Genomic DNA, 57,671 nt, shown 5'->3' on the forward strand with positions numbered 1-57,671 from the left:
CGGAAAAGGGAGGGAAAATAAACACCAGCATAAATGAGCCGATGATCATAAAAGGTAGCGCGGCGGTAAAGCCATCGCGGATAGCGATCACATATTTTTGCTGCCCCAAACGCCCTGCAAGCGGGGTAATCGATTGTTCGATAGCGGCAATCATTGATTGATATAAGGAACTCATGTGAACACCTTTTTAATGTGTCGCCGTGATGACGACAGATCGTCATCACGTGCGTTATCGCCACGTTTTGTACCATAACCTGCTGTATCGACAGGCTTAACGAAAGTTTTAAGTGTGGCAGTCTTTTATAAACGTGCACCTAGACCAGTCTATTTTTTCCGCGGCGGACCGCATTTTCCGCCACGAACAATGTAAAAAGTGATTGCTAATATGATTGGATATCATATGGAAACCGTTTTCCATGCAAAGAAAAGAGAAGTGTGATGACCGTCAATATGTGATGATTTCTGGCGGTATTAATTAGATTTACATCACATCTTATTGGCAAAATACACATTGGATGTTAAACGGATAATCGGTTTCCATGCTGGATAGAAACAGTTATACTGCGAAGCAACGCAATGCGCGGTTGGTGTTTAGGGTTTTGAGTCAGATTTAGCGTTTTTCAGGGGCAAATGATGTCTACAATCAACGATGTATCGCGTTTAGCTGGGGTGTCCAAAGCCACAGTCTCCCGGGTGTTGAGTGGTTCACGCGGCGTAAAGGAAGCTAGCCGTCTTGCAGTGTTAAAAGCGGTTGATGAGCTTAAATATCGGCCGAACGTCATCGCCCAGTCTCTGCTGAGTCAGTCAACCGGATGTATTGGCGTCATTTGCGCTCAGGACAACATCAATCAAACGACCGGCTATCTTTATGCGCTGGAAAAACACTTTAGCCGACATCAAAAGCATCTCTTGTTGCGCTTTGCCAGCAGCAAGGCTGAAGTAATGAACGTGCTTGATGAGCTGACCAGCGGCCTGTGTGATGACATTTTAATCATCGGCGCGCGTTTTCCGCTGAATCTGGCCGATAAGAACATCATTCTGATCGATTGCATGGAAACGGATACCACGAACAGCCTGCAATTTGATCACGCTTTCGCCACAGAAACCGCGTGTAATTACCTGATTCGGCAAGGAAGACGGCAAATTGCGCTGATCAATCCCGCCGCCAGCAGTTCAGCGGAGCAGGTGCTCTTAGGATATAAGCGGGCGCTGGAAAATAACTTCTTACCGTTCAACCGCAACCTGATCTTTATGGATGCATCTTCATCGTCGTCGGTGGCGCTGCAAGTATTGCTCAATAACAGCACGACGCTGAATTTCAATGCGCTTCTGGTGGCGGATGAGCTGGAAGCCAAACGGGTTATTACGCAGCTTCAGGCATTTAACAAATCTGTGCCAAAAGACATCATGGTATTCAGCCTGGCAGGGTCTCTCGATATTCCGGGCATTCCGGCGATACCGGCCATTGAATATTCGATGGATGCGATAGCGGCTAGAATCGTGTCCTGGCTCAATGAGAAAACACAGGATGTGCTGGGATCGTATGTCTTGCGGGGTGATTTAATCATTCCAGATATGGTTAACCAGCAATAAACGTTGTTCGTGCAGTCTTCAAAATATAAAGCCCTTCTGAGATGTACATTCAGAAGGGCTTTTTCCTTTTGATTTTTTACTCGCGGGCTAGGCGGGTTGTCGCTTAATCAGGCTGACAATAAACAGCAGCGATGCGCACAGCACCACCGACGGCCCTGCTGGCGTATTGTAGCCGGCTGAGAAGGCCAAACCGCCTGTCACGGCAATCATTCCTACAATAATCGCGATACTCGCCATTTGTTCCGGCGTCCGGGCGAAGCGTCTGGCGCTGGCGGCGGGAATAATCAGCAGTGACGTAATGATCAGCGCACCAACAAATTTCATGGCGATGCCAATCGTTAATGCGGTGGTCAGCATCAAGAGCAGCTTGGTGCGCTGTAGCTTGACGCCATCGACGTGCGCCAGTTCTGGGCTGATCGTCATAGAAAGTAGTGCGCGCCATTGCCAGCACATAATGGCAACAACAACGATAACACCAGCGGCGATAACCCACAGATCCTCTGTTGTGACAGAGAGCAAATCGCCAAACAGGTAAGCCATCAAATCCACGCGCACGTTATTCATCAGGCTGACGACCACCAATCCAAGTGACAGAGCGCTGTGTGCCATGATGCCGAGTAACGTATCGATAGCCAGATAGGGGCGTCGCTCCAGCCAGACAAGCCCCAACGCCAGAATGAGCGTCACGGCGATGACGGCAGCAAATAGATTGATGTTCAGCAGCAGGCCGAAGGCGACGCCGAGTAAAGACGCGTGCGCCAGCGTGTCACCGAAGTAAGACATCCGTCGCCAGACGACGAACGAACCGAGTGGACCGGCCGCAATCGCCAGCAAAATCCCCGCCAGCCAACCGGGAAAGAGCAGTTCTATCATGCGTCGTTTCCACCTTGTCTCTTCAAAATGATACGTCCTTGTAGATCGTGACGATGATTATGATGGTGGCGGTAAATCGCCAATTGCTCTGCGCCGCGGTGGCCAAACATCGCTAAAAACTCGGGATGAAGCGAAACGACCTCGGGTGTGCCGGAGCAGCAAACATGCTGATTGAGGCAAAGAACTTCATCAGTTTTCGCCATCACCAAATGGAGATCGTGCGACACCATCAGCACGCCGCAGTGAAATTCCTGCCGCAATTGGTTAATGAGATCGTACAGCGCCAGTTGCCCATTGACGTCGACACCCTGTGTCGGTTCATCCAATACCAGCAGTTGGGGCTGGTTGAGCAACGCACGCGCCAACAGCACGCGTTGGGTTTCGCCACCGGAAAGTTTCTGCATCGGCTGTTCCAGCAGATGCGCAGCCTGAACCCGCTTAAGCGCCGGTAAAATATCCTGCTTTTTCACGCCGGGGCGCAGTTGCATAAAACGGCTGACGGTCAAGGGCAGGGTGGTATCCAGATGCAGCTTCTGCGGAACGTAGCCGATACGCAGTGCAGGATCGCGGACTAGCGAACCGGAGGTGGGGGACAGTAGACCCAATACCACGCGCACCAGCGTCGATTTCCCTGCGCCATTCGGCCCGAGCAGCGTCAGAATTCGACCTGCCTGCAAGGTAAGAGAGATATCTGACAGAACCTTTCGGCTGCCAAATGTAACTGAAATATTATTAAGTGATACCAATGTGGACATAGAATTTGGTTTGCATAACCCATGTAACGTTATAATATAACAAGCAACACCATAAAAATCGATGGGATCGACTTTCATGCAGCAATCTATTCAGCAAAAAAAATGGTTAAAAAGTGTGTTTGTTGCCAGCGCGCTACTCGCAAGCGGGATGTCAATCAGCGCGGCATCCGCTGCGGTCATTACGTCAATTCGTCCTTTGGGATTCATTGCGTCGGCTATTGCCGATGGCGTGACGCCCACTGAGGTTTTGTTACCTGATGGCGCGTCGCCCCACGATTATGCCTTGCGCCCGTCTGATGTCCAGCGTTTACAGTCCGCAGAACTGGTGATTTGGGTGGGGCCGGAAATGGAAGCCTTTCTCGGAAAGCCGTTAGCGAAAGTCTCACCTGAAAAGCAGATTGCGCTTTCCGCGCTGCCAGCGATTAAATCTGAGCTGGAAAAAGAGGCCGGACACGATCATGAGGATGGTCATGAACAGGCGCATGATGACCATGAAAAAGGCCACGATCATAGCCATGCCGCCCATGATGACGGCGACGATGGCCACCATCATGGCGAATATAATATGCACATTTGGCTATCGCCGGAGATGACAAAACAGGCGGCAATGGCCATTCATGCAAAATTATTGGAACTTATGCCTCAGAATAAGGACAAACTAGACGCGAATCTGCTTTATTTCACGGATAAAATCGGGCAAGCAGATGAAAAAATTGTTAAGATGCTAGCGCCTGTGCAGGGTAAAGGCTATTTCGTGTTCCATGATGCCTATGGCTATTTTGAGAAACACTATGGGTTAAGCCCCTTGGGTTACTTCACGGTTAACCCCGAAATCCAACCTGGTGCACAGCGTTTACATCAAATACGAACACAGTTGGTTGAGCACAAAGCCGTATGCGTTTTTGCTGAACCACAATTCAGGCCAGCCGTTATTAATGCTGTTGCCAAGGGAACCGACGTGCGCTCGGGTGTGCTCGATCCATTGGGAAGCAATATTGCACTGGGTAGAGATAGCTATGCCGATTTCTTGTTGCAGCTATCGAACCAGTATGTGAGCTGTCTGGAGGAAAAATCATGAGGATACGAATAAGTGCAGCAGATAGTCCGAACTATCGCTCTGGCGTATAACAGCTTACCTCGGCCCCATCGCGTCATGCTGGGGTCGCTTACCGTTGTAACATTGGCCGTTGCTGTTTGGCGGCCTTTTGTTTATCCCCACGTCGATGATGCCCCTGTCATCGTGAAAGATATCGACCTGGAAACCAGCCAACTGCGTACGTTGACGCCTGAAGCCAGTGAACCGATAGACCAACCTTCGCCAGATGACGAGATTCCTCAAGATGAGCTGGATGATAAGGTGGCCGATGAAGGCGGCGTACATGAGTACGTGGTCTCTACGGGCGATACCTTAAGCAGCATTTTGACGCAGTACGGCATTGATATTGCGGATGTCACCCAGCTTGCGGAGCAGAATAAAGATTTGCGGAACCTGAAAATTGGTCAGCAAATCTCATGGGCTCTGGCAGAAAACGGTGATCTGCAAAGTTTGACCTGGCAGATGTCCCGCCGTGAAACACGCATTTATGAGCGTGTTGGTGCCGATTTCAAAGAGCGTATTGAAACGTTGAAAGGCGAGTGGCGCAACAGCGTCCTGAATGGCCGAGTCAGCGGCAGCTTTGTCAGCAGCGCAAAAAACGCCGGTTTGACCAGTACAGAAGTGCGTGAAGTCATTAAAGCGCTGCAATGGCAGTTGGATTTCCGTAAATTACGCAAAGACGATACCTTCTCTGTCCTGATGTCCCGCGAAATGCTCGATGGTAAAAGTGAGCAGAGTGAGCTGGTCGGTGTTCGTCTGAATACGGGTGGCAAAGACTATTACGCTATTCGTGCAGAAGACGGTAAATTCTACGATCGTGAAGGTTCTGGGTTGACGCGCGGCTTTATGCGTTTCCCAACCATGAAACAATTCCGTATTTCCTCCAACTTCAATCCACGCCGTCTGAATCCTGTGACAGGGCGCGTCGCACCACATAAAGGTGTCGATTTTGCCATGCCAGTCGGTTCACCGGTTCTGGCCGTCGGTGATGGCGAAGTGGTGATCGCGAAACGCAGCGGTGCAGCGGGGAACTATGTTGCGATCCGCCATGGTCGCCAGTACACCACGCGCTATATGCATATGCATCGCATCTTGGTTAAACCGGGACAGAAAGTGAAACGTGGCGATCGTATCGGGTTGTCCGGTAACACTGGACGTTCTACTGGTCCGCATCTGCACTACGAATTCTGGATCAACCAGCAGGCGGTAAACCCGTTAACGGCTAAGCTGCCGCGTTCTGAAGGGCTGGCGGGTAAAGAGCGTCGTGATTATCTGGCGCAGGTTAAGGAAGTGGTACCGCAGCTTAAGTTTGATTAATGATATCCGTCATACTTCAAGCTGCTTGTGCGTTGGCCGCCCTTACTCACCCCAGTCACTTACTTGTGTAAGCTCCTGGGGATTCATGCGGTTGCCGCCTTCATGCAACTTGAATTATTTAGGATAGATATTGATTGCATGTTATGCCGGTGGGGCTTGCTGCCGGCATTTTCATTTATAGAACACAGGTTCCTGATTCTTTATTATCGAGCAGGCGTGTTTTTGCGTAACTGTCGTCGGTGTTGCTAAACGCCGAGCGGCAATTATGATTATGTTTACTGATTGATCTGAAGAGTTTAGGCATGGAAAAAGAAAAAAAATCGAACGCTGAATTTGTTCCCCAGTTTCAACGCGCCTTTTTTCATCCGCGCTATTGGGGCGTTTGGTTAGGCGTTGGTGTGATGGCGCTCGCTGCCTATGTTCCAGCGCGATTAAGAAATCCGGTGCTGGGTGGGCTAGGGCGTTTTGTTGGGAGAATATCAAAAGGCGCCCGCCGCCGTGCCCGTATTAATCTGCTGTATTGCATGCCGGAATTAACGGAAGCACAGCGCGAAGCTATCATCGATGACATGTTTGCGACGGCTCCTCAGTCGATGATCATGATGGTGGAAGTGGGAATTCGTAACCCGAAGAAAATCGAAAAATACGTTCGCTGGCATGGCGAAGACATTCTGGATCGTATTAAAGAACAAGAGAAGAACGTGATTTTTCTGGTTCCGCATGGTTGGGGGGTTGATATCCCCGCGATGCTGCTGACCTCGCGTGGCCAGCGTATGGCGGCCATGTTCCACAACCAGAAGAATGCGTTGGTGGACTACTGGTGGAATCGGTTACGCCGTCGTTTTGGTGGCCGCATCCATGCTCGTAACGACGGTATTAAACCGTTTATCAGCTCCGTGCGCTCCGGGTGCTGGGGTTATTACCTGCCCGATCAGGATCACGGCGCTGAGCACAGCGAATTCGTCGACTTCTTTGCGACCTATAAAGCAACGCTGCCTGCCGTCGGACGGCTGATGAAAGTGTGTCGTGCTGATATCGTGCCGCTGTTCCCGGTGTATAACGCCAAAGACGGCTGCTTGGATGTGTTTATCCGTCCGCCGATGGACGATCTAGCGGATGCGGATGACGTATATATTGCGCGGCGTATGAATGAAGAAGTGGAAATTCTGGTCAAACCGAACCCTGAGCAGTACACCTGGATTCTGAAGCTGTTGAAAACCCGCAAACCGGGTGAGATTGAACCGTACTGTCGGGATGATTTATACCGCGACTAACTTATACGGTAGATAACAGCGGGCTGATAGGCTGCATAGATAAAAAAGCCGGACGAGAAATCGTCCGGCTTTTTGCTGGTATGAACCGTCCACCACCTCAGCAGCAGAGCGGTTATGGTACTGATTATTCCACGCGCAGGATACGGATCGTGTTGGTGGTGCCCACAGTACCCATGATGTCACCTTGTGTGACGATGACCAGATCCCCAGACATCAGGAACCCTTTGTCACGCAGCAGGATCACTGCATCATTGGCGGCAGCAACGCCGTCCGTGTAGCTGTCGAAATGCACGGGAGTAACGCCACGATACAGCGCGGTCAGGTTCAGCGTGTGCTCATGACGAGACATCGCGAAAATCGGCAGACCAGAACTGATACGCGACATCATCAGGGCGGTACGACCCGATTCCGTCATGGCGATCAGCGCCGTAACCCCTTTCAGATGGTTGGCGGCGTACATGGAAGACATCGCGATGGATTCTTCGGTGTTATCAAACTGTACGTCAAGACGGTGCTTGGAGACGTTGATGCTTGGGATTTTCTCCGCGCCTAAACACACTTTCGCCATGGCTGCTACGGTTTCAGCCGGATACTGGCCCGCAGCGGTTTCTGCTGACAGCATCACGGCATCGGTGCCATCTAGTACGGCGTTGGCAACATCCATCACCTCGGCGCGCGTTGGCATCGGGTTGGTGATCATCGATTCCATCATCTGCGTAGCGGTGATGACCGCACGGTTCAACTGACGGGCGCGACGAATCAATTTCTTCTGAATACCCACCAGCTCTGGGTCGCCGATTTCAACGCCCAGATCGCCCCTCGCCACCATCACCACGTCGGAAGCCAGAATAATGTCATCCATTGCGGCATCTGAGCAGACAGCTTCAGCACGTTCAACTTTTGATACGATCTTGGCGTGACAGCCCGCATCACGCGCAAGGCGGCGTGCGTAGTTGAGGTCTTCACCGGTACGAGGGAAAGAGACGGCCAGATAGTCGACGCCAATTTTTGCGGCGGTAATAATGTCGGCTTTATCTTTTTCCGTCAGCGCTTCGGCAGACAGACCGCCACCGAGTTTGTTGATGCCTTTGTTGTTAGACAGCGGACCGCCAACGGTGACTTCGGTATACACTTTCAGGCCTTCAACCTGAAGGACTTTCAACTGCACTCGGCCGTCATCCAGTAACAGGATATCGCCAGGTACCACGTCGCTCGGTAAGCCCTTGTAATCGATCCCGACTTTTTCTTTATCGCCTTCGCCTTTCGCTAAGTTGGCATCCAGCAAGAATTTGTCGCCGATATTCAGGAAAATTTTACCCTCTTTGAAGGTAGAAACACGAATTTTTGGACCCTGTAGATCGCCAAGAATGGCAACGTGGCGGCCTAATTTAGCCGCAATTTCACGAACTTTGTTGGCACGTAATAGATGATCTTCTGCTGTGCCGTGAGAGAAATTCATTCGTACTACGTTCGCGCCCGCACTGATAATCTTTTCGAGATTATTATCACGGTCGGTAGCGGGCCCCAGGGTGGTGACAATCTTGGTTCTTCTGAGCCGTCTGGACATGTATAACTCCGTTCACTTGTGAAGCTGTAGTGTTGCGATTAAGCGTCGAATAACGGTGCAAAATGTCACTTTACAACAAAACTATTTCACCTGCGTTATCCGAACATCGTGTTGAGTCTGATTATCATACTGTACAGGTAATCCCCGCCATCTTTCCATGCCTGTAGTCTGTGACCATATCAAGATGAAACAGGTTGATGATACCGCTCATTTTCCATTACCCGTCATACTTCAAGTTTCATGTGCGTTGACTGCGCTTACTCACCCGAATCACTTACTTGAGTAAGCTCATCGGGACTCCCTCGCTTGCCGCCTGCCTGAAACTCGAATTATTTAGGGTACAAAATATAGCTAAAAAACAAAGCATAACGTAAAACTTATCTATCACCTGAAGGGGTTAATCAATCGCTCGTCTTTATCAAAGCGTGACTCACGCAGGGCCTCTTTGACCCGTTTCAGGTTATCACGAAATTTTTCCCCGCGGCGTAGCGTGAAGCCCGTCGCCAGAACGTCGATCAACGTCAACTGAGCGATGCGGGACACCATCGGCATATAAACGTCGGTATCTTCAGGCACATCAAGCCGCAAGGCCAGCGACGCCTCACGCGCCAGCGGCGTGCCGTCCGAGGTAATGGCGATAACGGTCGCGTCGTTCTCGCGTGCCAACTGCGCCATTTCGACCAGACTTTTGGTTCTGCCTGTGTGTGATATCAATACCACGACGTCGCCGTCGCTGGAATTCATACAGCTCATGCGCTGCATAACGATGTCATCGAAATAGACAACGGGGATATTGAAGCGGAAAAATTTGTTCATCGCATCGTGTGCGACCGCAGCGGAAGCGCCCAGACCAAAGAAAGAGATTTTCTTCGCCTGCGTCAGCAAATCCACGGCGCGGTTAACGGCGGTGACATCCAGACTGGATTTCACCTGCTCCAGGCCAGCCATCGCGGATTCAAAAATTTTACTGGTATAGGCGTCAACGCTGTCATCTTCTTCAACGTTACGGTTCACATACGGTGTACCGTTTGCCAGACTTTGCGCCAGATGTAGTTTAAAATCGGGAAAACCTTTAGTTTCAAGGCGGCGACAGAAACGATTAACCGTTGGTTCGCTGACATCGGCCATTTTGGCTAAGGTTGCGATGCTGGAGTGAATGGCCGTCTGCGGAGTGCTCAGGATCACTTCAGCAACTTTTCTTTCTGATTTGCTCAAGAGTTCTAAGTGACTCTGGATTTTTTCCAGCATATTCATACGACAAGGGCCATGTAAGTTTTTTCCAATTTCAACTAAAGGTACAACTGGCATGTATTACGTGAAAAAATGTTACGTGAAAAAATGCACGTCGTGAAAATATACTACGACCCTGTAGTGGTTGGCAGAGGGCAACAGGCCAAGTTAGGTCCTTTTTTTGCCAGAACATGACATGTGTCTAACTTTCAGAAAAGTAATCGACTGTCAGAAACGACGAAAAATTTCGTTTTAGGGCGAATGCATAAGTGACTTCAGCCACTGCACAGACCGATTTATGCATGGTTTTCAGTCAATCCCGACCATTATTTAGCATTTTTATGATGGGTTTACTGGCTGTAGTCAAAAAGAGTACATTATCGCTGTAATAAAATTACAGCATCCTGCAACGAGGAGATGAACATGGCGGTAACTTCAACAGCCCAAGCGTGCGATCTGGTTATTTTCGGTGCTAAGGGCGATCTGGCACGCCGTAAATTGCTGCCTTCCCTTTACCAGTTGGAAAAAGCAGGGCACATCCATGCGGACACCAGAATTATCGGGGTGGGCCGTGCGGATTGGGATAAAGCGGAGTATACCCGCGTCGTGCGCGAAGCGCTTGACACCTTTATGAAAGAAGCCATCGACGATAAGTTGTGGGAAACGCTAAGCAGTCGGCTGGATTTCTGCAATCTTGATGTGGAAGACACCAAAGCCTTCAACAAACTGGGCAAGATGCTTGACCAGAAAAACCGTACCACCATCAACTATTTTGCGATGCCGCCGAGTACATTCGGTGCGATCTGCAAAGGATTGGGAACAGCAGGGCTGAATAAAGAGCCCGCGCGCGTGGTAATGGAAAAACCGCTCGGTACCGATCTGGCGTCTTCTCGCGTCATTAACGATCAGGTCGCGGAATTCTTTAACGAGTGTCAGGTTTACCGCATCGACCACTATCTGGGTAAAGAGACCGTTCTGAACCTGCTGGCGCTGCGTTTTGCCAACTCGTTGTTCTCCTCAAACTGGGACAACCGGACGATCGACCATGTGCAGATCACGGTAGCCGAGGAAGTTGGGATTGAAGGGCGCTGGGGCTATTTCGATAAAGCCGGCCAGATGCGCGACATGATCCAGAACCACCTGTTACAGATTCTGACGATGATTGCGATGTCGCCGCCGTCTGATTTGACGACTGATCGCATCCGTGATGAAAAAGTGAAAGTGCTGCGTTCACTGCGTCGTATCGACCGCTCCAACGTGCATGAAACGACGGTACGCGGCCAATACACGTCTGGCTTTGTTCAGGGACATAAAGTGCCGGGCTATCTGGAAGAAGAGGGCGCGAACAAAAGCAGCAGCACGGAAACCTTCGTCTCGATTCGCGTTGATATCGATGACTGGCGCTGGTCTGGCGTGCCGTTCTACCTGCGTACTGGTAAACGTCTGCCGACCAAATGTTCAGAAGTGGTGGTGTACTTTAAGAATCCTGCGCTGAACCTGTTCCGTGATTCTTACCAGCAACTGCCGCAGAACAAGCTGATTATTCGCTTGCAGCCGGATGAGGGTGTGGAAATCCAGATTCTGAATAAAGTGCCAGGGTTAGAGCACAAACACCGTCTGCAAACGGTGAAGCTGGATCTGAGCTTCTCGGAAACCTTTAATCAGCAGCATTTAGCCGATGCTTATGAGCGTCTGCTGCTGGAAACCATGCGTGGGATTCAGGCGCTGTTTGTCCGTCGTGATGAAGTGGAAGAAGCCTGGAAGTGGGTGGATTCCATCATGGATGCGTGGGCGATGGACAACGATGCACCGAAGCCGTATCAGGCAGGAAGCTGGGGGCCGGTGGCATCTGTGGCGATGATTACCCGCGATGGCCGTTCCTGGAATGAGTTTGAGTAATTTTTTGATAATACGTCAGTAATGGGGGGCTGGCCGAGGACGGTCGGCCTCCCACAGTTTTTAATGTATGGCTCACGGTGCGGTCGGACATCTGTGGCAACGCAGATCCCTGTGGCAGGGGCGCGCTATATAATTAATGATGCCCTCGGGCATGACTGGAGATATTTTTGATGAAAAACTGGAAAACGAGCGCGGAACAGATTTTGACAACGGGTCCCGTTGTTCCTGTGATTGTGGTCAACAAACTGGAACACGCGGTGCCGATGGCAAAAGCGTTAGTCGCGGGCGGCGTTCGCGTTCTGGAACTGACATTGCGTACCGACTGCGCCATCGAAGCGATTCGCGCGATTGCGAAAGAAGTACCGGAGGCCATCGTGGGCGCGGGTACGGTAACAAACCCTGAGCAACTGGCTGCGGTCGTTGAGGCCGGTGCGCAGTTTGCCATCAGCCCTGGTCTGACTGAGCCGCTGCTGAAAGCCGCAACGGAAGGCAACATCCCGTTGATCCCAGGTATCAGCACCGTATCTGAACTGATGCTGGGTATGGATTACGGCCTGCGTGAGTTCAAATTCTTCCCAGCGGAAGCTAACGGCGGTGTGAAAGCGCTCCAGGCGATCGCTGGTCCGTTTGCTCAGATCCGTTTCTGCCCAACCGGTGGCATTACGCCGAATAACTACCGCGACTATCTGGCGCTGAAAAGCGTGCTGTGCGTAGGTGGTTCATGGCTGGTGCCGAACGACGCGCTGGAAAGCGGTGATTACGCGCGTATTACTGAACTGGCGCGTGAAGCGGTTGCAGGCGCGAAAGCGTAAGTTTGTTTGTGATTGAATGACAAAGGCCACTCACTGAGAGTTAATGCTGATCAGTTAAGGATCAGTTGAACGATCCAATAGCTGTGTAAGAATCCGGAAGTGTTCTTCATTTCCGGATTTTTTATGCGTATCTCTCAGGCCATCGACCTCGTTTCACGTTACGATTCGACCCGTAATCCTTTGACTTCTCTTGGCGACTTTCTTGACCCAGAACTTATTGCCCGTTGCCTTGCTGAGTCCGGCGTGGTCACCCTGCGTAAACGCCGTCTTCCTCTCGAAATGATGGTCTGGTGCGTTGTCGGCATGGCGCTTGAACGTAAGGAGCCGCTTCATCAGATTGTCAATCGGCTGGATATTATGCTGCCCGGTAACCGTCCCTTTGTTGCTCCCAGCGCGGTTATCCAGCTCGACAGCGGCTCGGAAGTGACGCCGTTCGACGGGTGTTCACGCACACCGCTCACTTGTGGCACAACGCTGTGGCGCATCCCCACTGGTGTGGATTGACGTTACTGGCGATGGATGGCGTCGTCTGGCGCACACAGGAAACACCTGAAAATGATACCGCCTTCCCGCGCCAGACTTACTGCGGCCAACCTGGCCCCTACCCGCAGGTCAAAATGGTCTGTCAGATGGAGCTGACCAGCCATCTGATAACCGCAGCAGCCTTCGGTACGATGAAAGACAGCGAATATACCCTGGCTGAGCAACTGATAGACCAGACCGCAGATAATACGCTGACGCTGCTCGATAAAGGGTATTACTCATTAGGGTTGCTGAATGCTTATGGAAGCGTGCGGGAGAACACCGACACTGGATGATACCGCTTAAGAAAGGTACCCGTTACGAGGAGGTGGAAACTGGGAAAAGGCGATCATCTGGTACAGTTGAAAACTACGCCACAATCCCGCAAAAAATGGCCGGGACTGAGTACAGAAGTGACAGCCCGATTACTGACCTATAGCCGTAAAGGAAAAATCTATCAGTTACTGACTTCGATGACTGATGGCATGCGTTATCCGGGAGGTGAAATGGTTGAGCTTTACAGTCACCGTTGGGAAATCGAGTTGGGTTACCGTGAAATCAAACAGACAATGCAACTGAGCAGACTGACACTGAGAAGCAAAAAACCGGAACTTGTGGAGCAGGAGTTATGGGGTGTGCTGCTGGCGTATAATCTCGTGAGATATCAGATGATTAAAATGGCCAGTCAACTGAAAGGTTACTGGCCAAATCAGCTGAGCTTCTCAGAATCCTGCGGGCTGGTCATGAGGATGTTGATGACGCTTCAGGGTGCATCGCCGGGTCGTATCCCTGAACTACTGCGAGATCTGGAGAGTATGGGACAGATGGTGAAGCTGCCGATAAGAAGAGAAAGAACCTTCCCGAGAGTGGTGAAAGAAAGGCCTTATAAATATCGAAAAGCGAAGAAAAACAGCCAGTCAGTTGCTTAACTGACTGGCATTACTCACTGAGAGTGGCCTTTTTTGTATCAGCCGCTGACTTTTACACCCGCTGCAACGCGCTTGGCGATTGCTACAGCATCATCCGTGGTTTCCGCACTGGCTAATGCGACACCCATACGGCGCTTGCCGCTGATATCCGGTTTACCAAACAGGCGAATTTGTGTATGAGGGAGCAGTGCGCTTTCCAGTCCCTGATAACGCACGTTGTTGCTGTCCAGTTCCGGTAAAATCACGGCGGAAGCCGATGCGCCATACTGACGAACTGCGCCAATGGGCAGCCCCAGGAAAGCACGAACGTGCAGCGCAAACTCGGACAAGTCCTGAGAAATCATCGTCACCATGCCAGTATCGTGCGGGCGAGGGGAGACTTCACTGAAAATAACCTCATCGCCGCAAACGAACAGCTCAACGCCGAATAGGCCATAGCCGCCGAGCGCTTTCACAACATCGCTGGCCATCTTCTGCGCGCGTTCCTGCGCCAGCGCACTCATCTGCTGTGGCTGCCAGGATTCACGATAGTCGCCGTCTTCCTGTCGATGACCGATTGGCGCACAGAAATGAATGCCGTCAACCGCATGGATGGTCAGTAAGGTGATCTCAAAATCAAAATTAACCAGTCCTTCCACGATGACGCGTCCGCCGCCTGCACGTCCCCCCTGTTGGGCGTAGCTCCACGCCTGATCTAACTGCTCCGCAGAGCGAATCAGGCTTTGCCCTTTGCCAGAAGAACTCATGACAGGTTTAACAATACAAGGATAGCCAATCGCATCTACCGCCTGACGGAAGTTCTCTTCGCTGTCGGCAAAACGGTAGGTGGAAGTGGGAACGCCGAGTGTCTCGGCAGCCAGACGACGGATGCCTTCACGATTCATTGTCAGGCGCGTCGCTTCAGCACAAGGAACAACATGGTGACCCTGCTTTTCCAGCGTCACCAGCATGTCGGTCGCGATGGCTTCAATTTCCGGCACGATGTAATCAGGGCGTTCGGCTTCAACTAACGCTTTTAATGCATCGCCATCCAACATATTGATGACGTGGCTGCGGTGCGCAACCTGCATGGCGGGAGCATCGGCATAGCGATCGACCGCAATCACTTCGATTCCCAGGCGCTGACACTCAATCGCCACTTCTTTGCCTAATTCACCGGAGCCAAGCAGCATCACTCGTGTGGCATCCGCACGCAGGGCGGTTCCAATTGTTAACATAACCTTATACCTGATCGGGTTGTGAAAAATGGCCGCAGTATAAACGAAAACGTTTGCGTGCGCATTAAAGAGGGCGTGCAGTGGAATGCGATGCGCAAAAGCGCACCAAGAGACAAGGACGTGGCTTGGCATTGCTGGGCAATCGTGCCACTCTTCTTACAAAGCGAAAATTTTATGTCAAGACAACGAGATCCGACGCCATGAAGACACCGCAAGCTGAAAAAAGACCCCATGCACTAAGTACACATGGCGATACGCGCATCGACAATTATTACTGGCTGCGTGATGACCAGCGTACCGATCCGCAGGTGTTGGACTATCTGACGCAGGAAAACGCCTACAGCGAAGCCGTCATGGCACCTCATGAAGCACGTAAACGGTCGCTGTATGACGAAATGGTCAAACGCATTCCGTCGACGGATATGTCTGTACCGTATGTCAGAAAAGGCTATCGCTACCAAAGTCGCTATGAGCAGGGTAAAGAGTACGCTATCTATCTGCGTCAACCTGAGCAGGCAACAGACACGTGGGAAACGTTGCTGGATGGGAATCAACGTGCGGAAGGGCATGAGTTTTATAGCCTCGGCACGCTTGAGGTTAGCCCTGACAACACGCTGCTGGCGCTCTCGGAGGACTTTTTATCCCGTCGGCAGTACACGCTTCGTTTTCGCGATCTGAACAGCGGCGAGTGGCTGCCTGATGTGATCGAAAATGTGACTGCAGGGGCGGAATGGGCGGCGGATTCGACGGTTCTGTATTACGTGCGCAAACATGAGCAAACGCTGTTGCCGTATCAGGTCTATCGCCACCGTCTGGGTAGCGATCCGGCGTTGGATGAATTGGTCTATGAAGAGAAAGACGACACCTATTACGTTAGCCTGAGTAAAACGACCTCAGAGCACTACATCACTATTTATCTCAGTAGCACAACGACGAGTGAGGTGCTATTGCTCGACGCTACGCGCCCGGATGCGGTGCCGCAGGTATGCATTCCACGTCGAAAAGATCATGAATATGGCATCGATCACTATCAGGACACGTTTTATCTACGTTCCAATCGGGAAGGGAAAAACTTTGGCCTCTACCGTTCAGATAGGCCCGATGAGCAAGCGTTGGAAACGCTGATTGCGCCACATGAACACCGCGTGTTGGAAGGCTTTGAGCTGTTCCGTGACTGGCTGGTGGTTGAAGAACGGGAACGCGGTTTGACCAGCTTGCGCCAGATTCACTGGCATACGCGGGAAGAGAAAGCGATCACCTTTAATGATGCGAGCTATGTGACGTGGCTGTCGTACAACCCTACGCCAGAAACGACACTAATGCGGTATGGTTATTCATCAATGACGACCCCCAGCACGCAGTATGAATTGAATCTGGATACGGGCGAACAGCAGTTACTTAAGCAAGCCGAAGTGAAAGATTTCTCCCCGGACAATTACCGGAGTGAACGCTTGTGGATCACGGTTCGGGATGGCGTCGACGTTCCGGTTTCCCTTGTTTATCATCGCGATCATTTCAGCCCAGGTAAGAACCCGATACTGGTCTACGGCTATGGCGCGTACAGCCATAGCCTGGATCCCGATTTTAGCGTTAGCCGTCTGAGCCTGCTGGACAGAGGGTTCGTCTTTGCCTTAACGCATATACGCGGTGGCGGTGAACTGGGTCAACAGTGGTACGATGATGGCCGCCTGCTCAATAAAATGCATTCCTTCACCGATTTCATCGATGTGTCTCAGGCATTGATAGAAAAAGGTTATGGCGACAGGGACAATATGTTCGCGATGGGGGGCAGCGCGGGCGGACTATTGATGGGCGCGGTAGTGAACATGGCTCCCGATCTATTTAAGGGCGTCGTTGCTCAGGTTCCATTCGTTGATGTGCTGACGACAATGCTGGATGAGTCTATCCCGTTGACGACCGGAGAGTATGACGAGTGGGGCGATCCGAATGAACAAATCTATTATGACTACATCAAACAATATAGCCCCTATGACGGCATTACCGCGCAACGCTATCCGCATTTGCTGGTGACTACTGGGTTACACGACTCTCAGGTTCAGTATTGGGAACCTGCGAAGTGGGTGGCGAAATTGCGGGAAATCAAAACGGACGATCGTCTGGTGCTGCTATACACCGATATGGATGCTGGGCACGGCGGAAAATCCGGTCGTTTTAAACGCTATGATGATATTGCGTTGGAATATGCTTTTCTGTTGATGGTGCTTGAAATGGTTGAGGATGATCACAAGGGATAAACGGTGACTATGAGAATAAATGATCTATCGAACTTAATAACAAAGCAACTCGAGCCTGTCAGTAATTCTGTGTAACTGCCCAGTCGTTAAAGGTGATCGCTCAGGCGGTCACCGAACTCGATAATAAAACGACTCATCACAAGTAGCTAATTCTGGAGAAACATATATTTTTCCTGTCTCTGTTGTTGGAATGAGAATATCAAAGACAGGCAATTACACAATTTAAACTTCAGTCTCTATATGTGATTAAAATTAGAGGCTATCGCTGTTATTCAATCATCTATTTTTATTATGTTCCTTTAATTACTATCTGGTTGTTAATGTATGATTTTTTTCATTATACTTGAAAGTGTTGTTTTGCCTGTAATTCCTCTTTTCGCATTGTTCTGACAATTTTATAAATCCATTGCAGCGAGACATTATATTTTTTAGCCAGCGCGCTGTGATTGCGTCCGTCAAATTCTTCATAGATTTGAAGATCGCGTTGAGAAGCTCGCCAGGATATTCCCATTGGGAAATAAACATTTTGTCCGCCCCATACGGTCATCATATGTTTGGCAACGGCGTTGCCTACCAGCTCGGCTGTTTGCAGATCCAGCTCTGTGACGTTTTTGACCGTATCGGCCACGTGTTGAGAAAGTTCGACCAGAAGCTCAGGACCTTTACTGCGAAATTGTGGTTCAGTCATAAATCACCTTATTGTTTTATGCATGTGTGTTGTTACTGAAGTGAAAGCTGGGTTGTTATCTTTGCAGAGTGTGTCCTGCTGCCATGTGCCCATTTAAAACTATAGTTGTTTTTGTGTCAACATCTTTAGTTTTAATTTGAGTTGTTTTTGGTTGTAAGAAGAAATGACAACCTATAGGAGGACACGCAAAAGAGGCCAGATGAGAGGCAAAAAAAATCCCGCCACAAGGCGGGAAAGGAACACACTGACAGGATGAATAACACAACATCAACAAGGGTTGATGAAACAATAGCACGGTGATTGTATAAAACTGTTGCGTGAGGGTAAGGTTATCTGGGCGAGGGTAAACGTTTTTTAGCGATGAAATTTTTTTGATAAAACAAAGCCGATGTCCGTATCGATTCGTCGGCTTTGGTGAGAGGAAAAGAGATAACTATGGTGCGTGATACCGCCAATATCAGGCTATAACAGTACCGAATACCAGAATACGCGACCGATGATCTCGACTTCCGATTCATAGGCTTCTTCATCAGACTCTCGATTGAAGCTATGGATGACGAGAAGGCCGCCAGGTTTGCGGTAAAGCTGTTTAATTCGCTTTAGTTTATCGTTGCCGCCGCCTTCCTGAGCGATGGCGTAGAGCTTCCCATCAATAATGCGTTTGTTGTTGGTATCAACCGCGACGGTAGTTCCATCAGGAATGATGGGCTCCATACTGTCACCCGCAGCCGGGAAACAAAGAACGCCTGAACCGTCCGTATTTGCACCAACTTTACGCAGCGTAGCTTTAGAAAAACGGAGCTTAAAGCCGTTGTAATCCTCGCTTTGAACGCGTCCGTCGCCGCAGGCAAACTCAATATCCTTTAAAAAAGGCACTTCCACCTCGTCCTCTGATAGTTCTGTCGTGCTGTCCCAAGCTGATACGGTGCCCCATTCTGATTTTGGCGGAATGCTTGGTTCCTGAAGCGAACGGGTGACTCCGCTGCTACGCATTGTGCCTTCGCCATTTGCCAACCATTCAGGGCGAACATGTAGTGCATTGGAAAGCTCAACAATCTTGGTTGTCTGCGACGCTTTCCCCACCTCGATTTTCTGTATGGCGGCTTGAGATACGCCAATCATGCCGCCAAGTGCTTTTTGGCTAAGCCCTTGTGCAGTTCTGGCGGTCTTTAATCGTTCTGCAAGTGTCGTTTTCATCCGTTCAATGTACAACCTAGGTTGTCATTTATCAAGCGAGTATTAATCTTGTTTAAAAAAACTAAAGTTATGTCGTGTCGATTTGTACAAAAATACCCATGACTACCACTTTAAAAACGATTTAAGTTGTTTTTAAGAGGCCGGCATGGATGCATGAGATAACATCTAAGTAAGCGCCATTGCCGACTATCAAAAATCCTAATAAGTATCAGGCAGTCATAGTATCGTCTTATTCCACCCCTGATTTGTTTTAAACGTGTGTGTCACTTGATCTAAATCACAATCTGACCGTATGCATTTTGCTTTTATGGAAATCCCGTTGTGGGAAATATAACCAATAAATTCGTTTCATTAAGCATGCGCATGACTGCGTGTCGCGGAGGGTGTATGTCTGTAATTCGCACGTGTTTAAGTCTGTTTGGTGGTGATACGGTAATTGTTCGGTGTACAAATACATTTGAAGTGCAAATGATCAGTAGTGAACAGGAAACTATGGCCGAAGAGAATAGTGCTGCACAGGATTCTATTTGCCGTCATGCGGAAGGTGAGGTGTATTTAACGGTGCCTTATACAGGGGTTTGGGATGTCGTGATACGAGCAAAAAATGATACACCTGAGCATTCAATAACCTATTTCCCCGCCTGATGACGCTCTGGTTGGTTATATTCTGTTGATAACTTGATAATACATTGTCGTTATCCGGTTATGAGCACTTGAATATACCAACCTTCTCCTTTCTTTTCTTCACTCATTGCTCAACGTTGTGAGTGCGTCGGTATCTTTCTATTTCGCTTTTCATCTATTATCTTAATTGTTGCTTTCACTTGTTATTATTCATGATTCGCAGAGGTGATAGAGTCTGGATCTTTTGCCATACTCATACTTAGCCACCACGCATCTGACTCTTGGCAGGATAGGGGCTTTGGTTTGCTAATGTTGGCTTGCTGTTCTTATCGTGCTCATTGCTGCAACATTTTGGATTTATAGCTAAAATTTTGTCTAATCTGAACATTATACGATGGGAGGGGGGAACCCATGAGTCGTGCCCCAATAAGCAAAGATGAAGACAAACGTCTTGCTGCTCTTCGTGAGTATGGCATTAAGAACGTATTATTTGACCCAGGTCTAAGTAACCTGATTAGTCTGGCCGCTAACATCTTCAGCGTGCCTATCGTTTTGGTGTCGTTGGTAGAGGCTGAACGCCAACTGTTTGCCGCCAACGTGGGCGTTCCTTTTTGCGAAACGCCTCGCGATATCTCTTTTTGCGCCCATACGATCCTAAAGAAAAAGATCATGGTTGTGCCTGATGCCCTTAAGGATGCGCGTTTTAAAAATAACCCGCTGGTTGTGGGCGTTCCCTACATTCGTTTTTATGCTGGAATTCCATTAATTACACCGTCCGGGCATGCCATCGGCACCTTGTGCATTATCGATTTGAAACCCAGAACGACATTCACCAAACGTGATGAGCATAATTTGCAGGATCTGGCTTCATTAGTTATGGATAAGCTGGAAATGCGACGTCTGGAACTGGCGCGGAAAGCCAGTCAGGTGCGTTTTGAGAATATTGCCAATACCTCGCCCGATACCATTTTGTGCGTTAATGAGAAGGGGATGATCACCTTCTGGAATATCGCTGCTGAACACATGCTGGAATATACTGACGAGGAGATTATTGGCCGCAGTATTAATACCATCGTGCCCGATGCCTTTGTCGTGCAGCTCAATCACCTAGTCACCGATCGGGATTCGCTGATGAAAGGTGTAACGCTGGAGCTGAACGTACAAGCCAAAGGCGGGGGCTTGGTTCCAGTCGAATTGTCGGTTTCTATGTGGGAAGACAACGACAATATTAGCTATGGCGCGATATTGCGTGACATTACAGAGCGACGGCGCAATGAAGAACGGCTGTTTTTGCTGGCGCATCTGGATCCGTTAACCGGTTTGGCAAACCGGACGTTGCTGACATCCAATCTGGAAACCGCGCTAAAGAATGAACCTGCGGTTTGTATCATGATGGTCGATTTGGACGGGTTTAAAGATGTGAATGACAGTCTGGGGCATTCCAGCGGCGATAATATTTTGGTGCATGTCGCCAAAAAAATAAAAGCTGCGGTTCGTTCCGGTGATGTTGTGGCGCGAATGGGCGGTGATGAATTTGCGCTGTTGTTTCCCGGCCTGAGCGACAAAAAGGTCGCGGGAAAAATTGCCGAACAAATTATCCATGAAATTTCTCAGGCGATGATGATTGACGATCATCAAATCAATATTAGTGCCAGCATTGGTGCGGTGCTGTACCCAGAATATGGGTTGACCGTGCAGGATCTGTTGACCAGCGCGGATCTCGCGCTGTATCAGGCGAAATCTGAAGGTCGAAACTGCTACCGTTTTTTTACGCGCGAACTGCTTGAGGTCTTTCAGGCTAAGCATGCTTTCCAGTTAGAATTTGTGCGCGCTTACGAGCTGCATGAGTTTGAGATGTTCTATCAGCCACAGGTCAAACTGGCGACGAATGAGATTGTTGGTGCGGAGGCGCTGCTGCGCTGGCGTCACCCGGAAAGAGGGCTGCTTAGCCCTGCTGCATTTCTTACCGCACTGGAAAACGGCCCGTGGGCAGAACGAATCGGGGATTGGATCGTCGAAACGGCATGCAGGCAGGCGGCTGAATGGAGCCAGGCGAGCGACAGCTATTTTCGTATCAGCATTAATCTTTTCAGCGCACAGTTTCGTACCGGTATGCTGGCGCAAAAGATTATGGATATTCTTGCGCGTACCGGATTACAACCCAGTTCTCTGGAGCTGGAAATCACGGAAAATATCATCCTGCGTTACGATGAAAGCATGCTGCAGCCGTTAAATACGCTGCGGGAAGCGGGAATCGGTATTGCCTTTGATGATTATGGAACGGGCTATGCGTCGCTCAGTATGCTTAAAAACTACCCGGTGACTCGGCTGAAAATCGATCAAACTTTTGTTCGAACCATGTGCGAATCCCCGCCGGATGCGGCGATTGTTCGAGCGATCCTGTATCTCGGGAAAAGTTTCGGTCTGGGTGTGATTGCCGAGGGGGTGGAAACATTAGAGCAGAGCGAGCGTCTGCGGGGTAAAGGGTGTGAGGAAGCGCAGGGATATCTGTTTGGGCATCCAATGTCTGCCGAGGAATTTACCCAGTTACTGAAACTGAATAAGCCAATAGACGTTTAAGCAAGATAGACGAACAGCAGCTTTACCATCCTGCCTTCTCAGAAAGCCAGCGTCCGCTGGCTTTCATATTTTGCACTCCCTGCGCGGTTCACAGACTAAAAAGTGGAATCCGGATCACATTTTTTCTATAGTGCTGGCCCGTAACCCTGTACCGGATGTCCCGTGCACGAAATATTTGAAATGCTCCTTGCGGTCTTCGACCGCGCCGCGCTGATGCTGATTTGTCTGTTTTTCCTGACAAGAACCCGTCAATTCCGGCAATTACTGCAAAAAGAGCAACATTCGCCAGGAGAGCGGGTGACGGTGACGGCCATCTTTTCACTGTTTGCGCTGTTCGGTACGTATTCCGGCATTAATGTTGAAGGGTCGCTCGTCAACGTGCGCGTGATTGCCGTGATGTCCGGCGGTATTCTCTTTGGCCCTTGGGTAGGGATTGCAACTGGCATCATTGCGGGTGCGCACCGTTATCTCATTGATATCGATGGCATCACCTCCGTACCTTGCCTGATTACCAGCATCATCGCGGGTATCATTTCCGGTTACATCAATAAGAAAGTCAAAAAAGAGCAGCAGTGGAGCATTGGGATTCTGGGCGGCATGCTGTGTGAGTCGTTAACTATGCTGCTGGTTGTGGCATGGGCGACGCCGATCGAATTAGGGTTGGATATTGTTTCAAAGATTGCGGTGCCGATGATTCTTGGCTCCGTTTGTATTGGCCTGATCGTCCTGCTGGTACAAAGTGTGGCGAATGAAAAAGAGGTCATTGCCGCCAGACAGGCTAAACTCGCGCTGGATATCGCACACAAAACGCTGCCGTATTTCCGCAATATCAACAGTGATTCACTGACGGCCATCTGTAGGATCATTCGGACTGAAATTAATGCAGATGCGGTGGCGATAACGAACACGCAGCACATTCAGGCGTATGTGGGGATTGGGGAAGAAAAGTATAATATCGGCCACGATATAATTAGCCCAATGACACAGCAGGCGATCCATGACGGGAAAATCATCATTAAAAATAATGATGAACAGCACCTGACGCCGGAAATCCATTCGATGATTGTCATCCCGCTGTGGGAACACGGGCAGGTGACTGGCACGTTGAAAATATATTATCGCCATGCGCATAAAATTACCTATTCATTACGCGTGATGGCGGTCGGTTTATCGCAAATCATGTCAACGCAAATTGAAGTGTCTCGCACAGAACAACTGCGTGATATGGCAAATAAAGCAGAATTGAGAGCGCTGCAAAGTAAGATCAATCCGCACTTTCTTTTTAATGCGCTGAATGCGATTTCCTCATCTATTCGTATTAATCCCGATACCGCGCGCCAACTGGTGATCAATCTGTCTCGCTATTTGCGCTATAACCTCGAACTCAACGACGATGCGCTGATCGATATAAAGAAAGAGCTGTACCAGATTCAGGATTATATCGCGATTGAGCAGGCACGGTTCGGTGCCAAGCTAACGGTGATCTACGATATCGACGACGATTTAGCGTACAAAATCCCCAGTTTGTTAATTCAGCCGCTGGTGGAAAACGCGATTGTGCATGGCATTCAACCTTGCAGAGGCAAGGGAACTGTGGTGCTGTCCGTGAAGGAGCAGGGCGATAAACTGCTGGTGACGGTAAAAGACACGGGTAATGGCATTAGTCAGGAAACGATGGATCGCGTCGCGCGTAATGAACTGCCAGGGAATAGAATTGGTCTGTTGAATGTCCATCACCGAGTCCGCTTACTCTATGGCGATGGTTTGCATATTCGCCGGCTGGAACCGGGGACCGAAATTTATTTCTACATTCCACGAGAAGATAAAACCCCGTCGGCGTTGCCGGATACCGTTCAGGTGCCGCCGTCGGGAGATTCTGCTGCTGAACAAACAGGAGGCAACCCATGAAAGCCATTATTGTTGAAGATGAGTTCCTCGCGCAGCAAGAGCTGAGTTACCTCATCAAACAGCACAGTGATATTACGATTGAGGCGACATTTGATGACGGGCTGGATGTACTGAAATATCTGCAACATAACGACGTCGATGCGATCTTTTTGGATATCAATATTCCTTCGTTAGATGGCGTCTGGCTAGCGCAAAATATCAGCAAATTCGCGCATAAGCCTTACATCATTTTTATTACGGCGTACAAAGAGCATGCAGTCGAGGCATTTGAAGTCGAAGCCTTCGATTACATTCTCAAGCCGTATCATGAATCACGCATCACCACGATGCTGCGTAAATTGGAAACAACCTGGCAGCAGCGGCAAATAGCACCAGCTGTTGAAACGGGCACGCAGGCGAGTGCCCCGAGAAGTGCACAGCACACTATTAACCTGATGAAAGACGAACGAATTATCGTCACGGATATTAACAATATCTACTATGCTGCCGCGCAGGAAAAGGTCACGCTGGTTTATACCCGGCGTGAAGAATTCATCATGCCGATGAATATTACGGAGTTTTGCAGCCGCTTACCGGAAGAGTACTTCTTCCGCTGCCATCGTTCTTACTGCGTCAACCTGACGAAAATCCGTGAAATTGTGCCGTGGTTTAACAATACTTATATCCTGCGATTGAACGATCTGGATTTTGAAGTCCCGGTAAGTCGAAGCAAGATAAAGGCGTTCAGGTCATTGATGCGTCTTTAACGGCATTTCATTCCGCGTTTCAGGCATCTCATTCCCCATTCGATCAACCACTGTCAGCCCGCTTGTATACTGGCCTCAGCCCATAAGCTGACAGTGTTTTGATGGATTTTCTCTTCTCCACATCAGCTTATATTTTTTAGCGTGCCGAGTGAATCGGACCAATTTTGATGTAGGGGAAAGCCCATGAATACCAAACCTGTTAACCGGGGATTGATTGTCCTCGGTACTATCATCACCCAAATGGGACTCGGCACGATTTACACTTGGAGTTTATTCAACCAGCCGCTGGTGGACAAATTTGGCTGGACGCTGAGCTCTGTGGCGACGACGTTTTCCATTACCAGTTTCTGTCTGGCATTTGCCACGCTGTTTGCCGGTAAATTTCAGGAGCGTATTGGTCTGCGCCGCTTAACGATGATCGCTGGTATCGCGCTGGGTGCGGGCCTGATGGCGAGTGCGGCAAGCCCGTCACTGACGCTGATTTATCTGCTGATGGGCGTTGTTGTCGGTTTTGCGGACGGCACGGCTTACATCACGACCCTGTCCAATTTGATCAAATGGTTCCCTAACCGCAAAGGGCTGATAGCGGGCATTTCTGTTGGCGCATTCGGTACCGGAAGCCTGCTGTTCAAATACGTAAACAGCTTTTTGATTGCGGAAGTCGGTGTGTCAGAAGCCTTTTTCTACTGGGGCATTATCGTCATGGCGATGATTCTGGTCGGTAGCTCACTGCTGAAAGAACCTGCTGCGGTGCCGGTTCAGCAGGCTGCGGTTCAGGGGCAGACACGTGATTTCTCACTGGCTGAAATGTTGGCGACCAAAGAATCGTATTTGCTGTTTATTATCTTCTTCACCGCGTGCATGAGCGGCCTGTATTTGATTGGTATTGTGAAAGATATCGGTGTGCAAATGGCCGGAATGGATATGGCGACGGCGGCCAACGCGGTGTCTGCAATTGCGATTTTTAATACTGTTGGGCGTATTGTGCTTGGCGCGCTTTCCGATAATGTCGGACGTATGCGGGTGATCAGTTTTACCCTGTTCGTGACGATTCTCGCCGTCTCCGTGATGACATTCCTGCCGCTGAATCCGATTCTGTTCTTTATCTGTGTCAGCGCGATTGCCTTCTGCTTTGGTGGCAATATCACGGTGTTCCCGGCGATTGTTGGCGACTTCTTCGGCCTGAAAAATCACAGCAAAAACTATGGCGTGATTTATCAGGGATTCGGTATTGGCGCATTGTCTGGCTCATTTATCGCCGCCCAGTTAGGGGGCTTTCAGGCCACCTTTATGGCTATCATCATTATGTCTGTCGTTTCGCTGCTGATCACCCTGTGGGTTAAACCACCGAAATATCAGCCCGTTGCTGCCTTAATGCGTACGGATATGGCACACGCACAGAGCTAATCGAATACCGCGGCGGGCAGTCGAAGGACTACTCGCCACAACGTTTTTTTGACACAAGGTTTTCCTGACATAAGGTTTTTCTGCCACACAATTTCCCCTCTCTTACCTGCTGAAATATTGCGATACAGTTCATCACTTCCCCGATCATCTACGTGTCACAGGCGAACTCTAGCGTCGTTGTCAGCACATCTTTTTCCTAAAACACGTTTTCCAAAAATGAAATTTTCCTAAAAGCAACGCGATTTTCCTAAAAACAAATCGTACCGGAGAAAACATCATGATGATTCGGTTTAGATTCACGTCTGTTTTTTTGATGCTGTTAAGTGTGGTCTTGCTCATTCCGCTGTCTGCCAAGGCGGCTGTTGAGCTGACGTTTTGGCATAGCATGGACAGCAACCTGAACACGGAATTGATACGGCTGGTCAATCGGTTTAACGAATCTCAGACGGTGTATCACGTTGAGCCTATCTACAAGGGCAGCTATGAACAGACGCTGGCTGCTGGTATTGCTGCTTATCGCACGGGTAACGCGCCGGATATTTTGCAGGTTTATGATGTCGGTACACCGAATATGATGCACAGCGGGGCGATTATCCCAGTGTTCGATCTGTTCAATCAGGTTGGTATCGATAATGACGAAAAAGCCTTTTTGCCTGCGGTGGAGCTGTTTTACAGCGATAGCCATACCGGACACCTGATTTCCCAGCCGTTTAACAGTTCAACCCCCGTTCTCTACTACAACAAAGATGCGTTTATTAAAGCAGGGCTCGATCCTGATAAGCCTCCACGCACCTGGAATGAGTTGGCGTACGACGCGATGCGGCTGCGTGAGAGTGGGATGACATGTGGCTATACGAATGCAGGGCAGCAAGGCTGGATATTATTGGAAGCGTTTAGCGTCTGGAACGGGCTACCGATTGCGACGAAAAACAATGGCTTCGATGGTGTCGATGCACACCTGTTGGTGAATGGTCCGTTGCAGGTTGCGCACATCACCCAGCTTGCGGAGATGATGAAGAAGAAATCGTTCAGCTATTTTGGTCGTAATGACGAAGGCACCACGCGCTTTTATAACGGCGACTGCGGCATATTGACGACGTCATCGGGCGGGCTACGTAAGATTCAGAACTATGCCAAATTTCACTACGGCGTAGGGATGCTGCCTTACAGCGAAGAGGCGAAAGGCGCGCCGCAGAATACGTTCATCGGAGGGGCAAGCCTCTGGGTTATGAAAGGGAAAGTGGCATCGCATTATCAAGGGATTGCTGAATTCCTGCATTTCCTCACGCTGCCGGAAAATGCCGCCGAATGGCATCAGATGACGGGCTATCTACCGGTGACACAGCCTGCCTACGAACTCACGTGCGAGCAGGGATTTTATGCCAGATACCCCGGCAGCGATGTTGCGATGAAACAGCTCACCAATAAACCGCCACAGCCTTATACGCGCGGGTTCCGCTTGGGCAACATGCCACAAATTCGCACCATCATGGATGAAGAGCTGGAGAAGGTCTGGGCAGAGCAAGAAACGCCGCAGCAGGCGCTGGACAATGTGGTTTCACGGGGAGATAGCCTATTGCAGCATTTTGCACAGTCGGTTTCCCGTCACTCGTGACATTTCTCGTTTATTTGGAGCTTTCGACAGATGACAAAGCAAAATAGAGGCATCACTCAGGACGTGATTGCGGCGCAAAATGCGACGGTTCTGGCAGTGGCACATCGCGGTGTTTGGGCATCGGCACCGGAAAATTCGCTGGCGGCGCTGCGTGAGGCGATTCGTCTGGGCGTTGATATCGTGGAGATTGATGCGCAATTGACGGCAGATAGCCACGTTGTCGTGATTCACGATGATACGCTCGATCGCACGAGCGATATGAGCGGCTGTATTGGCCAGATGACGCTGGCGGAGATTCGTCAGGCACGTCTACGTGGGAGCGATGGCGGTTCGGCATGGCCATTGAGTAACGAAAAAGTCCCGTTGTTGTATGAAGTTCTCGAAAAGGCGCGAGGGCGAGTTGTCATCAATGTGGATGTCAAACATGAGCACGAATTTGGTGTGATCGCCCGCGATATTCGCGATAAAGGCCTGAGTGCAGGCGTGATCATAAAAAGCCCGGTTGATCTTGCTTCTGCCCATTTTCCCATTGCATCACCGTCGCTCGATACCCAAGTACCCTATATGCCGATGGTCCACCTCAAATGGGGGAAAACCGTCAATATTTTACGACAGATTGATGATATCGGCGTCGGCATTGTGGAAGCCAGCTTTGATCATATTGAGGTGTTGACCGAAGTGTATGCCGAGTTTCAACGGCTTGGGGTTCGGATTTGGGTGAACACGCTGGATTGTTCGCATTCACTTGACTACAGCGACACGCGAGCCTTAGTGGATCCTGACGCCGTATGGGGGGCATTAATTCGCGCCGGGGTAGGGGCGATTCAGGTGGACCACGCTGCCGAATTTATCGAGTTTCGCTCAACGTTGTCACGCTGACATATCCGGATTGACAGCAGGTAGGATGCCGCTTTCCTTTTGAAACGTGTAAAGTTATGTGGATTTAGTAACTGAAAAGTTAAGAATGCTTGAAAATGCCACGGCAACCCATACGATGTATGTGTGTAAACTTTATCTTTCTGCAAGAGGAAATCAGACCTTTATGATGCGTATTGCGCTTTTCCTGATCACCAACCTGGCGGTGATGTTGGTTTTCGGGCTGGTACTCAGCCTGACGGGAATTCAGTCCAGCAGTGTCCAGGGCTTAATGATTATGGCTGGGCTGTTTGGCTTTGGCGGTGCGTTTGTTTCACTGCTGATGTCTAAATGGATGGCGTTACGGTCCGTTGGTGGTGAAGTCATTGAACAACCACGTAACGAAACTGAACGCTGGCTGATGGAAACGGTTCGTTCACAGTCACAGCAGGCTGGGATCGCGATGCCACAGGTAGCAATCTACCATGCACCGGACATCAATGCGTTCGCCACGGGAGCCCGTCGTGATGCGTCGCTGGTGGCTGTGAGTACCGGTTTACTGCAAAACATGAGCCGTGACGAGGCTGAAGCGGTTATCGCGCATGAAATTAGCCATATCGCGAATGGCGACATGGTGACGATGACGTTGGTTCAGGGGATCGTAAACACCTTCGTTATCTTTATCTCTCGTCTCATCGCGCAAGTTGTTTCCGGTTTCCTGTCCGGCAACCGTGACGAAGGTGAAAGCAGCAATGGCAACCCGCTGGTTTACTTTGCTGTCGCCACCGTGCTGGAACTGGTGTTTGGTATTCTTGCCAGCATCATCACCATGTGGTTCTCACGCTACCGCGAATTCCATGCGGATGCTGGTTCAGCCAAGCTAGTGGGGCGTGAGAAAATGATCGCTGCACTGCAACGCTTGAAGACCAGCTATGAGCCGCAGGAAGAGAGCAGCATGATGGCTTTCTGCATTAACGGAAAATCGAAATCCTTCAGCGAATTGTTCATGTCACACCCACCGTTGGATAAGCGTATCGAAGCGCTGCGCTCCGGCGAATACCTGAAGTAATTTACAATACTATCTTCCCAAAGGCCCATTCGGGCCTTTGTTATTTCTGCGTTTATTGGTTCATTGATCCTGCGTTTTCTCCGCCTGAATGTTTTCATTTGATCTGAAACAGGTGGTGAAAATATGAAGAATATTTTATAAAATAAAACCACGATCACGGAAAAATGAAACATTGTTTCTATAATGCCGATATAACAGGTGTCTCGCGTGAGATTGGTGGCCTGATTTTTGAACAGCTGGTGTCGGGATGACCGATTCATCGGTCGAACGGAATGTCAGGTTATCGAAGAGCATGCGCGTGTGGCGTCAGATTCTTCATGATAAGTTCTAAGGATTTACGGATGGCCAAAGGTAACAAGATCCCCCTAACGTTTCATACCTACCAGGATTCAGCAACCGGCACCGAAGTTGTGCGTTTAACCCCGCCCGATGTTATCTGCCACCGCAACTATTTCTATCAGAAGTGTTTCTTCAATGACGGCAGCAAGCTGCTGTTTGGCGCTGCGTTTGATGGCCCGTGGAATTACTATCTGCTGGATTTAAAAGAGCAGAGCGCCATGCAGCTGACGGAAGGCAAAGGCGACAACACCTTCGGTGGTTTCCTGTCTCCGAATGACGATGCGCTGTATTACGTTAAAAATACCCGTAATCTGATGCGTGTCGATCTGGCTACGCTGGAAGAGAAAACGATTTATCAGGTGCCTGACGATTGGGTCGGCTACGGTACCTGGGTTGCCAACTCCGATTGCACCAAAATGGTCGGTATTGAGATCAAAAAAGAAGACTGGAAACCACTGACCGATTGGAAAAAGTTCCAGGAATTCTATTTCACCAATCCTTGCTGTCGTCTGATTCGCGTCGATTTGATAACGGGCGAAGCAGAGACTATCCTTCAGGAAAACCAGTGGCTGGGTCACCCAATCTACCGTCCGAGTGATGACAACACGGTTGCGTTCTGCCACGAAGGTCCGCATGACCTGGTTGATGCGCGTATGTGGTTCATCAATGAAGATGGCACCAACATGCGTAAAGTGAAAGAGCATGCTGAAGGCGAAAGCTGCACCCACGAATTCTGGGTTCCAGATGGTTCAGCGATGATTTACGTCTCTTACCTTAAAGACGATACCAATCGCTACATCCGCAGCATCGACCCGGTTACGTTGGAAGATCGCCAACTGCGCGTCATGCCGCCGTGTTCTCACCTGATGAGTAACTATGATGGTACGCTGTTGGTCGGCGATGGTTCCGATGCGCCAGTCGACGTGCAGGACGATGGCGGCTATAAAATTGAGAACGATCCATTCCTGTATGTTTTCAATCTGAAAACCGGCAAGGAACATCGCATTGCACAGCACAATACATCCTGGGAAGTGCTGGAAGGTGACCGTCAGGTTACTCACCCGCACCCGTCTTTCACGCCGGATAATAAACAAGTCCTGTTTACTTCTGACGTAGATGGAAAACCTGCGCTGTATTTGGCAAAGGTTCCTGATTCAGTCTGGAACTAATAATACTAATAAATCCGCGTCACACTTTATGGCGCGGATTATTTTAAAATATTTACTTACATATTATTTTATTAAGTCTCTGACGCGGTTATTTCTCAAACTTAACTTGATTATCGTTGTTGTTCCATTGCCATAATCAAAGCGTTCCCTTTATACTAAAACCATTGTTCTATTTTTTTTAAAACAAAAAAACCTGAGTAGGGTAACCACAAAAATGGCTATTGCAGATTTAGATAAACAACCCGATTCCGTGTCGTCCGTTTTAAAGGTTTTTGGTATTTTACAGGCATTAGGTGAAGAGAGAGAAATTGGTATTACCGAGCTTTCTCAGCGCGTCATGATGTCTAAGAGTACCGTTTACCGCTTCTTGCAGACGATGAAATCTCTGGGCTATGTTGCGCAGGAAGGTGAATCAGAGAAATATTCGCTGACGCTCAAGTTGTTTGAACTTGGGGCCAAGGCATTGCAGAACGTAGATTTAATCCGCAGTGCGGATATACAGATGCGTGAGTTGTCTGCACTAACGCGGGAAACAATCCACCTTGGCGCGTTGGATGAAGACGGCATCGTTTATATCCACAAAATTGACTCGATGTATAACCTGCGTATGTATTCGCGCATTGGTCGCCGTAATCCGCTGCACAGTACCGCAATTGGTAAAGTGCTGTTGGCATGGCGCGATCGTGGCGAAGTGGAAGAGGTTCTGTCGACTGTCGAATTCACGCGCAGTACGCCGCACACGCTGTGTTCTGCTGAAGCGCTTCTCAACCAATTGGATGTCGTGCGTGAGCAAGGCTACGGGGAAGACAACGAAGAGCAAGAAGAAGGGCTGCGTTGTATTGCTGTGCCAGTATTCGATCGTTTTGGCGTAGTGATTGCTGGTCTCAGTATTTCTTTCCCAACGATTCGTTTTTCAGAAGATAATAAACACGAATATGTGGCTATGCTGCACACTGCGGCCAGAAATATCTCTGAGCAAATGGGTTACCACGATTATCCTTTCTGATATTCCCTATCAATGCCTGAGCCTGTCCTTGTCGACAGGCTTTTTTTATTTTTGCACCAATACGATAGCGATGCGCATCAACACGATGTGGATAACGGATAGGGTTGGGTATCGAACTTGGCTATGCCACGGTGTTAAGATAGCCCACAGGTACCTGTCATAAGTGGTTATAAGTGGAGTCGTTGTGAACATATTAGAAGTGGTTTTTGTCTTGCTAGTTGTGCTGCTGGCTGTGTTGGTCTGGTTTTTTGTTAATCGGGCGAGTGTCAGAGCGAATGAGCAAGTGAAATTGTTGCAGGAAATCGTAGAGCAGCAACGCCAGCAGTTAGCATTATTGAAAAAATTGTTGCCTCAGAATGCAGAGAAAAGTGAGCCTGAAGCGCTTGCCGCTGAGCGCGATCGTGATGATGTGGAGTTAACGTTTAAAAGTGTCATCCCAGAACGTTAATGGCTCAAGCACTGTGTAACGCGTAAACATCTATCCCTTTGCCAGCTCACGCCATCCTTCATGCTGATGGTGTGAGCTGGCATTGTTATAAAATGAAGAAGGCTTTACAGGAAGCACAAAAACAACATGGCAAATGATCAAAACAACATAGCAAACGATCAACAGGAATTGGTTCTAAAACGAGGGTTAAAGAATCGACATATTCAACTGATTGCGCTGGGTGGCGCGATTGGTACCGGATTGTTTTTAGGGATTTCGCAGACTATACAAATGGCAGGGCCGTCCGTTTTATTGGGCTATGCGGTTGCTGGAATGATTGCGTTTCTGATTATGCGACAGCTGGGTGAGATGGTGGTGGAAGAACCGGTAGCGGGTTCGTTTAGCCATTTTGCCTATAAGTACTGGGGCGATTTTGCGGGCTTTCTGGCTGGCTGGAACTACTGGGCGATGTTTATTCTGGTAGGGATGGCTGAACTGACGGCCGTGGGGATTTATATCCAATACTGGTGGCCTGAAACGCCAACCTGGCTGTCCGCCGCGATATTCTTCGTGCTGATCAACCTTATCAATCTGGTTAATGTGCGGATGTTTGGGGAAACGGAATTCTGGTTTGCCCTTATCAAAGTGCTTGCCATCGTTGGGATGATTGTCTTCGGCAGTTGGTTGCTGCTGAGTGGCAATGGCGGCGAAACGGCAACGGTGCGTAACTTATGGATCCATGGCGGATTCATGCCGAATGGCGCAAGTGGATTGATCATGGCGATGGCCGTGATCATGTTTTCATTCGGTGGTCTGGAATTGGTGGGAATTACCGCTGCCGAAGCGGCCGATCCGAAGCGCTCTATTCCGCAGGCGACCAATCAGGTGGTCTATCGCATCCTGATTTTCTATATCGGTGCGCTGTCTATTTTGTTATCGCTTTATCCGTGGGGAAAGGTTGTCGATGGCGGGAGTCCGTTTGTCCTGATTTTCCAGGCGCTGAATAGCAATATAGTGGCAAACGTACTTAACATCGTGGTACTCACGGCAGCGTTATCGGTTTACAACAGCGGCGTGTACTGCAATAGCCGGATGCTGTACGGTTTGGCAAAACAGGGAAATGCGCCAAAATCTCTCGCGAAGGTCAACGCACGAGGCGTCCCCGTTCGTTCTATCGCGCTGTCAGCGTTAGCGACATCGTTCGGCGTCGCGATCAACTATCTGATGCCAGGAAAAGCCTTTGAGCTGTTGATGGCGCTGGTGGTATCGACGCTGGTGATTAACTGGATCATGATTTGCTTTGCTCACCTGCGTTTTCGTCAGGCGATGATAGAGAAGGGCATTGTTCCTGCGTTTAAAGCCTTCTGGTATCCGTGGGGCAACTACCTGTGTCTGGCGTTTCTGGCGGGGATTCTGGTCATTATGCTGCTATCTCCGGGGATTCGCATTTCGGTCATCTTAATTCCGTTCTGGATTGCCGTTATTTGGCTTGGCTTCCGATTGTCCCGCAAAAATAATGCATCGCTGAAGTCTGTGCAGACACAGTAAACTCCTCCGTAGCCTGTTCATCACGATGCAAAGATGAACAGGCTACCCATCCGGCTTTAACACGTAAGTTATAAGGTGTATTATTGCCCCGACGTTATCCATGTCACGCTAATGCGCACCTTTAGTGTTCGCATCATGTGTATATATTTCACAGAGTAAAGAGAAATAGCAGGGTTAACACTTTTGATTTTCAATTGATATGCGATTTTTTGCATGTGAGCTTTCGTGTGGCTCACCACTGTAAATAAGGGAATTATAATGCCAGTTATCACTCTTCCTGATGGAAGTCAGCGTCATTACGACCACGCCGTTTCTCCCCTCGATGTTGCACTTGATATTGGTCCCGGTCTGGCAAAAGCCTGTATCGCAGGACGTGTCAATGGCGAACTGGTTGATGCCAGTGATAAGATCGATACCGATGCGCAGTTAGCCATCATCACCGCTAAAGATGAAGCCGGTCTGGAAATTATTCGCCACTCCTGTGCGCACCTACTGGGCCATGCGATTAAGCAACTGTGGCCAGATACCAAAATGGCGATTGGTCCAGTTATCGATAACGGTTTTTACTATGACGTTGATATCGACCGTACCCTGACTCAGGAAGATATTGAGCTGCTCGAAAAGCGTATGCACGAACTTGCTGACACTGACTATGACGTCATTAAGAAAAAAGTCAGCTGGCAGGAAGCGCGCGATGCGTTCGCTGCACGCGGCGAGACCTACAAAATTGCGATTCTGGATGAGAACATCAGTCGAGACGATCGTCCGGGTCTGTATCACCATGAAGAATACATCGATATGTGCCGTGGTCCGCACGTACCGAATATGCGTTTCTGCCACCATTTCAAATTGCAGAAAACGTCCGGCGCTTACTGGCGTGGCGACAGCAAAAACAAAATGCTGCAACGCGTTTACGGCACTGCATGGGCAGATAAAAAGCAACTGGCTTCTTACCTGCAACGTCTTGAAGAAGCGTCTAAGCGCGACCACCGCAAGATCGGCAAACAGCTTGACCTGTACCATATGCAGGAAGAAGCACCAGGTATGGTGTTCTGGCACAACGACGGCTGGACGATCTTCCGCGAGCTGGAAGCGTTTGTACGCATGAAGCTGAAGTCGTACCAGTATCAGGAAGTAAAAGGTCCATTCATGATGGATCGCGTGATGTGGGAAAAAACGGGCCACTGGGAAAACTACAAAGAAGCGATGTTCACGACGTCATCAGAAAATCGTGAATACTGCATCAAGCCAATGAACTGCCCAGGCCACGTACAGATTTTCAATCAGGGATTGAAATCATACCGCGATCTGCCGCTGCGTATGGCCGAGTTCGGTAGCTGTCACCGTAATGAACCGTCAGGCTCTCTGCATGGCTTAATGCGCGTGCGTGGCTTCACTCAGGACGATGCGCACATCTTCTGTACGGAAGAGCAGGTTCGTGATGAAGTGAACAGCTGCATCAAAATGGTGTATGACATGTACAGCACCTTCGGTTTTGAAAAAATCGTGGTGAAACTGTCTACGCGTCCTGAAAAACGTATTGGTAGCGATGAGATGTGGGATCGCGCTGAGGCCGATTTGGCTGCCGCGTTGACTGAAAATAACATCGAATTCGCCTATCAGCCGGGTGAAGGGGCGTTCTACGGCCCAAAAATTGAATTTACCTTGCATGACTGTTTGGATCGTGCGTGGCAGTGTGGTACGGTGCAACTCGACTTTTCATTACCGGGTCGTCTGAACGCGTCTTACGTTGGCGAAAGCAACGAGCGTCAGGTTCCGGTTATGATCCACCGGGCTATTTTGGGATCAATGGAGCGTTTTATCGGTATTCTAACCGAAGAATTCGCCGGTTTCTTCCCGACCTGGTTAGCCCCGGTTCAAGCGGTGATTATAAATATCACCGATAGCCAGTCTGATTATGTCAACGAATTGACCCGAAAACTGCAAGAAGCGGGCATTCGTGTAAAAGCAGACTTGAGAAATGAGAAGATTGGCTTTAAAATCCGCGAACACACTTTACGACGTGTTCCCTATATGCTGGTTTGTGGCGACAAAGAAGTCGAGGCAGGAAAAGTTGCTGTCCGTACTCGTCGCGGTAAAGACCTGGGGAGCTTGGACGTTAGTGAAGTCATCAGTAAGCTGCAACAAGAGATTCGCAGCCGTAGTCTTCATCAATTGGAGGTATAAGTATTAAAGGCGGAAAACGAGTTCAACCGGCGCGTCCTAATCGCATCAACAGAGAGATTCGCGCAAACGAGGTACGCCTATCAGGCGTCGAAGGCGAACAGCTGGGCATCGTAAGTCTAAATGAAGCATTAGAAAAAGCCGAAGAAGCAGGTGTTGATTTAGTCGAAATCAGTCCGAACGCCGAGCCGCCGGTTTGCCGAATTATGGATTACGGCAAGTTCCTTTATGAGAAGAGTAAGTCCACAAAGGAACAGAAGAAAAAACAAAAAGTTATTCAGGTCAAGGAAATCAAATTCCGACCTGGTACCGATGATGGCGACTATCAGGTCAAACTACGCAACCTGATTCGCTTTCTTGAAGACGGTGACAAAGCTAAAATCACACTGCGTTTCCGCGGTCGTGAAATGGCGCACCAACAGATTGGTATGGAAGTGCTTAACCGCGTTCGTGACGATCTGAGTGAACTGGCAGTTGTCGAATCCTTCCCATCGAAGATCGAAGGCCGCCAGATGATCATGGTGCTAGCACCGAAGAAGAAACAGTAAGGCATTCAAGTAGCAAGACCGTACAACCTTACAACCTTTGTGTTGTACGGCTTTGTTCGCCTTATCTGATTCGTTTTATTAACAATGCGAAGTGGAAATAACAATGCCAAAGATCAAAACAGTACGTGGCGCCGCTAAACGCTTTAAGAAAACCGCAAGCGGTGGTTTTAAGCGTAAGCATGCTAACCTGCGTCATATTCTGACCAAAAAGTCAACTAAGCGTAAACGTCACCTGCGTCCAAAAGGTCTGGTCTCCAAAGGGGATTTGGGTCTTGTTATCGCATGTCTGCCGTACGCATAAGTAACCTTTTTTTAATTCAGAATAAGACTTTAGGAGAGAGCATATGGCTCGCGTAAAACGTGGTGTAGTTGCCCGTGCACGTCACAAGAAAATATTGAAACAAGCGAAAGGTTACTACGGTGCCCGTTCGCGTGTTTATCGTGTTGCCTTCCAGGCAGTAATCAAAGCTGGTCAATACGCTTACCGCGACCGTCGTCAACGTAAACGTCAATTCCGCCAGCTGTGGATTGCACGTATCAATGCGGCAGCTCGTCAAAACGGCTTGTCTTACAGCAAATTCATCAACGGCTTGAAAAAAGCTTCTGTTGAAATTGACCGTAAGATTCTGGCTGATATCGCAGTATTCGATAAGTTAGCGTTCAGCGCGCTGGTCGAAAAAGCGAAAGCAGCACTGGCGTAAGCCAGTTGAGAGAGGGAGCTTTGGCTCCCTCTTTTCGTCGAGAGCTATACTTTTATTATTTACAAGACAAGGTAACGCAAGTATGAACGCTGCTATTTTCCGTTTCTTTTTTTACTTCAGCGCCTGAACACAGGGGGCTTTGCGCGTAAGAAAAGAAACGAAAAGTAGCGCTTAAGCCTCCCTCAGGGAGGCTTTTTTGTTTACAATAATCGGTTTTTACTCTTGTTTTTAGTAACATTTATCGTTTTGAGTAAAACGACATTCTTCAATCATGACCGTTGGCCGCATAGGCAGAAAAAGAGGAACACAATGCCACATCTCGCAGAACTGGTTGTTAAAGCCAGAACAGCTATAGAAGAGGCTCAGGATGTTGCCGCACTGGAAAATGTGCGTGTCGAATATCTGGGTAAAAAAGGTCACTTAACCCTTCAGATGACCTCGCTGCGCGAGTTACCGGCTGAAGAACGTCCTGCGGCCGGTGCTGTCATTAACCAGGCTAAGCAAGACGTTCAGGACGCGCTGAATGCCCGTAAGCACATGCTGGAATCCGCTGAGTTAAATGCGCGTCTGGCGCAAGAAACCATCGACGTTTCCCTGCCGGGCCGCACCATTGAAAATGGTGGCTTGCATCCAGTGACGCGTACCATCGATCGCATCGAAACCTTTTTCGGCGAGCTGGGTTTTTCGGTTGTTACCGGGCCAGAGATCGAAGATGACTATCACAACTTTGATGCGCTGAATATTCCAGGGCATCACCCTGCGCGTGCTGACCACGACACGTTCTGGTTTGATGCGACACGCCTGCTGCGCACACAGACTTCTGGCGTTCAGATTCGTACCATGGAAAAGCAGCAACCGCCTATCCGTATCATTGCGCCGGGCCGCGTTTATCGTAACGATTACGATCAGACCCACACGCCGATGTTCCATCAGATGGAAGGGTTGATCGTCGATAAAGACATCAGCTTCACCAACCTGAAAGGCACGCTGCATGATTTCCTGCGTAATTTCTTTGAGGAAGATTTGCAGGTTCGCTTCCGCCCCTCTTATTTCCCGTTTACCGAACCGTCTGCTGAAGTGGATGTGATGGGTAAAAACGGTAAATGGCTGGAAGTTCTGGGCTGCGGCATGGTGCACCCGAATGTCCTGCGTAATGTCGGTATCGACCCAGAAGTGTATTCCGGCTTCGCGTTCGGTATGGGTATGGAGCGTCTGACGATGCTGCGCTATGGCGTGACCGATCTGCGTGCATTCTTCGAAAACGATCTGCGTTTCCTCAAACAGTTTAAGTAAGGCGGGTATACATCATGAAATTCAGTGAACTCTGGTTACGCGAGTGGGTAAACCCGGCAGTTGACAGCGAAACGCTATCTGAACAGATCACGATGGCAGGGCTGGAAGTGGATGGCGTTGAGCCGGTTGCTGGCGCATTCCACGGCGTGGTTGTTGGTGAAGTGGTTGAATGTGGGCAGCACCCGAACGCAGACAAACTGCGTGTGACGAAAGTCAATGTCGGCGGTGAACGCCTGCTGGACATCGTCTGTGGTGCGCCGAACTGCCGTCAGGGCCTGAAAGTGGCGGTGGCGACGGTCGGTGCTGTGCTGCCGGGCGATTTCAAAATTAAAGCCGCTAAACTGCGTGGCGAGCCGTCTGAAGGCATGCTGTGCTCATTTTCTGAGTTAGGTATTTCCGACGATCACGATGGCATCATCGAACTGCCGTTAGACGCGCCGATTGGCACGGATATCCGTGAGTACCTGAAGCTGGATGACAACGCGATTGAAATCAGCGTGACGCCGAACCGTGCTGATTGCTTAGGCATTATCGGCGTGGCGCGTGATGTCGCCGTGTTGAATCAGCTGGTGTTGAATGAACCGACTATTGAGCCCGTTGCCGCAACGATTCAGGATACCTTCCCGATTCAGGTCGATGCGCCGCAGGCATGCCCGCGTTACTTAGGCCGTGTGGTGAAAGGCATCAACGTTAAGGCGGCAACGCCGCTGTGGATGCGTGAAAAGCTGCGCCGCTGCGGTATTCGTTCTATCGATCCAGTGGTCGACGTGACTAACTACGTTCTGCTGGAGCTCGGTCAACCAATGCACGCGTTCGATCTTGACCGTCTCAACGGCGGCATTATCGTGCGTATGGCGACAGAAGGCGAAACGCTGACGCTGCTGGATGGTAACGAAGCGAAGCTGAATGCGGATACGCTGGTTATCGCTGACCAGCAGAATGCGCTGGCGATGGGCGGTATCTTTGGCGGTGAGCATTCTGGCGTCAATGAAGAAACGCAAAACGTTCTGCTGGAATGCGCTTATTTCAATCCGCTGTCGATTACCGGTCGTGCACGTCGTCACGGTTTGCACACTGATGCGTCTCACCGCTACGAGCGTGGCGTCGATCCTGCGTTACAACACAAGGCCATTGAACGCGCGACTCGCTTGTTGATCGATATCTGTGGCGGTGAAGCAGGCCCGGTGGTTGATGTTACCAGCGAGGCAGACTTGCCGACGCGCGCAACGATTACGCTGCGCCGTGAAAAACTGGATCGCCTGATTGGCCATGTGATTGCCGATGAGCAGGTGAGCGATATTCTGCAACGTCTGGGCTGTAACGTCGCGAAAACCGATGCAGGTTGGCAGGCGACGGCACCGAGCTGGCGCTTCGACATGGAAATTGAAGAGGATCTGGTTGAAGAAGTCGCGCGTATTTACGGCTACAACAACATTCCGAATATTCCGACTCAAGCGCCATTGATTATGACCTCGCATCGCGAAGCGTCACTGTCATTGAAGCGCGTGAAGACATTATTAGTCGATCACGGGTATCAGGAAGCAATTACTTACAGTTTTGTTGACCCGAAAATTCAGGGGTTAATCCACCCTAATGAAGCGTCGCTGAGCCTGCCGAGCCCGATTTCCGCAGAGATGTCGGTGATGCGTTTATCGCTGTGGAGTGGCTTGCTGAGTGCTGCGGTGTATAACCAAAACCGTCAACAAAGCCGCCTGCGCCTGTTTGAAAGCGGCCTCCGTTTTGTACCGGACACCAGTGCTGACCTGGGTATTCGTCAGGATCTGATGCTGGCGGGTGTGATTACTGGCACCCGTTATGAAGAGCATTGGGATCTGGCGCGTCAGGCCGTTGACTTCTATGATTTAAAAGGCGATTTGGAAGCGGTACTGGCATTGACGGGCAAGTTGTCTGAGATTGAGTTCAAAGCCGAAAATAATCCGGCATTGCATCCAGGACAAAGTGCTGCTATTTATCTGTGCGGAGAACGCATTGGATTTATTGGCGTTATTCACCCAGAACTGGAGCGCAAGTTGGATCTTAACGGGCGCACCGTGGTGTTCGAATTGTTGTGGGATAAGGTCGTAGACCGCGTATTGCCTGAGGCGAACGAGATTTCCCGCTTCCCGGCGAACCGTCGCGATATCGCCGTTGTGGTCGCTGAAAATGTCCCTGCGGGCGATATTTTGGCTGAGTGTAAGAAAGTTGGCGCAAATCAGTTAGTTGGCGTAAACTTATTCGACGTGTACCGAGGGAAGGGCGTAGCGGAAGGTTATAAGAGTCTGGCTATCAGTCTGACCCTGCAAGATACCACGCGTACACTGGCAGAAGAGGAAATTGCCGCTACCGTTGCAGAATGCGTAGCAGCATTAAAACAGCGATTCCAAGCATCCTTGAGGGATTGAACCTATGGCGCTTACTAAAGCTGAAATGTCAGAATACCTGTTTGAGAAGCTCGGGCTGAGCAAACGGGATGCCAAAGAGCTAGTCGAGCTGTTTTTTGAAGAAGTTCGTCGCGCTTTGGAAAATGGCGAGCAGGTCAAGTTGTCAGGTTTTGGCAATTTTGATTTGCGAGACAAGAACCAACGTCCGGGACGTAACCCAAAAACTGGCGAAGATATTCCGATTACGGCGCGCCGTGTGGTCACGTTCCGTCCGGGGCAAAAGCTAAAAAGCAGGGTAGAGAACGCCTCTCCCAAAGAGTAACAGAGTCACCCAAAAAGGCCGCGCAAGCGGCCTTTTCCTATCTTATTCGTCTTCACATTATCTATTTCAACGTCGATTCGGTATCTGCTGGTGCAGTATGCTGCGAGGCTAAACGCGTTGCCCGTCCATTTGGCGTTTTTGGCGCGGTCTCTTTTTTCGGATAGTCCGGCACGGGCCGATGGTCGTCAATTAAATGGCGTATTGCCAGAATCGGGTGGCGCAACAACATCCGTGGCCCCGACCAGCGCATAATCGCTTTGATCGCCTCACGTCGGGCGGGTTGATAGCAGTGAATGGGGCAATGCTTACACGCGGGTTTATCTTCGCCGAATTGACAGCGTTCCAGACGCTTGATGGCGTAGTTGAATAAGTCTTTATGCTGCGCGTTATCGTCGGTTTCAGGATGATGCTTTTCATACAGCTCGATCATCAATCCGACGGTACGGATCTCCCGCTGTCGGTATTTTCCCAGGGGTTTTCTCGCCATGTGCGTCGTGTCCTGATGAAATCATAATAGATGTATTTTAAATGCAATTTATGACAAAGGAAACCACTGAAGTCACATCTATGTGGGAAAAGGCAGTGAATAACACCGTTTGAGGATGTTGGCAAAAATAGTGGGGCGGTAGCAACGGATAGATCGTAAAGACGCTATAAACACATCCCTGTGTGCTCGACTTGCGCCATCCATGGCGCAAACGCTTTACTCTTCTATTCCGTTACTACCGTTTTCGTTCGAAAAATAGGTTTGTCAGCAGTCTGAGGCAAGGAGGTAATCAGACCTGACCGAACTGCGCTTGATGTAATCTGGCATAGATACCACTTTGTTCCAGCAGCACCTGATGGCTACCTTGCTCAATGATGCTACCGTTATCTACCACCACAATGCGTCCCGCGTTCTGTATGGTGGCCAGCCTGTGGGCGATGACCAACGTAGTGCGGCCAGTAGAAAGCTCGCTGAGCGACTGTTGTATTGCTTGCTCTGTTGCGGTATCCAGCGCAGATGTCGCTTCATCCAGAATCAGGATCGGCGGGTTTTTCAGGAAGATTCGCGCGATAGACAAACGCTGCTTTTGCCCACCCGATAGCTTAACGCCGCGCTCGCCGACCACGGTATCCAGTCCGTCAGGCAGGTTTTCGATCAGTTCATCTAATCTGGCCCGTCGTGCAGCGTCCATGATGTCGTCATCACTGGCATCAAGTTTTCCGTAGGCTATGTTTTCCCTAATGGTGCCGCCGAACAGGAAGACATCCTGCTGCACGATGCCGATTTGGCTGCGTAGCGACGCCTGCGTCATCTGCCGTATATCCATGCCGTCAATGGTGATGGCGCCGCTGGTTAAATCGTAGAAGCGGGGAAGCAGGGAACAGAGGGTTGTTTTGCCCGCACCGGAGGGGCCGACAAACGCCACGGTTTCTCCTGCGCGAATCGACAGGTCGATATTACGCAGAATCGGACGATCGGCGGAATAACCAAAGCTCACTTGGTTAAAGCGGATATCGCCTTTCAGCAGCCCAGCATCATGCGCATTGGGGGCGTCGGCAATCTCGGGAACGGTGTCGATCAACTGAGTAAAGCGTTTGAACCCCGCAATCCCTTTGGGATAGCTCTCCAGCACCGAAGTAATCTTGGCGACCGGACGGAAGAACACTTCAATCAGCAGCAAGAAGCCGATAAAACCACCGTAGGTGAGTTCGCCCTGAATCACATACCAAATACCGGCCAGCATCACGATAAGCTGTATCAGGCGCGTGCTGAGGTAACTGAGCGTCATACTGGCGGTCATGATGCGATAGGCCTGCAACTTGGTACGGCGGTAGTTTTCGTTATCGTTAGAGAACAGTTTCTTCTCATGATCTTCATTGGCAAAAGCTTTAACGACGCGGATACCGCCAACGCTTTCCTCAATTCGGGCGTTGAAGTTACCAACCTGACCGAATAACTGACGCCAGGTCTCCGTCATGCGGGCACCATAGCGACTGACGAGAAATGTCATGAAAGGCACGATAATAATCGTCAGCAGCGCCAGATTCAGGTGAACCGTCGCCATCAGAATGAACGCACCAATAAACGTCATGATCGCGAGGAAGAAGTCTTCCGGGCCGTGGTGGGCGATCTCACCGACTTCTTCCAGATCTTTGGTGACGTGGGTGATGATATGGCCGGTCTTCATATTGTCGTAATAACGGAACGGTAAATTTTGCAGGTGTTCAAATGCCTGCCGCCGCATGTCGGTTTCAATACCGACGCCCAGCGCATGTCCCCAATAGTTGACGATGGCCATCAGCGCGGTATTCAGCAGATACACCACCAACAGTGCCACCGACGCCAATAGGATCAGCGACCAGTCCTGAGCCGGCAATAGTTTGTCGATGAACGCTTTAATCGCCATCGGAAACCCTAATTCAAGCAGACCAGCGATAATAGCGCAGCCAAAATCGAGGACGAATAACCCTTTGTAAGGGGAATAGTAGGAAAAGAAACGCCTTAACATGTGTGACTATTTTTTAGGTAACGAAATGTGGGGACGACTATAACAGGTTAGTACGAAGAATGTGACCGCGGGAAGGACGGGGTTTTTATTCGCCGGGAAACCCGGCGGAAGACCAAATCAGCCCGCTGTGGGGCGTGTCGCATACCAACAGAGCAGTGAACCTGCGGTGACCATTGCAACGCCTTGCCAGAATGAAATGGCCGGTGTGATGTTGAGCCAGAGCGCGGCCAGTAGTGTGGAAAGCACGGGCGTGAAATAAGAAGCGGTTGCCAGAAATGTCAGATTGCCATGCTGAATACCGGCATTCCAGGCGGAATAGGCCAATGCGGTTGATGTGCCAATAAAGAGCAGTTCCAGCGAACTCGGCAAAGTTAATGAAATTGCACCTTCAGCGCTGAAGGAATACTGAACCCAGAGCACGAGTGCGGTGATAAAAAAGAACAGCGATACGCCGCTTTTTCCCTGCCCGTAACGCTTAGTTATATTGCAGTAGAGCGCCCAGGTAAAGGCTGCAGAAAATGCCAGGCCGTAGGCCAGTGGATTGGTAATAATGTTGTGCCACAGTCGCTCTGGCGTCCAATCGCTTTCGCCTTTCATCATCCACATGATACCGCACAGTGAGAGTGCCAGGCCGGGCCAAAGCAGAAAACGGCTTTTCTGCTGATTGATAAAGAGAGAAAAGAATACGGTCAAGCTGGGCCACAAATAGTTAATCATCCCTATTTCTATCGCCTGCATGCGGCTATGGGCTAACCCGATGGACAGCGATAGAAATATCTCATAGCAGACAAACATTGCACCGCCTGCGAACAAATAGATTCTGGGCAGCGTTTTAATGCGAGGAAGACCATAAAAAGCCAGTAGACATAGTGTGCTGGTGGAGTAAATCATCGCCGCGCCGCCGATGGGGCCGAGCGCTTCTGTCAGGCTGCGGATAAGCCCGACGGATGTGCTCCATAAAACGATCGCCAATAAGCCCGTGAGCGTGGCGCGTTGTGGCGTCATATTCATACCTGATTATGAAATTTGTACAGAAAAAATCAAAAACAAACCGGACGCCGTTATTCGCGCCCGGTAGTGCTCATCGCGATGATTTACCTCCAGAAGTCATCAAAAACAGTAATAGGCGGACGACGCTTGTGTTCGGTTTTGCGATACCAGTTTTCGATAATCGCCGCATCGTTAGCCTCGATCTGTTTACCTTCCAGATAGTCGTCGATCTTTTCATAGGTGACGCCCAGCGCGACCTCATCGGGGAGCGAGGGACGATCTTCTTCCAGATCGGCGGTAGGCGCTTTGGTATAAAGATGCGAAGGGCAGCCAAGTTCGCGCAGCAGCGCTTTGCCCTGGCGTTTGTTCAACCGGAAAATCGGGTTGATATCGGTACCGCCATCACCGTATTTGGTGAAAAAGCCCGTTACTGCTTCTGCCGCATGATCGGTACCGACGACGAGCCCGGCATTCATGCCCGCGATGCTGTACTGCGCTTTCATGCGTTCTCTGGCTTTCTCGTTGCCTTTTACAAAATCGGAAAGCTCCACGCCAATAGCGCGCAAGGTAGCTTCACTGGCCTCGATAGCGGGCTTAATGTTGACGGTTAATACGCGGTCAGGTTGGATAAAAGCGATGGCATCCTGACAGTCGGCTTCATCCGCCTGCACGCCATAAGGCAGTCGAACGGCGATGAATTGGTAGTGAGAGTTTCCCGTTTCATTGCGTAATTCCGTGATAGCCGTCTGGCACAGTTTGCCTGTCAACGTAGAGTCTTGCCCGCCGCTGATGCCCAAAACTAACGACGTAACGAACGGGTGAGCATTCAGATAATTCTTTAAAAAATCAACGCTAACACGGATTTCTTGTGCTGGATCGATGCTGCTTTTCACGCCCAACGCAGTGATAATGTCGTTTTGTAATGACATGCCATCTCCCTCCTGAACTTATTGATACTGCAAAAGAATTATTAAGATTGCCTGAGTGTAAAACGAATCGACGTGAAGAAAAAGAGCAAGCTGTCAGGTAGTCGTTTTCCCTATAGGTAGCTCGTTTTAGACTATCGGACAATAGGTTACATCTTCACGTTATGATTTGAAAAAGTGGTCGCCGCCGACTAGCCTTAGGGTGACCCATTAATAATGAGATGATGAAATGAAAAATAGCAGATTATTGGTATGTATTGCGGCAGCAGGTGCTGTCATGTTGGCGGGATGTTCGGCTTATAACAAGGCGGAAAGCTATGTTAATGAGCCTGTGGTGAAAGATGTGAAAGTGGGAATGATGAAGCAGCAGGTTCATCAACTCGCCGGTAGCGGAGTGGAAAAACGTCTGGTGAATGCCAAAGGCACCTGTAGCGATTATTTGCTGAAAAATCGCGATGGTACTGCGCAGAACTATTTCGTTAGCTACGGCGAGACGGGCTACGTTCTCAATAAAGGCTTCCAGAGCTGTCAGGCTTATGACACAAACCCACAGCGCTAAGTCGCCTGACTACACGAAATTGTTATTAGAAAAGCGTCATAAAAAAACGTAGGGAACGTTTTTCAACGTTGCGTAGCAACGGCCCGTAGGGTGACGGGCAAGGATGTCCGTCATAAAAAAACGCCGACGGCATCAACCGTCGGCGTTTTCTTTTGTGTAGCAAGTATGATTAACGGTTCGCCAACTCAGCGTCATCCTGCGCGTTGAAAACCGTTTTATCTGTCTGCTTCATCAACTGGCTGGTAACGGTCCCTGCCGTCATCGAGCCACTGACGTTAAGCGCGGTACGGCCCATATCGATAAGCGGTTCAATGGAGATCAGCAGCGCGACGAGCGTTACCGGCAGCCCCATTGCGGGAAGCACAATTAACGCAGCAAAGGTTGCGCCGCCGCCTACACCGGCTACGCCAGCAGAACTGATGGTGACGATACCGACCAGCGTCGCGATCCAGACCGGATCGAGCGGGTTGATGCCTACCGTTGGCGCGACCATCACGGCCAGCATCGCGGGGTAAAGCCCCGCGCAGCCGTTCTGACCGATTGTCGTACCGAAAGACGCCGCAAAGCTGGCGATAGATTGCGGTACGCCAATACGGCGCGTTTGTGCCTCAATACTAAGAGGAATCGTCGCCGCGCTGGAACGACTGGTAAACGCGAACGTTAATACCGGCCAGACCTTACGATAAAAACGTGCTGGATTGATGCCCGTGAAAGACAGAATCAGCGCATGGACACCGAACATAATCGCCAGACCGAGATAGGACGCGACAACGAAGCTGCCCAGCTTGAGGATGTCTTGCAGGTTAGAACTGGCGACCATCTTGGTCATCAGCGCCATGACGCCGTACGGGGTCAACTTCATCACCAGACGAATGAGCTTCATCACCCAAGATTGCAGTGTATCAATGGCGGTCAAAACACGTTCACCTTTGACAGCGTCATCTTTCAGCAACTGTAGCGCCGCAATGCCAAGGAACGCTGCGAAAACGACGACGCTGATGATAGACGTTGGGTTAGCACCAGTCAGCTCAGCAAACGGGTTTTTAGGGATGAATGACAAGATAAGCTGAGGCACGTTAAGGTCAGCGACTTTACCAGCATAGTTGCTTTCAATCGTCGTTAATCGCGCGGTTTCTTGCGCCCCTTGCACCAGCCCGGTAGCCGTCAGGCCAAACAGGTTGGTGACAAAAACACCGACCAACGCGGAAATCAGCGTGGTGATCAACAGGGTAGAAAGCGTCAACACGCTAATTTTCCCCAATGACGAGGCATTATGTAGCTTGGCAACGGAATTAAGGATGGAGATAAAGACCAGCGGCATTACGATCATCTGTAACAGCTGCACATAGCCATTACCTACGATGTTAAACCATGAGATGGACTGTTTAATAACTGGATTGTCGCTGCCATAAATCAGATGCAGCGCCAGACCAAATAGCACCCCGACAACCAGACCCAGTAACACTTTTTTTGCCAAACTCCAGGATGGGTTGCGGCTGGCGTAACCTAATCCGAGCAGTAATGCGACAAATAGCAGAATATTTATAAGTAGCGGAAAATTCATCCGGCCTTGCTCCCTATCAGTGAGTCGCGACATGTGCCCACAATCTCGCGTAATAACGCAGATCGGCGGAGGGCAGCATGATTTTTCGCGATAAAAAATAACAAACGCGCATAGGATAGCAGGTCTTTTACCATCATGTTACAGGGATATGTCTGACGTTAGGTAACGCTGTTACTTCACGTATTGGAAGAGGTAGGTTTGTGCTGACTGTAAAAAGCGAAATGACTGCTCATAGGTGCAGCAATCCCAATTTTTTTGCGGCTGATACAGCGAAAAACCGATACAGGCAAGACACAGAAAGCGTTCTAACTGATTGCCTTTTTGGCTGTTCAAAATTGGTAAACGGAAACGCCAGCGACAGGGCCACAACAGAGGAACGCCGGAAGGCGTTAGCATGTCAGCGACAATGTGACTCAGATAACCGACGATCATGGCATGGTAGACATCCGTCGGAATGGGCCAGTCTGGCGGCAGGCGCGTCTGAATAAAGAAAATACCGGCGGCGATAGCGAGAAGGCTGTGTGTAAACCCGCGGTGACCAAAGAGGCGGGCAATCGGCGAAGAAAGCCACTTCAGGCGCTGTCCGAGAACGGATTTGGGGTGATCGATATCGGGCAGCAGCGCGGTAAGGAGTGCACCGGGAATAATGTGCCACCAGTCTCCGGTAGCCAGCGCAGGTGATAGCTCAACTTTTTTAGCCAGAATCGCGCAGGCAACAGAAAATAGCAGGTGTCCTTCCGCAGTCATGAAACTTCTCAAATAAAACTGTTATTTTATACAGTATAAGAGATTATCCCTGCCTGCGGAAGCGGTGACGGCGTAATGATTTATTTCGGTTGTTCGTTGTTTACCGGTAAAACGCGCAACCAGTTGTCCAGCAACTGAGGCCAGGCCGCCGCAGGGAGTCCTTTGGTGCCGCGCAGGCCGAAACCGTGTTTACCTTTCTCAAACAGATGCATTTCGACTGGAATTTTTTTTTCCCGCAGCGCGCTGAACATCACCAGACTGTTATCAACCGACACTGACGGATCGTCAACGGCATGCACCAGAAACGTGGGGGGCGTCTGAGCAGTAACCTGCTTCTCTGGAGAATAGCGAATCACCTGTGCATCTGTCGGTTGCTCGCCGATTAACTGTTTACGCGAACCGGCGTGTGCAATATCTGCCTGCATCGAAATCACGGGATACATTAGTACCATGAAGTCAGGGCGTGCGCTTACGCTATCAATGGCATCTGTCGCAGGGTAAACGGACTGCGCGTATCGGGTTCCGAGACTGGCAGCAACATGGCCTCCGGCGGAGAAACCCATAATGCCGATGCGCTGTGGGTTAATGTGCCATTTCTCGGCGTTGGCTCTCAGGGTTCTGATGGCTCGTTGTGCGTCGGCTAGCGGGGCGTCAGCGCCTTCTTTATGACCTTCACCGGGCATGCGATAGGTCATCACGAAAAGGGTATAGCCCTGTTGATTAAAGAACGGTGCCAGATCGCTGCCTTCCTTATCCAACACGACGCGCTGGTAAGAACCGCCAGGCGTAATGAGCAAAGCCATGCCATTGGGCTTCTCTGCCGGATAAACGGTAATTTCTGGACTGCGAATCCCAGTTGCAGCCCGATCGAGAAGAGAGGGATCTTTGCTACGCTCGACCACTTGCGGCTGTGCCGTTGAAGAAGAGGCTCTTGGCGCTTCGCCATGTGGCCATACAGGGAAAACAGGTTGGGCGTAACTTAATCCATTTACAGACATCATAATGGCCCCGACAAGCAGAGAACGAACAATCATGATAGATCACCTGACAAAGGGAAGGAGGGGGGAAATCGTTGGGCGGTGATAAAAAAATAGGGTAGCCATCACATCGGAGAAAAAATGACCACCCTGAACCGCAAATTTTAATAAAGAAATAACATTCATACACGAAGAGGGTAAATCAGACACAGCAATTCCAACAGCTAAATCGCAGTTAACGACACTACATGTAACAACAAAATGTAACTAACCTGCTAATCTACGACGGATATCTTAGTAAAGGGATGCTAATGATAAAGCTGAGTGAATCAATTAACAATAACATCCCTTTTGCCAACTAATAACGCTTATTTAAATAACAAGGCCGTTATTAGAAGCTGTATTGCACACCAACACGGAAACGAGTCTGACGGCGATCTGTTTTTCCATCCTCAGCTACGTTACCTACAGCCGTATATGGTTTCCAGTTTTTATCCCATTTATAAGAAAGTTTTACGTCGTGATCGAAATTATCATTATCGTTGTCGTAGAGTGTTTTTCCAGCTTTAGTTGCTTTTTTATAATCTAACTCATAATCAACTTGAAAATCTTTCAGGAATTTATAACTTAATACAGTTGTTAAATTGTAACCTTTTTCAACGGAAGGGTCACTGTTTGCTTTTCCAATATTAAGTCCACTGTTTCTTAAATAGTATGGGCGATAGCGGAAAGAAACAGAAAAATCATCAGTAACTGCCGCACGCCCACGCAAATAAGGACGGTAGTTGTTAGAAGTAGAACTTGAATCTAAAGAGAAACCAGGTTCAATTTGGAAGGTTTTGTTAATTTTATACACATAGCTGGCAACCACTTCTGTACCATTGCTGACGGTTTCATTAAATGGTTTATTCGGCGTGTTGTCGTTATTTGCCTGACGCCATTTTGCTTCGGCAGAAAGGCCAAAGCCGTTATCAAAACGGTGTGATATTGACAAACGATCGCGATGATCATTTTTTGGTGTGTCTTTCATTTCATGACGATAATCAATTGTCACCGCCATTGCATTCACACTAATTAATGACGTAACAGCCAGAGCTAATAATTTAAATTTCATTGTTATATTCCCTATTGGTTAGGATGATGCTTAATACTTTATTTCGAAAGACGCATTATGCTTTTTGGGACAAGTTCTATTTTATTTATTATTAAACCACGTTCTGTGATCGAGATCGTCTTGAGTAAAAAAAAGTAAAATAGGGTTTCAAATTGTGAAGGAGATCGAGTTGAATATAGCGGTTGTTTTAATTTAAATGAAAAATCCCTGCCGTCAGTACGGCAGGGATGAATTACAGGGTAAATCGGGTATTACATTATTTCATTGCACGTTTCAGAATACGTTCTGATTGACGCTGGAAGTATTTCGCCGCGTCTTCTACAGATTTCTGACCATAATCGATAGACTGGATGGTATCACCAAACAGAGAAACGATTTGCGGATCGTCGAAATAAGGAGAGACAGATACTTCATGCGGCAGAGCCAGCGCCAGCTTCAACCCGGCAACAGCTGGTGCATCATCTTTGATGACGCCATCCGCAGTCAGCTGAGCCACAGCGGCTTTACTCAACGGCACACCACGTTCCAGACCCAGAGCCTGAGCACCTTCTTTGCTGTTCAGCAGGAAGTTGATCAACTGAGCAGACTCTTTAGGATACTTAGTCGATTTACCGATAGACAGCATCTGTGCAGGTTTGAAGAACAAGCCGGCATCTTTCGCACCAGGCAGCATCGGATAGTTACCCAATGCCAGTTTTGCCGGTGGTTGCAGGTTGTCAGAGTACTTAGTAATAGTGGAGTTCCACATGTAAGTACCAGACCATTCGCCATTGATCCATGGCTTCATCTCATACATGTTGCTCTTGCCGAAAGAGGCATAGTACTTCGCATCAGGCATGACATGGCTGTCGATCAATTTCTTATACATGCCAAAGAACTCAACCCATTGCGCATCGCTGTAGGCGAACTTCTGAGCTTTTACATCAATTGCTGAAATGTTGTACTTCTGAACCATGTAAGAGTTCAGCAATGCCAGAGAATCCTGATGTTCCAATACGATAGGATAGTATTGGTCGCCCAGTTTTTCTTTGAACACTTTACCGGCGTTCAGCAGCTCGTCCCACGTTTTTGGATATTCCAGTCCCGCTTTTTGCCAGCTTTCAGTGTTGAAGTAGAACACGCGAGCCGTAACGGAAATTGGAATACCGTTCAGTTTCCCATCGACCGTGGTACTTTGCAGCTCTTTTGGATCGAACTGTGCCAGATCCAGCGTATCTTTCACTTTGTTCAGGTCATAAAAACCAGTGCCGTTTTTAGAGAAAATCGGCAGCCAGTTCCAGTTAGTCTGCATCACATCTGGCTCGGTGTTACCGGCAATCTGTGTTGTCAGACGAGACAGGTGACCATCCCAGCCGGTGTATTCCGCTTTCACGGTGATGTTTGGATGCTGTTTATGGAACTCTTCAATCGCTTTGAGCGTCTGTTGGTGACGGCTGTTGCCGCCCCACCAGGACATTCTCAATTCAACATTATCAGCGGCTAAAGACGGCATTGCCACTAACGCCAGAGATGAAACTATTAACGTGTGTAGGATCGCTTTTTTCATCGGTTACTACTCCTGTTAAAGAGAGATATTTTTTTCTGTTTTTGCATCAAAAATATGGCATTTTTCCATGTCGAACTGGAAATACACCGGACGATGCAGGCCCTTCTCAATAATCAGCCGACCTTCGTCATAAGGAATGCGGCTGGTTAATTCAAAGCCATCGACTTTAATGTACATAAAGAATTCGTGACCCATGTTTTCTACGCGAACCAGCTCACCCTGTGAGTGGCTGCCTTCAAATGGCGTATCTGACACGGAAACATAATCTGGGCGAACGCCGAAGAATACGTCTTGTCCTACATAGCTGCGGACTTTGTCTTGCTTCGCGCTGTTTAACACCAGCGCGTTATTACCCACTACAACGCCAATCTGACCGTCTTTCTCGACCAGTTTACACGGCTTAATGTTCATTTCTGGTGAGCCAATGAAGCCAGCAACGAACATGTTGACAGGGAAGTGGTACAGGTTATCCGGCGTATCGACCTGCATGATGTGACCGAGTTTCATGACGCAGATACGGTCGCCCATGGTCATTGCTTCAGTCTGATCGTGGGTAACATAGACCGTTGTTGCTGCTTTACCGCTTTTCTTCAACTGCTTATGCAGGTCAGAAATACGGATACGCATCGAAGCACGTAGTTTCGCATCCAGGTTAGACAATGGTTCGTCAAACAGGAACACATCTGGCTTTTTAACGATGGCGCGGCCTACGGCCACACGCTGTGCCTGACCACCAGACAGCTGGCGCGGCAGACGATCCATCAGGTCTTCCAACTCCAGAATTTTGGACGCTTCAGCGACCTGCGCTTCAATTTGCTCTTTAGGCAGTTTGCTCAGCTTCAGACCAAATGCTAGATTCTCTTTTACCGTCATGTGAGGGTAGAGGGCGTAGTTCTGGAACACCATGGCAATCCCACGCTCTTTTGGCGCCAGATTGTTAACAACGCGCTCGCCGATACGGACTTCACCGCCGCTGATGGTTTCCAGACCCGCCAGCATACGCAGCGTAGTGGATTTCGCACAGCCAGACGGGCCGACGATAACCATGAATTCACCATCTTTAATGGTCAGGTCGATACCGTGAACCGCTTTGAAACCGTTGGTGTATACTTTTTCCAACTTTTTGAAAATAACTTCAGCCATGATAAATCCTCTATTAACCTTTAATTCCGCTGCTGGTCACGCCTTGTACGAAGTAACGCTGTGCCAGGAAGAAAACAATAATGGATGGCAGAATGGAGATGCTGGACATGGCCAGGATTTCATTCCACGGAGCGCCTTCAGTAACGTCGATAGACATTTTCAGCGCCAGCGCAATCGGATATTTATCCACGCTATAGACATAAATCAGCGGACCGATGAAGTCGTTCATTGACCACATGAACTGGAACAGCGCAACAGAGATGATGGCTGGTTTCAGAATCGGCACGACCACATACCACAGCACCTGGAAGGAGTTACAGCCATCGATCTGGGCAGCTTCTTCCATATCACGTGGTACACCGCGCAGGAACTGGATCAGCATGAATACAAAGAACCCTTGTGTTGCAAACGCCAGCGGCAAATACAGTGGTAGATAGCTGTTCAGCATGCCCATTTCACGGAACATGAGGTACTGCGGAATCAACAGTACGGTGCTTGGCAACAGCATGGTGGTAATCAGCGTGGCAAACCAGAAGTTCTTCCACGGAATGTCAAAGCGAGCGAAGCCATAAGCCACAATCACCGAGGAAATGACGGTCAGAACCACTTTCGGAATCACATACTGGAAAGTGTTAATCATGTAGTGACCGAAGTTATATTCCGTACCGGTTTTCCAACCGTTAACGAAACCGTCCCAAGTGGCGTGTTCTGGCCACAGGCCCAGTGTCGTGAAGATCTCGTGGTTCGGTTTGAACGACGCTGAGAACATCCACGCTAGTGGGTAAAGCATCAGCAAGCCAACGAACAGCAGAACCACGTAACGGATGGTGGCACTGAGTTTCTCTTTACGCAGCGTACGGCGTACTTCTGCAGCGGCAATTTCTTGTGCTGTAGTCAGGTTTGAATGCATGTCAGCCATTTTTTCCTCCTTTATCAGCGGAGTAGAACACCCAGTATTTCGACGACTTAAAGGAGATAGACGCAAATACCGCAACAACCAGGAACAGAACCCATGCCAAGGCAGCACCGTAGCCCATATCGAAATACTTGAACGCCGTATCATAGATATAGAGTGAGAACAGGTAGGTATAGTGCGTTGGACCACCGCCAGTGATGACGTAAGGGGCCGTAAACTCCTGGAATGCCTGAGTGGTCTGCATGATAAAGTTAAAGAAAATAACCGGTGTAATCAGCGGTACCGTTACTTTCAGGAACATTTGCCATTTGGATGCACCGTCGATCATGGCGGCTTCATACTGTGATTGCGGAACGTTCTGCAATGCAGCCAGGAAGATAACCATGGCGGAACCAAACTGCCATACGCGCAGCAGGGTTACCGACATCAGTGCCAGCGACGGTTCGCCCAGCCAGTTGATGGCGTCAAAGCCAAATACGCCGAGGAAGCTGTTCAGCAAGCCATCGATGGCGAACAGAGCACGCCACAGAACGGCGATTGCCACGCTGCTACCCAGAATAGAAGGCACATAGTAAGCAGTACGGAAGAAACCGATACCACGTAATTTGAAATTAAGGACAAACGCAATTAACAGTGCGAAGATTAATTTCAATGGAATGGTCAGAAATACATAGGCAAAGGTGACGCCCATTGATTTCCAAAAGAGATCATCCTCCATGAACATACGGTGATAGTTCTCAAGACCCGTAAATTCAGGCGGATTTATCAAATCATACTCAGTAAAACTGAGGATAAATGACGAAACAAAGGGGAAAGCGGTAAAAACTATCAGCCCTATAATATAGGGGGAGATATAGGCTAACCCCAGCATTCTGTTTTCATTCATAATGCTTACCTATTGATTAATTGTGAACCATTAAAAAAACATAAAATTAAGCTGTTAATAACTCTGGATAAATTAATTCCACGTCATAAACAATTCTATTTTCCCCGTTAACGTGAAAATCACCGTGAACATATCCACCTTGTGTCAGATACGGCGGGATATCGTTTAATTTGTTGCGACAAGCGGCAACGAAAGTCAGTAAAGCCAGCGGATAGCTATCATCCAGACGAACATAACGATGCTGTGCGGAGCGAACGAACAAACCACGATGGAAGTGTTGTTCAAACAAAACGCCAGCCAACTGCGCGGCGTAATGTGCCCAGGATTCTGATTGTTTGTGATCGGCCAGTTCAATGACGGTCAACAAGAGTAACGGGCTGGCGATGTGCTGAATGTCTTCTTTGTTCAGCCGCGTTAGCATGGTGTTAACCAGAGCGTACAGGTCCTCATCGCCACTCAGACGATAAGCACGAACCAGCGGTAATAAATAATCACCTTCTAATGCAAACGGTTTTAATTCCGTACCCGCTTTGCCGTAATAGCCATCGCGTTTAAAACGGTAGCCTGTCATGTCCTGGCCGTTGTTCCACATCGGGCGCAATGTATTGCTGGTGACATCGTAGGCGTACTGATAGTAATTTTTTAACCCTGAAATAACCCAGTCCAGCATTTCTGCATCAGGCTGTGTGCGGAGAATATCCAGCATTGCCAGTGGGTTATCAATCAGCAGTGGGCGCATATCACGGAACAGCACATTGGCTTCACGCGCGATTTCACCGAACTCTGGGCCAAACTGGCGTTGGGCGCGATCGCCAAACCAGGACTGCGTCTGGTTGTCGTCTTCCGGCACCGGCTGGCGCTGCTGTGGTGAGCTGAACTGATACACAGGCATTCCGGTTTCTGGGTTACGAGCCAGAACGTATTGGCGATAAAGGTGCTTACCCCATGCGGCTGCTTGGCTATCGCCCGTGTATTCTGCGTATTTGAACGCGGCGTAAATCAGATCTGTACCCGCATTAACAAAGGTCAGTCCTTTCGTTAATGGTAGAACAGGCCACTGTGCCGGATCGACAACATCATGGCGTGCATGCTGGAAAACATCAGGATTGCGTTTTTTGCTGTAATCCCCATGGCGACCTAGATCCAGTGAATCCCAGTCTTCAACGTGCGCGTTCCAGAACCCCTGAAAGAAGTTCAGTGTCTTTTTCGCATTAACACGATGCAGCAGCGCGTAATAAGGCAGGTGGTGCTTTAATTCATGCACCTGAGCTTTGGATTCTGGCCCTTCGCCTTCCAGCGTATCGAGATTAATAAAACGGTGACCACCCCAGTAGAACAGGCCACTATTATCATCAACGAAATGATCCAGAAAATATTCGCTCTGTGCGATAGCCTGCTGCTGGTAATTATCATTACCCGTAATCACGCTCATCGCGCATAGCGTTCTCAACCAATTTTGCTGGCTGGCAAAATTAGAAATAGGTGCGGTGTGCCCATCTGGGAATTGCCACACTACAGGTGCATAATTTTTCACATCAAAGCCGTCGGCCAATAATAACGTTGGCTTAGTTTGACTGCGGCCTTTATCCTGAACGCAGGTAATGTGGCTATCAAGTGCAGCAACCCATTCGTCGAGCTGCGATTTCCTGCTGGTGTATAAGCTTTCAAAAATACTCATGGAGTACCTTCTTATGGAACCGTGTGAACAGTTCCTTATAAATAGAAACACTGTTTTGATTGATTATATTGCGCTATTAACCTTGTCGTCATGCACGCAATATCGAAAGTGTGATCAAAGTCGGAACGTTGTTTTGATTTTTTTTAAGAAAGGATTTTGGCAGGAGAAAGAATCATGAAAAACG

The 57,671-nt window shown here is 49.4% G+C and carries 49 protein-coding genes, 2 pseudogenes and 1 other annotated feature (1 of these 52 cut by a window edge); of the genes and pseudogenes, 30 read left to right on the forward strand and 21 right to left on the reverse strand.

Annotated features, from left to right (window positions below; genetic code table 11):
- A protein-coding gene (locus tag LOZ86_RS09385) for a PTS sugar transporter subunit IIC (RefSeq protein WP_039480447.1) crosses the window boundary here: on the reverse strand, nt 1-175 show its 5' end (the start). 1,154 nt of this gene lie to the left of the window's left edge; only the first 175 of its 1,329 coding nucleotides appear in the window; the start codon lies at nt 173-175; its stop codon lies beyond the left edge, outside the window.
- Nucleotides 176-633: 458 nt separating this feature from the next.
- On the opposite strand from LOZ86_RS09385, the gene LOZ86_RS09390 reads away from it, so the two are divergent.
- A complete protein-coding gene (locus tag LOZ86_RS09390; RefSeq protein ID WP_039480450.1) occupies nt 634-1,593 on the forward strand; it encodes a LacI family DNA-binding transcriptional regulator in 960 nt (319 codons plus the stop codon).
- 87 nt (nt 1,594-1,680) lie between these two features.
- On the opposite strand, the gene znuB is transcribed toward LOZ86_RS09390, so the two are convergent.
- Entirely contained in the window at nt 1,681-2,466 is a 786-nt protein-coding gene (znuB, locus tag LOZ86_RS09395) for a zinc ABC transporter permease subunit ZnuB (RefSeq protein WP_014915159.1), read from the reverse strand.
- On the reverse strand, nt 2,463-3,221 hold the full coding sequence (gene znuC, locus LOZ86_RS09400) for a zinc ABC transporter ATP-binding protein ZnuC (protein ID WP_010275871.1): 759 nt from the start codon (nt 3,219-3,221) through the stop codon (nt 2,463-2,465). The genes znuB and znuC overlap by 4 nt, the downstream gene beginning before the upstream one ends.
- Nucleotides 3,222-3,297: 76 nt before the next feature.
- Here znuC and znuA point away from each other — a divergent pair, with 76 nt between their 5' ends.
- From znuA to lpxM, 3 genes are all read left to right on the forward strand, one after another.
- Entirely contained in the window at nt 3,298-4,299 is a 1,002-nt protein-coding gene (znuA, locus tag LOZ86_RS09405; protein ID WP_230243101.1) for a zinc ABC transporter substrate-binding protein ZnuA, read from the forward strand.
- A gap of 12 nt (nt 4,300-4,311) precedes the next feature.
- A complete protein-coding gene (mepM, locus tag LOZ86_RS09410) occupies nt 4,312-5,634 on the forward strand; it encodes a murein DD-endopeptidase MepM (protein WP_010307879.1) in 1,323 nt (440 codons plus the stop codon).
- 302 nt (nt 5,635-5,936) lie between these two features.
- Nucleotides 5,937-6,908, forward strand: a complete 972-nt coding sequence (lpxM, locus tag LOZ86_RS09415; RefSeq protein ID WP_039496040.1) for a lauroyl-Kdo(2)-lipid IV(A) myristoyltransferase — start codon at nt 5,937-5,939, stop codon at nt 6,906-6,908.
- A gap of 124 nt (nt 6,909-7,032) precedes the next feature.
- On the opposite strand, the gene pyk is transcribed toward lpxM, so the two are convergent.
- Both pyk and LOZ86_RS09425 read right to left on the reverse strand, forming a co-directional pair.
- Entirely contained in the window at nt 7,033-8,475 is a 1,443-nt protein-coding gene (pyk, locus tag LOZ86_RS09420) for a pyruvate kinase (protein ID WP_010310094.1), read from the reverse strand.
- A 384-nt stretch (nt 8,476-8,859) separates the two neighbouring features.
- On the reverse strand, nt 8,860-9,729 hold the full coding sequence (locus LOZ86_RS09425; RefSeq protein ID WP_010275858.1) for a MurR/RpiR family transcriptional regulator: 870 nt from the start codon (nt 9,727-9,729) through the stop codon (nt 8,860-8,862).
- Nucleotides 9,730-10,128: 399 nt separating this feature from the next.
- Here LOZ86_RS09425 and zwf point away from each other — a divergent pair, with 399 nt between their 5' ends.
- From zwf to LOZ86_RS09445, 4 genes and pseudogenes are all read left to right on the forward strand, one after another.
- Nucleotides 10,129-11,604: a glucose-6-phosphate dehydrogenase gene (gene zwf, locus LOZ86_RS09430; RefSeq protein WP_039472832.1), complete on the forward strand. Its 1,476-nt coding sequence runs from the start codon at nt 10,129-10,131 to the stop codon at nt 11,602-11,604.
- A gap of 170 nt (nt 11,605-11,774) precedes the next feature.
- Entirely contained in the window at nt 11,775-12,416 is a 642-nt protein-coding gene (locus LOZ86_RS09435) for a bifunctional 4-hydroxy-2-oxoglutarate aldolase/2-dehydro-3-deoxy-phosphogluconate aldolase (RefSeq protein WP_010275853.1), read from the forward strand.
- A gap of 123 nt (nt 12,417-12,539) precedes the next feature.
- Nucleotides 12,540-12,920, forward strand: coding sequence for a transposase domain-containing protein (locus LOZ86_RS09440; RefSeq protein WP_230243102.1), 381 nt, complete (start codon nt 12,540-12,542; stop codon nt 12,918-12,920).
- Between the two features lie 11 nt (nt 12,921-12,931).
- Nucleotides 12,932-13,867 (forward strand): annotated as a pseudogene (locus LOZ86_RS09445) (IS4 family transposase).
- Between the two features lie 38 nt (nt 13,868-13,905).
- On the opposite strand, the gene purT reads toward LOZ86_RS09445, so the two are convergent.
- Complete coding sequence (purT, locus tag LOZ86_RS09450; protein WP_161509378.1) at nt 13,906-15,084, reverse strand: formate-dependent phosphoribosylglycinamide formyltransferase; 1,179 nt, start codon at nt 15,082-15,084, stop codon at nt 13,906-13,908.
- A gap of 200 nt (nt 15,085-15,284) precedes the next feature.
- Here purT and LOZ86_RS09455 point away from each other — a divergent pair, with 200 nt between their 5' ends.
- Nucleotides 15,285-17,339: a S9 family peptidase gene (locus LOZ86_RS09455; RefSeq protein WP_230243104.1), complete on the forward strand. Its 2,055-nt coding sequence runs from the start codon at nt 15,285-15,287 to the stop codon at nt 17,337-17,339.
- 337 nt (nt 17,340-17,676) lie between these two features.
- Here the strand turns inward: LOZ86_RS09455 and LOZ86_RS09460 are convergent, their stop codons facing one another.
- Both LOZ86_RS09460 and LOZ86_RS09465 read right to left on the reverse strand, forming a co-directional pair.
- Nucleotides 17,677-18,027, reverse strand: coding sequence for a Mor transcription activator family protein (locus tag LOZ86_RS09460; protein ID WP_039480476.1), 351 nt, complete (start codon nt 18,025-18,027; stop codon nt 17,677-17,679).
- A 462-nt stretch (nt 18,028-18,489) separates the two neighbouring features.
- Complete coding sequence (locus tag LOZ86_RS09465) at nt 18,490-19,224, reverse strand: XRE family transcriptional regulator (protein WP_039480479.1); 735 nt, start codon at nt 19,222-19,224, stop codon at nt 18,490-18,492.
- Between the two features lie 387 nt (nt 19,225-19,611).
- On the opposite strand from LOZ86_RS09465, the gene LOZ86_RS09470 reads away from it, so the two are divergent.
- The 20 genes from LOZ86_RS09470 to ihfA all read left to right on the forward strand — a co-directional run bounded on the left by LOZ86_RS09470 (nt 19,612) and on the right by ihfA (nt 41,946).
- Nucleotides 19,612-19,869 (forward strand): hypothetical protein, encoded by a 258-nt coding sequence (locus tag LOZ86_RS09470; RefSeq protein WP_072012329.1) that lies wholly within the window; start codon nt 19,612-19,614, stop codon nt 19,867-19,869.
- A gap of 390 nt (nt 19,870-20,259) precedes the next feature.
- Complete coding sequence (locus tag LOZ86_RS09475) at nt 20,260-22,428, forward strand: sensor domain-containing phosphodiesterase (protein ID WP_111778420.1); 2,169 nt, start codon at nt 20,260-20,262, stop codon at nt 22,426-22,428.
- Nucleotides 22,429-22,590: 162 nt separating this feature from the next.
- Nucleotides 22,591-24,336, forward strand: a complete 1,746-nt coding sequence (locus LOZ86_RS09480; RefSeq protein ID WP_039480484.1) for a sensor histidine kinase — start codon at nt 22,591-22,593, stop codon at nt 24,334-24,336.
- The gene (locus tag LOZ86_RS09485; RefSeq protein ID WP_039480487.1) at nt 24,333-25,082 is read left to right on the forward strand and encodes a LytR/AlgR family response regulator transcription factor; all 750 of its coding nucleotides are present in this window, start codon (nt 24,333-24,335) and stop codon (nt 25,080-25,082) included. The genes LOZ86_RS09480 and LOZ86_RS09485 overlap by 4 nt, the downstream gene beginning before the upstream one ends.
- Nucleotides 25,083-25,265: 183 nt before the next feature.
- Nucleotides 25,266-26,489 carry an L-lactate MFS transporter gene (locus tag LOZ86_RS09490; RefSeq protein WP_039512610.1) on the forward strand — a complete coding sequence of 408 codons (1,224 nt, stop codon included), beginning with the start codon at nt 25,266-25,268 and terminating at the stop codon, nt 26,487-26,489.
- 277 nt (nt 26,490-26,766) lie between these two features.
- On the forward strand, nt 26,767-28,104 hold the full coding sequence (gene ugpB, locus LOZ86_RS09495; RefSeq protein WP_039480492.1) for a sn-glycerol-3-phosphate ABC transporter substrate-binding protein UgpB: 1,338 nt from the start codon (nt 26,767-26,769) through the stop codon (nt 28,102-28,104).
- 30 nt (nt 28,105-28,134) lie between these two features.
- On the forward strand, nt 28,135-28,983 hold the full coding sequence (locus LOZ86_RS09500; protein ID WP_039480495.1) for a glycerophosphodiester phosphodiesterase family protein: 849 nt from the start codon (nt 28,135-28,137) through the stop codon (nt 28,981-28,983).
- A gap of 163 nt (nt 28,984-29,146) precedes the next feature.
- Nucleotides 29,147-30,028, forward strand: coding sequence for a protease HtpX (gene htpX / locus LOZ86_RS09505; protein ID WP_010297866.1), 882 nt, complete (start codon nt 29,147-29,149; stop codon nt 30,026-30,028).
- Nucleotides 30,029-30,369: 341 nt separating this feature from the next.
- The gene (ogl, locus tag LOZ86_RS09510; RefSeq protein WP_039480498.1) at nt 30,370-31,536 is read left to right on the forward strand and encodes an oligogalacturonate lyase; all 1,167 of its coding nucleotides are present in this window, start codon (nt 30,370-30,372) and stop codon (nt 31,534-31,536) included.
- 214 nt (nt 31,537-31,750) lie between these two features.
- Entirely contained in the window at nt 31,751-32,542 is a 792-nt protein-coding gene (gene kdgR / locus LOZ86_RS09515) for a DNA-binding transcriptional regulator KdgR (protein WP_039480501.1), read from the forward strand.
- A 184-nt stretch (nt 32,543-32,726) separates the two neighbouring features.
- Nucleotides 32,727-32,990 carry a YebO family protein gene (locus tag LOZ86_RS09520; protein ID WP_039480504.1) on the forward strand — a complete coding sequence of 88 codons (264 nt, stop codon included), beginning with the start codon at nt 32,727-32,729 and terminating at the stop codon, nt 32,988-32,990.
- 126 nt (nt 32,991-33,116) lie between these two features.
- Nucleotides 33,117-34,517, forward strand: a complete 1,401-nt coding sequence (locus LOZ86_RS09525) for an amino acid permease (protein ID WP_039512606.1) — start codon at nt 33,117-33,119, stop codon at nt 34,515-34,517.
- 258 nt (nt 34,518-34,775) lie between these two features.
- Nucleotides 34,776-36,704 (forward strand): threonine--tRNA ligase, encoded by a 1,929-nt coding sequence (thrS, locus tag LOZ86_RS09530; RefSeq protein WP_039480511.1) that lies wholly within the window; start codon nt 34,776-34,778, stop codon nt 36,702-36,704.
- A gap of 2 nt (nt 36,705-36,706) precedes the next feature.
- Entirely contained in the window at nt 36,707-37,249 is a 543-nt protein-coding gene (gene infC / locus LOZ86_RS09535) for a translation initiation factor IF-3 (protein WP_072012330.1), read from the forward strand.
- 103 nt (nt 37,250-37,352) lie between these two features.
- Nucleotides 37,353-37,550, forward strand: coding sequence for a 50S ribosomal protein L35 (gene rpmI / locus LOZ86_RS09540; RefSeq protein WP_010275699.1), 198 nt, complete (start codon nt 37,353-37,355; stop codon nt 37,548-37,550).
- Nucleotides 37,551-37,593: 43 nt separating this feature from the next.
- The gene (gene rplT, locus LOZ86_RS09545) at nt 37,594-37,950 is read left to right on the forward strand and encodes a 50S ribosomal protein L20 (protein WP_005968887.1); all 357 of its coding nucleotides are present in this window, start codon (nt 37,594-37,596) and stop codon (nt 37,948-37,950) included.
- A 77-nt stretch (nt 37,951-38,027) separates the two neighbouring features.
- Nucleotides 38,028-38,151, forward strand: a sequence feature (Phe leader region).
- On the forward strand, nt 38,033-38,077 hold the full coding sequence (gene pheM, locus LOZ86_RS09550; protein ID WP_106120997.1) for a pheST operon leader peptide PheM: 45 nt from the start codon (nt 38,033-38,035) through the stop codon (nt 38,075-38,077). It overlaps the preceding feature by 45 nt.
- Before the next feature lie 108 nt (nt 38,152-38,259).
- A complete protein-coding gene (pheS, locus tag LOZ86_RS09555; RefSeq protein ID WP_039480516.1) occupies nt 38,260-39,243 on the forward strand; it encodes a phenylalanine--tRNA ligase subunit alpha in 984 nt (327 codons plus the stop codon).
- A 14-nt stretch (nt 39,244-39,257) separates the two neighbouring features.
- Nucleotides 39,258-41,645: a phenylalanine--tRNA ligase subunit beta gene (pheT, locus tag LOZ86_RS09560; protein ID WP_039480519.1), complete on the forward strand. Its 2,388-nt coding sequence runs from the start codon at nt 39,258-39,260 to the stop codon at nt 41,643-41,645.
- Between the two features lie 4 nt (nt 41,646-41,649).
- On the forward strand, nt 41,650-41,946 hold the full coding sequence (gene ihfA / locus LOZ86_RS09565) for an integration host factor subunit alpha (RefSeq protein ID WP_009112984.1): 297 nt from the start codon (nt 41,650-41,652) through the stop codon (nt 41,944-41,946).
- Nucleotides 41,947-42,007: 61 nt separating this feature from the next.
- Here the strand turns inward: ihfA and LOZ86_RS09570 are convergent, their stop codons facing one another.
- From LOZ86_RS09570 to nadE, 4 genes are all read right to left on the reverse strand, one after another.
- Nucleotides 42,008-42,433, reverse strand: a complete 426-nt coding sequence (locus LOZ86_RS09570) for a nitrous oxide-stimulated promoter family protein (RefSeq protein WP_072012332.1) — start codon at nt 42,431-42,433, stop codon at nt 42,008-42,010.
- Between the two features lie 289 nt (nt 42,434-42,722).
- Nucleotides 42,723-44,441 carry an ABC transporter ATP-binding protein gene (locus LOZ86_RS09575; protein WP_039480522.1) on the reverse strand — a complete coding sequence of 573 codons (1,719 nt, stop codon included), beginning with the start codon at nt 44,439-44,441 and terminating at the stop codon, nt 42,723-42,725.
- Between the two features lie 117 nt (nt 44,442-44,558).
- Complete coding sequence (gene yddG / locus LOZ86_RS09580) at nt 44,559-45,446, reverse strand: aromatic amino acid DMT transporter YddG (protein WP_230243111.1); 888 nt, start codon at nt 45,444-45,446, stop codon at nt 44,559-44,561.
- Nucleotides 45,447-45,535: 89 nt separating this feature from the next.
- Nucleotides 45,536-46,360, reverse strand: coding sequence for an NAD(+) synthase (gene nadE / locus LOZ86_RS09585; protein WP_039480528.1), 825 nt, complete (start codon nt 46,358-46,360; stop codon nt 45,536-45,538).
- Between the two features lie 226 nt (nt 46,361-46,586).
- On the opposite strand from nadE, the gene osmE reads away from it, so the two are divergent.
- Nucleotides 46,587-46,916 carry an osmotically-inducible lipoprotein OsmE gene (osmE, locus tag LOZ86_RS09590; protein WP_039480532.1) on the forward strand — a complete coding sequence of 110 codons (330 nt, stop codon included), beginning with the start codon at nt 46,587-46,589 and terminating at the stop codon, nt 46,914-46,916.
- A 169-nt stretch (nt 46,917-47,085) separates the two neighbouring features.
- Here osmE and LOZ86_RS09595 read toward each other — a convergent pair whose 3' ends face one another.
- The 9 genes and pseudogenes from LOZ86_RS09595 to pelW form a co-directional block, all read right to left on the reverse strand.
- A complete protein-coding gene (locus LOZ86_RS09595) occupies nt 47,086-48,480 on the reverse strand; it encodes an L-cystine transporter (RefSeq protein ID WP_039480535.1) in 1,395 nt (464 codons plus the stop codon).
- Between the two features lie 240 nt (nt 48,481-48,720).
- Nucleotides 48,721-49,227, reverse strand: a pseudogene (locus tag LOZ86_RS09600) (metal-dependent hydrolase); the annotation flags it as partial.
- 80 nt (nt 49,228-49,307) lie between these two features.
- Nucleotides 49,308-50,261 carry a pectin acetylesterase PaeX gene (gene paeX, locus LOZ86_RS09605; protein ID WP_039512605.1) on the reverse strand — a complete coding sequence of 318 codons (954 nt, stop codon included), beginning with the start codon at nt 50,259-50,261 and terminating at the stop codon, nt 49,308-49,310.
- 334 nt (nt 50,262-50,595) lie between these two features.
- Nucleotides 50,596-51,318: an oligogalacturonate-specific porin KdgM family protein gene (locus LOZ86_RS09610; RefSeq protein WP_039512603.1), complete on the reverse strand. Its 723-nt coding sequence runs from the start codon at nt 51,316-51,318 to the stop codon at nt 50,596-50,598.
- Between the two features lie 256 nt (nt 51,319-51,574).
- Nucleotides 51,575-52,864: an ABC transporter substrate-binding protein gene (locus LOZ86_RS09615; RefSeq protein WP_039512602.1), complete on the reverse strand. Its 1,290-nt coding sequence runs from the start codon at nt 52,862-52,864 to the stop codon at nt 51,575-51,577.
- Nucleotides 52,865-52,879: 15 nt separating this feature from the next.
- Entirely contained in the window at nt 52,880-54,007 is a 1,128-nt protein-coding gene (locus tag LOZ86_RS09620) for an ABC transporter ATP-binding protein (RefSeq protein WP_039480550.1), read from the reverse strand.
- 13 nt (nt 54,008-54,020) lie between these two features.
- Nucleotides 54,021-54,926 (reverse strand): carbohydrate ABC transporter permease, encoded by a 906-nt coding sequence (locus tag LOZ86_RS09625; protein WP_039480553.1) that lies wholly within the window; start codon nt 54,924-54,926, stop codon nt 54,021-54,023.
- Nucleotides 54,919-55,809, reverse strand: coding sequence for a carbohydrate ABC transporter permease (locus tag LOZ86_RS09630; RefSeq protein WP_039286676.1), 891 nt, complete (start codon nt 55,807-55,809; stop codon nt 54,919-54,921). Before LOZ86_RS09630 ends, LOZ86_RS09625 begins: the two co-directional genes overlap by 8 nt.
- A gap of 46 nt (nt 55,810-55,855) precedes the next feature.
- A complete protein-coding gene (gene pelW / locus LOZ86_RS09635; protein ID WP_161547072.1) occupies nt 55,856-57,487 on the reverse strand; it encodes a pectate disaccharide-lyase PelW in 1,632 nt (543 codons plus the stop codon).
- Nucleotides 57,488-57,671 lie beyond the last annotated feature (184 nt).

Origin of the sequence: Pectobacterium parvum (assembly GCF_020971565.1) — a bacterium.
In the GTDB taxonomy this organism is placed as follows: Bacteria; Pseudomonadota; Gammaproteobacteria; order Enterobacterales; family Enterobacteriaceae; genus Pectobacterium; species Pectobacterium polare.

Coding starts and splice junctions, on each gene's coding strand:
- LOZ86_RS09390 (WP_039480450.1), top strand. CDS start 634: ATGTCTACAATCAACGATGTATCGCGTTTAGCTGGGGTGTCCAAAGCC.
- znuB (WP_014915159.1), bottom strand. CDS start 2,466: ATGATAGAACTGCTCTTTCCCGGTTGGCTGGCGGGGATTTTGCTGGCG.
- znuC (WP_010275871.1), bottom strand. CDS start 3,221: ATGTCCACATTGGTATCACTTAATAATATTTCAGTTACATTTGGCAGC.
- znuA (WP_230243101.1), top strand. CDS start 3,298: ATGCAGCAATCTATTCAGCAAAAAAAATGGTTAAAAAGTGTGTTTGTT.
- lpxM (WP_039496040.1), top strand. CDS start 5,937: ATGGAAAAAGAAAAAAAATCGAACGCTGAATTTGTTCCCCAGTTTCAA.
- pyk (WP_010310094.1), bottom strand. CDS start 8,475: ATGTCCAGACGGCTCAGAAGAACCAAGATTGTCACCACCCTGGGGCCC.
- LOZ86_RS09425 (WP_010275858.1), bottom strand. CDS start 9,729: ATGAATATGCTGGAAAAAATCCAGAGTCACTTAGAACTCTTGAGCAAA.
- zwf (WP_039472832.1), top strand. CDS start 10,129: ATGGCGGTAACTTCAACAGCCCAAGCGTGCGATCTGGTTATTTTCGGT.
- LOZ86_RS09435 (WP_010275853.1), top strand. CDS start 11,775: ATGAAAAACTGGAAAACGAGCGCGGAACAGATTTTGACAACGGGTCCC.
- LOZ86_RS09440 (WP_230243102.1), top strand. CDS start 12,540: ATGCGTATCTCTCAGGCCATCGACCTCGTTTCACGTTACGATTCGACC.
- purT (WP_161509378.1), bottom strand. CDS start 15,084: ATGTTAACAATTGGAACCGCCCTGCGTGCGGATGCCACACGAGTGATG.
- LOZ86_RS09455 (WP_230243104.1), top strand. CDS start 15,285: ATGAAGACACCGCAAGCTGAAAAAAGACCCCATGCACTAAGTACACAT.
- LOZ86_RS09460 (WP_039480476.1), bottom strand. CDS start 18,027: ATGACTGAACCACAATTTCGCAGTAAAGGTCCTGAGCTTCTGGTCGAA.
- LOZ86_RS09465 (WP_039480479.1), bottom strand. CDS start 19,224: ATGAAAACGACACTTGCAGAACGATTAAAGACCGCCAGAACTGCACAA.
- LOZ86_RS09470 (WP_072012329.1), top strand. CDS start 19,612: ATGTCTGTAATTCGCACGTGTTTAAGTCTGTTTGGTGGTGATACGGTA.
- LOZ86_RS09475 (WP_111778420.1), top strand. CDS start 20,260: ATGAGTCGTGCCCCAATAAGCAAAGATGAAGACAAACGTCTTGCTGCT.
- LOZ86_RS09485 (WP_039480487.1), top strand. CDS start 24,333: ATGAAAGCCATTATTGTTGAAGATGAGTTCCTCGCGCAGCAAGAGCTG.
- LOZ86_RS09490 (WP_039512610.1), top strand. CDS start 25,266: ATGAATACCAAACCTGTTAACCGGGGATTGATTGTCCTCGGTACTATC.
- ugpB (WP_039480492.1), top strand. CDS start 26,767: ATGATGATTCGGTTTAGATTCACGTCTGTTTTTTTGATGCTGTTAAGT.
- LOZ86_RS09500 (WP_039480495.1), top strand. CDS start 28,135: ATGACAAAGCAAAATAGAGGCATCACTCAGGACGTGATTGCGGCGCAA.
- htpX (WP_010297866.1), top strand. CDS start 29,147: ATGATGCGTATTGCGCTTTTCCTGATCACCAACCTGGCGGTGATGTTG.
- ogl (WP_039480498.1), top strand. CDS start 30,370: ATGGCCAAAGGTAACAAGATCCCCCTAACGTTTCATACCTACCAGGAT.
- kdgR (WP_039480501.1), top strand. CDS start 31,751: ATGGCTATTGCAGATTTAGATAAACAACCCGATTCCGTGTCGTCCGTT.
- LOZ86_RS09525 (WP_039512606.1), top strand. CDS start 33,117: ATGGCAAATGATCAAAACAACATAGCAAACGATCAACAGGAATTGGTT.
- thrS (WP_039480511.1), top strand. CDS start 34,776: ATGCCAGTTATCACTCTTCCTGATGGAAGTCAGCGTCATTACGACCAC.
- rpmI (WP_010275699.1), top strand. CDS start 37,353: ATGCCAAAGATCAAAACAGTACGTGGCGCCGCTAAACGCTTTAAGAAA.
- rplT (WP_005968887.1), top strand. CDS start 37,594: ATGGCTCGCGTAAAACGTGGTGTAGTTGCCCGTGCACGTCACAAGAAA.
- pheS (WP_039480516.1), top strand. CDS start 38,260: ATGCCACATCTCGCAGAACTGGTTGTTAAAGCCAGAACAGCTATAGAA.
- pheT (WP_039480519.1), top strand. CDS start 39,258: ATGAAATTCAGTGAACTCTGGTTACGCGAGTGGGTAAACCCGGCAGTT.
- ihfA (WP_009112984.1), top strand. CDS start 41,650: ATGGCGCTTACTAAAGCTGAAATGTCAGAATACCTGTTTGAGAAGCTC.
- LOZ86_RS09570 (WP_072012332.1), bottom strand. CDS start 42,433: ATGGCGAGAAAACCCCTGGGAAAATACCGACAGCGGGAGATCCGTACC.
- LOZ86_RS09575 (WP_039480522.1), bottom strand. CDS start 44,441: ATGTTAAGGCGTTTCTTTTCCTACTATTCCCCTTACAAAGGGTTATTC.
- yddG (WP_230243111.1), bottom strand. CDS start 45,446: ATGACGCCACAACGCGCCACGCTCACGGGCTTATTGGCGATCGTTTTA.
- nadE (WP_039480528.1), bottom strand. CDS start 46,360: ATGTCATTACAAAACGACATTATCACTGCGTTGGGCGTGAAAAGCAGC.
- osmE (WP_039480532.1), top strand. CDS start 46,587: ATGAAAAATAGCAGATTATTGGTATGTATTGCGGCAGCAGGTGCTGTC.
- LOZ86_RS09595 (WP_039480535.1), bottom strand. CDS start 48,480: ATGAATTTTCCGCTACTTATAAATATTCTGCTATTTGTCGCATTACTG.
- paeX (WP_039512605.1), bottom strand. CDS start 50,261: ATGATTGTTCGTTCTCTGCTTGTCGGGGCCATTATGATGTCTGTAAAT.
- LOZ86_RS09610 (WP_039512603.1), bottom strand. CDS start 51,318: ATGAAATTTAAATTATTAGCTCTGGCTGTTACGTCATTAATTAGTGTG.
- LOZ86_RS09615 (WP_039512602.1), bottom strand. CDS start 52,864: ATGAAAAAAGCGATCCTACACACGTTAATAGTTTCATCTCTGGCGTTA.
- LOZ86_RS09620 (WP_039480550.1), bottom strand. CDS start 54,007: ATGGCTGAAGTTATTTTCAAAAAGTTGGAAAAAGTATACACCAACGGT.
- LOZ86_RS09625 (WP_039480553.1), bottom strand. CDS start 54,926: ATGGCTGACATGCATTCAAACCTGACTACAGCACAAGAAATTGCCGCT.
- LOZ86_RS09630 (WP_039286676.1), bottom strand. CDS start 55,809: ATGAATGAAAACAGAATGCTGGGGTTAGCCTATATCTCCCCCTATATT.
- pelW (WP_161547072.1), bottom strand. CDS start 57,487: ATGAGTATTTTTGAAAGCTTATACACCAGCAGGAAATCGCAGCTCGAC.